Below are 54,902 nucleotides of genomic sequence, written 5' to 3' on the forward strand. Positions count from 1 at the left end.
GCACGGCGAGGTCCGCGGAGCGGACGGGAGGAGGTGGGCCGGTGAGCATCGGGCGGCGGGGAGAGCCCGGCGCCAGGTCGGGACGCGGGCGGCGGCGAGAGCCGGGCGCCAGGTCGGGACGCGGGCGGCGGGGAGACCCGGGCGGCAGGCCGGGAAGCGGGTGGCGGGTGCGCTGCCGAGGGCGGGGCCGCGTTGGCGTACCGGCTTGTCGTCGGGGGCCACGGGCTGGGCACCCTGCTGGTCGGGCGGCGCGGGACGCGCCGCATCCCCGACGCGGTCAGCGCGCTCATCGAAGACTTCGCGCGGCGCGTGGCCCTCGCCATCGGCGCCGCCCGCCGCTACGCGCGCCAGGTCACCATCAGCCGGGTGCTCCAGCGCGGGCTGCTGCCCAGCCAGGTCGCCCAGATCCCCGGCGTCGAAAGCCGCGTGGTGTACGAACCGAGCGACGACGGGCTCGCGGGCGGCGACTTCTACGACGTCTTCCAGGCCGGGCCCGGCGCCAAGCGCTGGTGCTTCATGCTCGGCGACGTCCAGGGCAGCGGCCCCGAGGCCGCCGTCGTCACCGGCCTCGCCCGCCCTTGGCTGCGGCTGCTCGCCCGCGAGGACCACCAGGTCGGCCAGGTTCTGGACCGGCTGAACCGGCTCCTCCTGGACGACGCCACCGAGGCCGCCGAAGCGGCCGCCTCCATGGTCGCGGCGGCCGGTGACCTGCCCGGCCCGCCCCAGCCCCGGTTCCTGTCCCTGCTGTACGGCGAGCTCGTGCCCCTCGCCCCCGAGGACGGCGGCGGCGCCCGCTGCACCCTCGCCTGCGCCGGTCACCCCCTGCCGCTCCTGCTGCGCCCCGACGGCACGGTGACCCCGGCCGCGGCGCCCCAGGTGCTGCTCGGCGTCGTCGACGACGTCGGGTACGAGAGCCACACCTTCCACCTCGCCCCCGGTGAAACGCTCCTGTGCGTCACGGACGGCGTCACCGAACGCCGCTCCCGCGCGGGCCGCATGTTCGACGACGGCGACGGGCTGGCCGAGGCCCTCTCCGGCTGCGCCGGGCTGCCCGCCCCGGAGGTCGCCGACCGGATCCGGCGGGCGGTCCACACCTTCGGCGAGGCGCCCGTACGCGACGATCTCGCCCTGCTGGTGCTCCAGGCCACGCAAGCGCACGAGTGACGGACAATGGGCGGTATGCCTTCCGTACTGCCCGATGGTGAGCCCATGCCCGAGGACGGCGCGCTGCCCGCGTCCGCCCTGCTCGGGGCCGGTGAGCGGCCGCTCGGGTTCTACCTGCACGTGCCGTACTGCGCGACCCGCTGCGGGTACTGCGACTTCAACACCTACACCGCCACCGAGCTGCGCGGCTCCGGCGGCGTCCTCGCCTCCCGCGACAACTACGCCACCACCCTGACCGACGAGGTGCGCCTCGCGCGCAAGGTACTGGGCGACGACCCCCGGCCGGTACGGACCGTGTTCGTCGGCGGCGGTACGCCGACGCTGCTGGCCGCCGCCGATCTCGTGGCGATGCTGGGCGCCGTCCGCGACGAGTTCGGGATCGCGGACGACGCCGAGATCACGACCGAGGCCAACCCCGAGTCGGTCGACCCCGCGTACCTGGCGGAGCTGCGCGAGGGGGGCTTCAACCGGATTTCCTTCGGCATGCAGAGTGCCCGGCAGCACGTCCTGAAGGTGCTGGACCGTACGCATACGCCGGGCCGCCCCGAGGCGTGCGTCGCGGAGGCGCGGGCGGCGGGCTTCGAGCACGTGAACCTCGACCTGATCTACGGCACGCCGGGGGAGAGCGACGACGACTGGCGCGCCTCGCTCGACGCGGCGATCGGCGCGGGGCCCGACCATGTCAGCGCCTACGCCCTCATCGTGGAGGAGGGTACGCAGCTGGCCCGGCGCATCCGGCGCGGCGAGGTGCCGATGACGGACGACGACGTGCACGCCGACCGGTATCTGATCGCGGAGGACGTGCTGTCGGGGGCCGGCTTCCACTGGTACGAGGTGTCCAACTGGGCCACCTCCGAGGCCGGGCGGTGCCTGCACAACGAGCTGTACTGGCGCGGCGCCGACTGGTGGGGCGCGGGGCCGGGCGCGCACAGCCACGTGGGCGGTGTGCGGTGGTGGAACGTCAAGCACCCCGGCGCGTACGCGGCCGCGCTGGCGCAGGGAAGGTCGCCGGGCGCGGGGCGCGAGGTGCTGTCGGAGGAGGACCGGCGGGTGGAGCGGGTGCTGCTGGAGCTGCGGCTGCGGGAGGGGTGCGCTTTGTCCTTGCTCAAGCCTGCGGGCTTGGCCGCCGCCGAGCGCGCGGTAAGGGACGGGCTCCTGGACCCCGGTCCTTACGCCGAGGGGCGGGCCGTGCTGACGCTGCGGGGGCGGCTGCTCGCCGACGCGGTGGTGCGGGATCTGGTGGACTAGGCGCGGGGTGAGCGTTTCCGGGAGTCGGTGCCCGGCCAGGGGGGTTGTGCCCACCCGTTCCGCCCTTGGCGGAACGTATGCCCGCAACAAGGTGGGCGGGTGAAGCCCCGCAGCGGTTTACGCCGTCACGAAGTCGATCAGTTCCTCGACCCTCCCCAAGAGCTCAGGCTCCAGGTCCTTGTAGGAGTGGACCTTCGACAGGATGTGCTGCCAGGCCGCGCCCGTGTTGGGCGGCCAGCCCAGGGCGTGGCACACGCCCGTCTTCCAGTCCTGGCCGCGCGGAACGGAGGGCCACGCCCGGATGCCCACCGACGACGGCTTCACCGCCTCCCAGATGTCGATGTACGGGTGCCCCACGACCAGGGTGTGGGCGTCGGAGACCTGTGCCGCGATGCGGGACTCCTTGGAACCCGGCACCAGGTGGTCCACCAGCACGCCCAGCCGCGCGTCCGGGCCGGGACCGAAGTCCCGCACGATCGCCGGCAGGTCGTCGACGCCCTCCAGGTACTCGACCACCACGCCCTCCACGCGCAGGTCGTCGCCCCAGACCCGCTCCACCAGCTCCGCGTCGTGGCGCCCCTCCACATAGATCCGTCCCGCCCGGGCCACGCGCGCGCGTGCGCCGGGAACGGCGATCGAACCGGAAGCGGTGCGCGTGGGCCGCGAAGGCGCGGCCGCGCTCGGGCGCACCAGCGTCACCGCGCGCCCCTCCAGCAGGAACCCGCGGGGCGTCAGCGGGAACACCCGGTGCTTGCCGAACCGGTCCTCCAGGGTCACCGTCCCCGCCTCGCAGCCGATCACCGCGCCGCAGAATCCGGTGGCCACCTCCTCGACCACCAGGTCCGGCTCGGCGGGCACCTCCGGCACCGGGGCGGACCGCTTCCACGAAGGCGTCAGGTCAGGGTCGTAACTGCGCATTCCGCAGACGCTACGACACCCCGAACCGCCGGGCCAGTTCATCGCGTTGGGCGCGTACGAAGGCGGCGTCGACGACGGCCCCGTGCCCCGGGACGTACCGGGCGTCCTCGCCGCCCAGCTCCAGCAGCCGGTCCAGCGCGGCCGGCCAGCGTGACGGGATGGCGTCCGGCCCCGCCTGCGGGTCGCCCGACTCCTCCACCAGGTCGCCGCAGAAGACGACCCCGGGCGAGCCCGGCACCAGCACCGCCAGGTCGTGCCCGCTGTGCCCGGGCCCCGCGTTGGCCAGCAGCACCTGCCGCCCGCCCAGGTCCAGCGTCCACTCGCCGCACACCAGGTGGTGCGGCCGCACCAGCACATCCGTCGCCTCGACGGCCTCGCTCTCCTCGACGCCGTGCCGCAGGGCGTCGGCCCGCAGCGCGTCCCGGCCCCGGGTCAGCACCGCGTCGAGGCCCACCGCGCCGAACACCTCCACCCCCGCGAACGCCGCGGCGCCCAGTACGTGATCGAAATGCGGGTGACTCAGTGCGAGATGCGTCACCCTGCGCCCGCCCATCAGCGCCTGGGCCTGGGACCTGATCTCGGCGCCCTCCCGGAGCGTGGCGCCCGTGTCGTACAGCAGGGCCCCGTCCTCGCCGACCACCAGCGCCGTGGTCGCGTCCCAGACCGGCAGCCGTCGCCGGCCCACGCCCTCGGCGAGCCGCTCCCAGCCGAAGTCTTCCCAACTGACGTCCATACCGCGACGCTATCCGCAACGACCAGCGGCAGCGCGCGGTAGCGTGATCGGCCGCCCCGGCTGCCGCCCTTGCTCGGTCCGTACCCGGGCGCCGTACACTGGCCGGGTATACCTGGCACTCGAACATGGCGAGTGCCAATACGGGACAACGGGAACCACCGGGACCACTGGATCCACCGGATCCACCGGCAACCACCGGAGCTAGCTGGAGGTGCGCGCGATGCTCAGTGAACGCAGACTCGAAGTGCTGCGCGCCATCGTCCAGGACTATGTCGGCACCGAGGAGCCCGTCGGCTCCAAGGCGCTCACCGAGCGCCACAACCTCGGCGTCTCACCGGCCACCGTGCGCAACGACATGGCCGTGCTGGAGGAGGAGGGGTTCATCGCCCAGCCCCACACCAGCGCGGGCCGCATCCCCACCGACAAGGGCTACCGGCTCTTCGTGGACAAGCTCGCCGGCGTCAAGCCGCTGTCGTCGCCGGAGCGGCGCGCCATCCAGAACTTCCTGGACGGGGCCGTCGACCTGGACGACGTCGTGGGCCGTACGGTGCGGCTGCTGGCGCAGCTGACCCGGCAGGTCGCGATCGTGCAGTACCCGTCACTGACGCGCTCCACCGTGCGCCATGTGGAACTGCTGTCGCTGGCCCCCGCCCGGCTGATGCTCGTCCTGATCACCGACACGGGGCGCGTGGAGCAGCGCATGGTCGACTGCCCCGCGCCGTTCGGCGAGACCTCGGTGGCCGATCTGCGGGCGCGGCTCAACAGCCGTGTCGTGGGCCGCCGGTTCGCCGACGTACCGAAGCTGGTGCAGGACCTTCCGGAGTCCTTCGAGACGGAGGACCGCGGAACGGTCTCCACGGTGCTGGCCACGCTGCTGGAGACCCTGGTGGAGGAGACCGAGGAGCGCCTGATGATCGGCGGCACCGCCAATCTCACGCGCTTCGGGCACGACTTCCCGCTGACGATCCGGCCGGTGCTGGAGGCGCTGGAGGAGCAGGTCGTGCTCCTGAAGCTGCTCGGCGAGGCCAAGGACTCGGCCATGACCGTACGGATCGGGCACGAGAACGCCCATGAGGGCCTCAACTCCACGTCCGTCGTCGCGGTCGGCTACGGTTCGGGCGACGAGGCAGTCGCCAAACTCGGCGTGGTCGGACCGACCCGCATGGACTACCCCGGAACGATGGGAGCGGTACGCGCAGTGGCACGTTACGTCGGACAGATCCTGGCGGAGTCGTAAGTGGCCACGGACTACTACGCCGTACTCGGCGTGCGCCGCGACGCGTCCCAGGACGAGATCAAGAAGGCGTTCCGGAGGCTCGCGCGCGAGCTGCATCCGGACGTGAACCCCGATCCGAAGACGCAGGAGCGGTTCAAGGAGATCAACGCCGCCTACGAGGTGTTGTCGGACCCGCAGAAGAAGCAGGTCTACGACCTCGGCGGCGACCCGCTCTCCACCTCCGGCGCCGGCGGTGGCGCGGGCGGCTTCGGCGCGGGCGGCTTCGGGAACTTCTCCGACATCATGGACGCCTTCTTCGGTACGGCGTCCCAGCGCGGGCCCCGGTCGCGTACGCGGCGCGGCCAGGACGCGATGATCCGCCTGGAGATCGACCTCAACGAGGCGGCCTTCGGTACGACCAAGGACATCCAGGTCGACACGGCGGTCGTCTGCACGACCTGCTCCGGCGAGGGCGCCGCGCCCGGTACGTCCGCGCAGACCTGTGACATGTGCCGCGGCCGTGGTGAGGTCTCGCAGGTCACCCGTTCCTTCCTCGGCCAGGTCATGACGTCCCGCCCCTGCCCCCAGTGCCAGGGTTTCGGGACCGTCGTCCCCACCCCGTGCCCGGAGTGCGCGGGCGACGGCCGGGTCCGGTCCCGCCGTACGCTCACGGTCAAGATCCCGGCCGGTGTCGACAACGGCACCCGCATCCAGCTCGCCGGCGAGGGCGAGGTCGGCCCGGGCGGCGGTCCGGCCGGTGACCTGTACGTCGAGATCCACGAACTGCCGCACCCGGTCTTCCAGCGGCGCGGCGACGACCTGCACTGCACGGTGACGATCCCCATGACGGCGGCCGCGCTGGGCACGAAGTGCCCGCTGGAGACGCTGGACGGGCTGGAGGAGGTCGACGTCCGCCCCGGCACGCAGTCGGGCCAGTCCATCCCGCTGCACGGGCGCGGTGTCACGCACCTGCGCGGCGGCGGGCGCGGTGACCTCATCGTCCACGTGGAGGTCCAGACGCCGTCGAAGCTGGACCCCGAGCAGGAACGGCTGCTGCGGGAGCTGGCGAAGCTGCGGGGCGAGGAGCGCCCCACGGGGCAGTTCCAGCCCGGGCAGCAGGGGCTGTTCTCGCGGCTCAAGGACGCGTTCAACGGCCGTTAGCCGCCGTACGGAGCGGTGCGGGCGGTGCGCGCGCCCGGTAGGGGCCGCTTGTACGGGCGCTGTCGGGCGGGGCGGGTATCGGGGCGGTGACCCCGGTGCCCGCCCCGTTTCGGGGCCCGCCCCGTTTCGGTGCCCGCCCCGTTTCGGGGCCTGACCGGTGGCGTGACACCATGCGTGCATGTCCTCCGCACTGACCGATCTCTGCCGGTACCCGATCGTGCAGGCCCCCATGGCGGGCGGCGCCTCCTCCGCGCAGCTCGTCGGCGCCGTGTCCGAGGCCGGGGGCCTCGGTTTCCTGGCCGCCGGGTACAAAACGGCCGACGGCATGTACCAGGAGATCACGCAGGTACGCGGGCTGACCTCGCGCCCCTTCGGCGTCAACCTCTTCATGCCGCAGCCTGGGCACGCCGACCCCGCCGCCATCGACGTCTACCGGCACCAGCTCGCCGGTGAGGCCTCCTGGTACGACACACCGCTCGGCGACCCCGACGCCGGGCGGGACGACGGGTACGAGGCCAAGCTGGCCATCCTGCTGGACGACCCGGTGCCGGTCGTGTCGTTCACGTTCGGGTGCCCCACCCGCGACACCGTGGCCGCGTTCGCGCGGGCCGGGACCTTCACCATCGTGACGGTGACCTCGGCCGAGGAGGCGCAGGCCGCCGAGCAGGCCGGGGCCGACGCCGTGTGCGTACAGGGCATCGAGGCCGGCGGACACCAGGGCACGCACCGCGACGACCCGGAGACGGGCGGGACCGGCACCGGGCTGCTGTCGCTGATCGCCCTGGTCCGCGAGGCCGTGCGGCTGCCGATCGTCGCGGCCGGCGGCCTGATGCGCGGCGGCCAGATCGCCGCCGTCCTGGCGGCGGGCGCGGAGGCCGCGCAGCTGGGCACGGCGTTCCTGGTGTGCCCCGAGTCGGGCGCGAACGCCCTGCACAAGCAGGCCATGACCAACCCCCTGTTCGTGCGTACCGAGCTGACGCGGGCGTTCTCGGGACGGCCCGCGCGGGGCCTGGTCAACCGGTTCATGCGCGAGCACGGGCCGTACGCCCCGGCCGCGTACCCCGAGGTGCACCACCTGACGAGCGGGCTGCGCAAGGCCGCCGCCAAGGCGGGCGACCCGCAGGGCATGGCGCTGTGGGCCGGGCAGGGCCACCGGCTGGCGCGCGTGCTGCCCGCCGGGCAACTGGTCGAGGTGCTGAACGCCGAACGGGAGGCCGCGGTGGCGGCCCTCGCGCTGCGGGGCGCCGCGTCATGACCGCGCCCGTCTTCGTCGTGGACCACGTCACCGCCGGGACGGTCACCCTGGACGGGCCGGAGGGGCGGCACGCCGTGTCCGTGCGCCGGCTGCGCGTCGGCGAGGAGATCGTGCTGACGGACGGCGCCGGAACGGGCGCGTACGGCACCGTCGCCGCCGTCGAGGGCAAGGACCGCCTGGAGGTGGCGGTGAGCGAGGTACGCACGGAGCCCGCGCCCTCGCCCCGTATCACCGTGGTCCAGGCCCTGCCCAAGGGCGACCGCGGCGAACTGGCCGTCGAGACCATGACGGAGACGGGTGTGGACGCGATCGTGCCGTGGGCCGCCTCCCGCTGCGTCACGCAGTGGAAGGGCGAGCGCGGCCTGAAGGCGCTCGCCAAGTGGCGTGCCACCGCGCGGGAGGCGGGCAAGCAGTCGCGCCGCCTCCGCTTCCCGGACGTCGCGGACGCGGCGTCGACCAAGCAGGTCGCCCGGCTCCTCGCCGAGGCGGACCTCGCGGCCGTCCTCCACGAGGAGGGCGCCGAGCCGCTGGCCACCGCCGAACTGCCCGCCACGGGCCACATCGTGCTCGTCGTGGGCCCCGAAGGCGGCGTGTCGCCCGAGGAGTTGGCGGCGTTCGCGGAGGCGGGCGCGAAGCCGTACCGGCTGGGCCGCAGCGTGCTGCGCACCTCCACCGCCGGAACGGCCGCCACCGCCCTGCTGCTCGGGCGCACCGGCCGCTGGGCGTAGCGCTCGTCAGGCCCCCGCACCCCGCGCCCCGCGCGCCGAAACCAGCGGCCGGCCACCCGCCGCCTCGTGTCCGCCGTGCGTGGTGGGCGGCAGCCCGCACCAGGCGGCGGCCCGCACCAGGCGGCGGCAGCCCGCACAGGCGGTCGCCGGGCCCGGCACACCGCTGTTCCGGCGCTTGGTCACCACGTCGATAGAGTGCCTCTACCCGTAGTGACACAAGTGCCGGAAGTGGAGAGAGGACCAGGACATGGCCGGAGAGCCGCAGAGCGACTGTCTGTTCTGCAAGATCGTGTCGGGGGAGGTCCCGGCCACCATCGTCCGTGAGTCGGAGACGACCGTCGCCTTCCAGGACATCAACCCGCAGGCGCCCACCCACGTGCTGGTCATCCCCAAGGCGCACCACACCGACGCCGCCGCGCTCGCCGCCGAGGCGCCGGAGCTCGCGGCCGACGTGCTGCGCGAGGCCGGGGAGGTCGCCGCGCAGGAGAAGGCCGACCGCAGCGGCTACCGCATCGTCTTCAACACCGGCGCCGGCGCCGGCCAGACCGTCTTCCACGCGCACGCCCACGTCCTCGGCGGCCGCGGCCTCAACTGGCCCCCCGGATAGCCGCATGTCCGTACGCGAACTCGTCGTGCTGGGCACCGCCAGCCAGGTGCCCACCCGACACCGCAACCACAACGGCTACCTGCTGCGCTGGGACGGCCAGGGCATCCTCTTCGACCCGGGCGAGGGCACCCAGCGCCAGATGCTGCGCGCCGGGGTCGCCGCGCACGACATCGACCGCGTCTGCGTCACCCACTTCCACGGCGACCACTCCCTCGGCCTCGCCGGGGTGATCCAGCGCATCAACCTCGACCAGGTCCCGCACCCGGTCACCGCGCACTACCCGGCGAGCGGGCAGCGGTTCTTCGACCGGCTGCGGTACGCCACGGCCTACCGCGAGACGGTCAAGCTCGTCGAGGCGCCGGTCGCCGCCGACGGCGTGCTCGCCGCGACCCGCGCGTACACGCTCGACGCCGTGCGGCTGTCGCACCCCGTCGAGTCGTTCGGCTACCGGCTGACCGAGCCCGATGGGCGCCGCATGCTGCCCGAACGGCTCGCCGCGCACGGCATCAAGGGGCCGGACGTGGGCCGCCTCCAGCGCGAGGGCGTCCTCGGCGGGGTGAGCCTGGAGGACGTCAGCGAGGTACGTCGCGGACAGCGTTTCGCCTTCGTCATGGACACCCGGCTCTGCGACGGCGTCCACGCGCTGGCCGAGGGCTGCGACATGCTCGTCATCGAGTCGACGTTCCTGGACGAGGACGCCCTCCTCGCCGAGGACCACGGGCACCTGACGGCGGGACAGGCGGCGGCGGTGGCGCGCGAGGCGGGCGTGCGCCACCTGGTCCTCACCCACTTCTCGCAGCGCTACGGCGACCCCGACCTCTTCGAGCAGCAGGCGCGGGCGGCCGGGTTCGACGGCGAGCTGACCATCGCCCACGACCTCATCCGCGTCCCCCTCCCCAAACGCCATCCATAACGCCCTCCATAAGCGCCCTCAGTAGGGCCACCAGTAAGCGCCACCAGTAAGCGCCACCAGTAAGCGCCATCAGTAAGCGCCACCAGTAAGGCCCCCCCATGCACCTTCCCGAAGCCATCCCCAAAGCGGAACTGCACCTTCATATCGAGGGCACCCTCGAACCCGAGCTGGCCTTCGCGCTCGCCGCGCGCAACGGCGTCGAGCTGCCGTACGCCGACACCGAGGAGCTGCGCAGGGCGTACCTCTTCAGCGACCTCCAGTCCTTCCTGGACCTGTACTACGAGCTGATGGCGGTGCTGCACACGGCGGACGACTTCGCCGACCTCGCCGACGCCTATCTGGCGCGCGCCGCCGCCCAGGGCGTGCGCCACGCGGAGATCTTCTTCGACCCGCAGGCGCACACCGCGCGCGGGGTGCCCATCGGCACGGTCATCGAGGGCCTCGGCCGGGCGCTGGACCGCAGTGAGGAGCGGCACGGCGTCTCCACGCAGCTGATCATGTGCTTCCTGCGGGACCGGTCGGCCGAGTCCGCGATGGAGACGCTGAACGCCGCCGAGCCGTATCTGCACCGGATCGCCGGCGTGGGCCTGGACTCGGCGGAGGTCGGCCACCCGCCGTCGAAGTTCGCCGAGGTGTACGCGGCGGCCGGGGCGCTCGGCCTGCGCAAGGTCGCGCACGCGGGCGAGGAGGGCCCGCCCGCGTACATCCGCGAGGCCCTCGACGTCCTGGGCGTCGAGCGGATCGACCACGGGCTGCGCGCGATGGAGGACCCGGAGCTGGTGGAGCGGCTGGTACGGGAGCGGGTGCCGCTGACGCTGTGCCCGCTGTCCAACGTCCGGCTGCGCGCCATCGACGTCCTGGAGGACCACCCGCTGAAGGCCATGATGGAGGCCGGGCTGCTGGTCACCGTCAACTCCGACGACCCGGCGTACTTCGGCGGCTACGTCGGCGACACCTTCCACGCGGTCCACGAGGCGCTGGGCCTGGACCCCGAGCAGCTGCGGGAGTTGGCCCGCAACTCCTTCCTGGCCTCGTTCCTGGACCACGACGAGGAGCGGCGGGCCCGGTACCTCGCGGAGGTCGAGGCGTACGAGTTCGACTAGAGCGCGCCACCCCGGCGCGCCACCCGGGCGCGCCACCCGGACGCCCAAACCGGACGCGCCACCCGCACCCGCCACCGCCACCCGCCACCCGTCCCAGGCCAGGCCGCCCGGTCAGTGGGCCGCCTGGGAGGGGCGGGCCAGGGCGAAGGCGCCCTGCGCCGGGGAGGGCACCGGGAACTCGGTGACCGGTTGCTCGCGGGTGCCGATCTCGGGCGCCAGGGCGGTGGGCGCCACTCCACTGGTGGCCGCGACGACCGCCGCCGGGGCGCCGCCGCGGCGGCGGATCGCGCCCGGCACCAGCGGGCGGCCCGAGGTGTGCAGGGCCACGGCCGTCAGCGGGACGGCGAGCAGCAGCAGGAGCACGGCGAGGACCAGGCCCATGCCCGGGTAGCCCGCCCGCTCCGACAGGACGCTGCCGGTGACCGGGCCGCAGGCCACGCCCAGCGAGGACGCCGAGCCGACCAGCACCGCCCAGCGGCCGCGCGGGTCCAGCGAGGCGGCCAGGCCGATCAGGTAGGACAGGACGACCGGGTAGCAGGCGTTCCACAGGATCTCGCCGGCCGCGAAGGACACCAGCCCGTCAGCGGCCGAACTGACCGCGATACAGCCCGCGATCAGCACCGTACCGACGCCGATCGGCACCGCCCGTCCCAGCCGGGCGCCCAGCGCGCCCGCCGCCGTCACGCCCAGCAGCCCCGCGCCGAGCGCCGCCGCGAACACCGCGCCGACCGTCACCTCGCTCAGGCCCGCCTGGGTGAGCCCGATCCGGCCGCTGACGCCCCACAGGGCGTTCTGCGCCATCGACCAGCACACCATCGCACCCGCCAGCACCAGGCCCGAGCGCAGCCGCGGCAGCGGCGCCCGGGCCCCGCTCACCTCGCCCGTGTCATGGCCGGTCTCCAGCCGCCCGGTCACCGGCCACACCGCCGCCGCGGCCAGCGCGAGCGACGCGAACGGCAGCGCGTGCCCGCCGCCCAGGTGCGGAAGCGTCAGGTACAGCGCGCCCGCCGTGGCCGACACCGTCAGCAGGCCGAGCGTCGAGGCGCGGTGCGGATCGCGCCGGCCGGCGATCCCGGCGGCGGCCACCGCCGTCGCCGTACCCGAGCCGAAGCCGCCGACCGCCGCGCCCGCCACCACCAGCGGCACGGAGGCGGTCAGGGCCGCGCAGCCGTAGCCCGACATGGCCAGCAGCAGGCCGGTGCGGGCCAGCCGGCGCGGGCCGTACCGCTCCACGCGCGAGGCCAGCGTGAAGCCCGCGGCGGCCGAGTTGAGCAGCAGGGCGGAGCCGACCAGACCGGCCTGTGCGGGGGTCAGGCCGAGACCGGCGGAGAGACGGCCGACGACGGTCGGCAGGAGGTACGCGGCGAGGTAACCGGCCGTGAACACGGCGACGAGCGGCCACAGGGCGCGCGGGCGCGAGGGCATGGGCGTTCCCGGAACAGGGAGGGGCGGGGAGGGGAGGGGGCGCCCGGTGTCGTACGGGAACGTGCACGGGAACGCGGGCCAATTTGTATCAAGCGAGCCGCTCGCACGAGAAGGCGAGAAGGTGTGATCTGAGGCACAAAGTGTTTGCCTGCGTCAAGGCCGGGTAACAGCGCTCGTTTCCCTTGTGCGGATGGTGGGCTGCCACCGCTCGCGAACCACGAGAATCGGGCACACTGGCCTGATCCGTACCGCGACCGGGGAGCTCGCCGTGATCACGTCCAGAGGAGAGCAGCAGCAGCGGCAACACACGGCCGGTGTCGACCCCTTGGAGGCCGTGCGCACCGCCGCCGACCCCGAGTACGACGTCTTCCTCACCGGCACGGTCTTCCTCGACATCATCTTCACCGGCCTGGACAGCGCGCCCGTGCGCGGCACCGAGACCTGGGCGCGCGGCATGGGCTCCAGCCCCGGCGGCGTCGCCAACATGGCCACCGCCCTCGCGCGCCTGGGGCTGCGCACCTCCCTGGCCGCCGCCTTCGGCGACGACCACTACGGCGAGTACTGCTGGGACGCCCTGGAGCAGGGCGAGGGCATCGACCTGTCCCGGTCGCGCACCGTGCCCGGCTGGCACTCGCCGGTCACCGTCTCCATGGCGTACGAGGGCGAGCGCACCATGGTGTCGCACGGCCACGAGGCCCCGCCCCTGGACGGCTCCCTGCCCGCGTGCCCGCCACGCGCGCGTGCCGCCGTCGCGTCCCTCACGCCCGGCCGCCCCGAGGAGTGGGTCACGGACGCCGCCCGCCAGGCCACCCGGATCTTCGCCGACACCGGCTGGGACGAGTCCGGCCGCTGGGACCTGGCCGCCCTGCCGGACCTGGAGCACTGCGAGGCGTTCCTGCCCAACGCCGATGAGGCGATGCGCTACACCCGCACCTCGTGCCCGCGCGCCGCCGCCCGCGCCCTCGCCGAGAAAGTGCCGCTCGCCGTCGTCACCCTGGGCGCCGAAGGCGCGTACGCCGTGGACGCCGCGACGGGCGAGACCGCCGAGGTCCCGGCCATCGAGGTCGCCGCCCTGGACCCCACCGGCGCCGGCGACGTCTTCGTGGCCGGGTTCGTCACCGGGACGCTCGCCGGATGGCCGCTGGCCGACCGGCTCGCCTTCGCCGGGCTGACCGCCGCCCTGTCGGTGCAGGAGTTCGGCGGATCACTGTCCGCGCCGGGCTGGGCCGAGGTCGCGGCCTGGTGGAACCACGTCCAGGGCTGCTCCGGCCAGGACCCGGCGGCGCTGCGCCGCTACTCGTTCCTGGAGTCGCTGCTGCCCACCCCGATCAGGCCCTGGCCGCTGCGGCGGGCCGTGCCCACGATCGGCTTCGGCCGGTCCGCGTAGGGCCGGGGTGGGGAAAAGCCTTCGGGGTTGTCAGTGGCACGACGTACGCTGGAGATCCAGAGGTTGTCGAGCGGCGAGAACCCCTGCAACGGGAGGTATGCGCAGGCCTGAGAGCCGGCCCATGACTCAGACACCAGCAGCCCAGACCCAGCAGGCGCGAGCCCAGTTCACCGTCCCTGCCAAGCACCCGATGGTCACCGTGCTCGGCTCCGGTGACGCCCTGCTGCGCGTGATCGAGAAGGCGTTCCCGGCCGCCGACATCCATGTCCGGGGCAATGAGGTCAGCGCGGTGGGACCGGCGACGGAAGTCGCACTGATCCAGCGCCTGTTCGACGAGATGATGCTCGTGCTCCGCACCGGGCAGCCGATGACGGAGGACGCGGTGGAACGCTCGATCGCCATGCTCAGGGCGAGCGAGAACGGCACGGCCGAGGCGGGTCAGGAGACCCCGGCCGAAGTGCTCACACAGAACATCCTCTCCAGCCGTGGCCGCACCATCCGTCCCAAGACGCTCAACCAGAAGCGGTACGTCGACGCGATCGACAAGCACACCATCGTCTTCGGCATCGGCCCCGCCGGTACGGGCAAGACGTACCTGGCCATGGCCAAGGCGGTGCAGGCCCTGCAGTCCAAGCAGGTCACCCGGATCATCCTGACCCGGCCGGCCGTCGAGGCGGGCGAGCGCCTGGGCTTCCTGCCCGGCACGCTGTACGAGAAGATCGACCCGTACCTGCGGCCGCTGTACGACGCCCTGCACGACATGCTCGACCCCGACTCGATCCCGCGCCTGATGGCGGCGGGCACGATCGAGGTCGCGCCGCTGGCGTACATGCGGGGCCGGACGCTCAACGACGCCTTCATCATCCTGGACGAGGCGCAGAACACGAACCCCGAGCAGATGAAGATGTTCCTGACGCGCCTCGGATTCGACTCCAAGATCGTCATCACCGGTGACGTCACCCAGGTGGACCTGCCCGGCGGCACCAAGAGCGGCCTGCGGCAGGTCCGGGACATCCTGGAGGGCGTCGATGACGTCCACTTCTCGATACTGACTTCGAACGACGTCGTACGGCACAAGCTCGTCGGCCGTATCGTCGACGCGTACGAGAAGTACGACAACCAAAACGGGAAGTAGCGACACAGCACCATGTCGATCGACGTCAACAACGAGTCCGGCACCGAGGTCGACGAGCAGGCGATCCTCGACGTCGCCCGGTACGCGCTCGCGCGGATGCGCATCCACCCCCTCTCCGAACTGTCGGTGATCGTGGTGGACACCGAGGCGATGGAGCAGCTGCACATCCAGTGGATGGACCTGCCGGGCCCGACGGACGTCATGTCCTTCCCGATGGACGAGCTGCGCCCGCCGTCCAAGGACGACGAGGAGCCCCCGCAGGGGCTCCTCGGTGACATCGTGCTCTGCCCGGAGGTCGCCGCCAAGCAGGGCCAGGAGGCCCCGACGCAGCACTCCATGGACGAGGAGCTCCAGCTCCTCACCGTCCACGGGGTGCTGCACCTGCTCGGATACGACCATGAGGAGCCGGACGAGAAGGCCGAGATGTTCGGGCTCCAGGCGGCGATCATCGACGGCTGGCGGGCGGAGAAGGGCCTCACCGGCCCCTCCCCGGCGCCGACCGTCTCATGACCGCCCAGATCGTCCTCGGCGCGGTCGCGCTGGTCGTGATCGCGTGGCTCGCGGCGTGCGCGGAGGCGGGCATCGCGCGCGTGTCCAGCTTCCGGGCCGCCGAGGCGGTACGGGCCGGGCGGCGCGGCGCCGACAAGCTGGCCCAGGTCGCCTCGGACCCGGTGCGGTATCTGAACGTGGCGCTGCTGGTGCGCGTCGCGTGCGAGATGGCGGCCGGGGTCATGGTCACGTACGTCTGCCTGAACGAGTTCGCGGAGACGTGGGCCGCGCTGCTCGTCGCGATAGGCGTGATGGTGCTCGTGTCGTACGTCGCCGTCGGCGTGTCGCCCCGCACCATCGGCCGTCAGCACCCGCTCAACACGGCAACCGCCGCCGCGTACGTCCTGCTCCCGCTGGCCCGCGTCATGGGCCCGGTGCCGCAACTGCTGATCCTCATCGGCAACGCGCTCACGCCCGGCAAGGGCTTCCGCAAGGGCCCCTTCGCCTCCGAGGCCGAGCTGCGCGCCATGGTCGACCTCGCCGAGCGCGAGTCGCTGATCGAGGACGACGAGCGGCGCATGGTCCACTCCGTCTTCGAACTCGGCGACACCCTCGTACGGGAAGTGATGGTGCCGCGTACCGACCTCGTCTCCATCGAGCGGTACAAGACCATCCGCCAGGCCCTCACCCTGGCGCTGCGCTCCGGCTTCTCCCGCATACCGGTGACCGGCGAGAACGAGGACGACATCGTCGGCATCGTGTACCTGAAGGACCTGGTCCGCCGCACCCACATCAACCGCGACGCGGAGAACGACCTGGTCTCCACGGTGATGCGGCCCGCGGCCTTCGTCCCGGACACCAAGAACGCGGGCGACCTGCTGCGCGAGATGCAGAAGGAGCGCAACCACTGCGCGGTGGTGATCGACGAGTACGGCGGCACGGCCGGGATCGTCACCATCGAGGACATCCTGGAGGAGATCGTCGGCGAGATCACCGACGAGTACGACCGGGAACTGCCACCGGTGGAAGAGCTCGGGGAGGGCCGCTACCGGGTCACGGCCCGCCTCGACATCGGCGACCTCGGGGAGCTGTTCGGGCTCGACGAGTACGACGACGAGGACGTCGAGACGGTGGGAGGGCTGCTCGCCAAGGCGCTGGGCCGCGTGCCCATCGCGGGCGCGTCGGCCGTGGTCCATCTGCCGGACGGCCGCGCCCTGCGCCTGACGGCCGAGTCCCCGGCGGGCCGCCGCAACAAGATCGTCACGGTGGTCGCGGAGCCCGTGGCGTGACCCCGGACCAGCTCCGGGCGTTCTGCCTCTCCTTCAGCGACGCGGTGGAGGACTTCCCGTTCGGCCCGGAGACGTCGGTCTTCAAGGTGGCGGGCAAGATGTTCGCGCTGTCGGCCCTGGACGCCCGGCCGCTCACCGTCAACCTCAAGTGCGACCCCGAGCTCGCGCTCCGGCTGCGCGCCGAGCACCCGGCGATCGCGCCCGGCTACCACATGAACAAACGCCACTGGAACACGGTCACGGTCGCCGGCCTCCCCGACCGCCTGGTCCGCGAACTGATCGAGGACTCCTACGACCTCGTGGTCGCCGGCCTCCCCCGCGCGACCCGCCTCCGCCTGAACCGCCCGTAGCCCCGCGCGCCCGGCCGTCTTCGGGCTGTGCGTGCGCTGTGTATTCTCAGCGCGGCCGATCACGGCGGGGAGGGGGGAACCACAGCTCCCCGGGAATATCGACATCCCTAGGGAGAAACACCTTCATGCGTAGCCGTATGCGCCGCGGCGTGGCCGCCGCGTTCACCGTTTCCGCGCTCTGCCTCACCGCCGCGTGCGGCGGCTCCTCCGACAAGGGCGCCGACAGCGGCAAGGCCGAGGACACCGGCAAGGAGGCGCCCGCCGCTGCCGCCCCGCTGACCGCCGCCCAGATGAAGGCGGGCCTGCTGGAGGTCAAGGACCTGCCGGCCGGGTGGAAGACCGAGCCGGCCGGGAGCTCGGACCAGGTGGCCAAGACGGACAAGCCCGAGTGCCGGCCGCTCGCCGTCCTGATGACCGACAAGATCGCCGGGGCGACGCTGGGCGGCAACCAGGAGTTCGGCGACAAGAACAGCAGCATCCTCGCCCACCAGGTCTTCACCTTCCAGGACAGCAAGGGCGCCGAGGACTTCGTGACGGGCATCGGCACCGCCGTCGCCGCCTGCGCCAAGGGCGAGATGACGATGGAGGGCAACAAGGTCCCGATCACGGCCCAGAAGGTGGCCGCCCCGCAGGTCGGTGAGGGAACGGAGGCGCTCCGTCTGACCATGGAGATGGCGCCGGGCATCAAGATCGAGGCCGACATCCTGGTCGTCCGCCAGGGTGCGGGCGTGGCCCGCGTCGCCTACGTCCCGTCCCCGCCCTCCACCCACAAGGACTTCGACGCCCTGGCCAAGCTGGCCGGCGACAAGTTCGTCAAGGGTGCCCAGAGCTGATCGCGGGCAGCGATGGGGGCCGACTTATGCTCGGGGCATGACACAGAGCACCGACCTCGGCCCCGAGGACCGCAAGATCATCACGCTGGCGCGCAGCGCCCGTGCCCGTAACGGTGTGCCGGAGGGCGCGGCGGTGCGGGACGAGACCGGGCGTACGTACGTCGCCGGGACCGTCGCCCTGGAGTCGCTGAAGCTCAGCGCGCTCCAGACGGCGGTGGCGATGGCCGTGGCCAGCGGCGCGCGGTCGCTGGAGGCCGCGGCCGTGGTCACCGAGGCCGAAGCCGCCTCCGACGCGGACCGCGCCGCGGTGCGGGATCTGGGCGGCGCGGAGACGCCCGTGCTGCTGGCCGGCCCCGATGGCGAGCTGCGCGCCACGGTGAGCGCCGGCTGACGCGCGCCTGCCCGGGGAGGCGGGCCGGTTCCCGTCCAGGGCGGGCCCGCCTCTCATCGGCGCCTCGCGGGCGGCGTGGCCGGGCGTCCCACGGCACCGCCCGCCAAGATCACCGAGGCCTCCACGGGGCCATGCGGTACGTGGGGCCGCCCGCATCGGGGAGAATGGCCCCCATGAGCGCTCGTAACCCTGAAACCGAAACCGCCCACCGGGCCGGCTTCGCCTGCTTCGTCGGCCGCCCCAACGCGGGCAAGTCCACCCTCACGAACGCTCTGGTCGGACAGAAGGTGGCCATCACCTCCAACCGGCCGCAGACCACCCGCCACACCGTGCGCGGCATCGTGCACCGCCCCGACGCGCAGCTCGTCCTGGTCGACACCCCCGGCCTGCACAAGCCGCGCACGCTGCTCGGGGAGCGGCTCAACGACATCGTCCGCACCACCTGGGCCGAGGTCGACGTGATCGGCTTCTGCCTGCCCGCCAACGAGAAGCTGGGCCCCGGCGACCGGTTCATCGCCAAGGAACTGGCCGGGATCAAGAAGAGCCCCAAGGTCGCGATCATCACCAAGACCGACCTGGTCGACTCCAAGACCCTCGCCGAGCAGCTCATCGCCATCGACCAGCTCGGCAAGGAGCTGGGCTTCGAGTGGCAGGAGATCGTCCCGGTCTCCGCCGTCGCCGGCAAGCAGGTCCAGCTCCTCGCCGACCTGCTCACCCCGCTGCTCCCCGAGAGCCCGCCGCTCTACCCGGAGGGCGACCTCACGGACGAGCCGGAGCAGGTCATGGTCGCCGAATTGATCCGCGAGGCGGCGCTCGAAGGCGTACGGGACGAGCTGCCGCACTCGATCGCGGTGGTCGTCGAGGAGATGCTGCCCCGCGAGGACCGCCCCGCGGACAAGCCGCTGCTGGACATCCACGCCAACGTCTACATCGAGCGCCCCAGCCAGAAGGGCATCATCATCGGCCCGAAGGGCAAGCGGCTGAAGGAAGTCGGCACCAAGTCGCGCAAGCACATCGAGGCGCTGCTCGGTACGCCCGTCTTCTTGGACCTGCACGTCAAGGTCGCCAAGGACTGGCAGCGCGACCCCAAGCAGCTGCGCAAGCTCGGTTTCTGACCGGCGCCGGGCGCTTCGAGGCCGACCGCGCCCGCAAGAGTCCTTCTACGCGCCTTCCTTGAGCACCCGGGAGATCAGCTCCCGCTGAGCCTCGGTCAGCCCCGGGTCCGCGCAGTGGAGGGTGCGGTCGCCGACCGTGATCGTGTAGTGGAACCCGTCCGGCACGCCTACTCCCGGCCCGCCGCGGCCGTCCGCGAGCGCCGCCTCGGCCAGGGCGTGCCACTCGGGGGCGTCGGGGCGGTCCGAGGTGTCGACCTCGGCCCGCCGCTCGATGCCCGCGAAACCACCTGTGCGCGTCACCCGAATCCGCATGGGCCCTGTCTACTCCGCCGGCACCCCCACCGTCGACCACGCCTTCACGACCGCGTCGTGCTCCGCGCCGCCCGCGCCGAACCGTTCGCGGGCCGCCGCCACCGACAGCCGGGCGAAATCGGCGAACTCCGCGTCCACCGCCAGCTCGCCACGGGTCAGCACGTCGTACCAGATCCGCCCCGCCCGCTCCCAGGCGTTGCCGCCCAGTGCCGTGGCGACGAGGTAGAAGGCGTGGTTGGGGATGCCCGAGTTGATGTGCACGCCCCCGTTGTCGGCGCCCGTGCGCACATAGTCGGCCATCCTCGCGGGCTGCGGGTCCTTGCCGAGGACGTCGTCGTCGTACGCCGTGCCGGGGGCCTTCATCGAGCGCAGCGCCACGCCCTGCACCCCCTCCGCCAGCAGCCCGGCGCCGATCAGCCAGTCCGCCTCCCCGGCCGTCTGCCCGAGCGCGTACTGCTTGACCAGCGAGCCGAAGACGTCCGACATCGACTCGTTCAGCGCTCCCGGCTGGCCGAAGTACGCCAGGTTCGCCGTGTACTGCGTGACGCCGTGGGCCAGTTCGTGGCCGATGACGTCCACCGCGATGGTGAAGTCCAGGAAGATCCGGCCGTCACCGTCGCCGAACACCATCTGCTCGCCGTTCCAGAAGGCGTTGCCGTAGTCCCGGTCGTAGTGGACCGTCGCGTCCAGCGGCAGCCCGGACCCGTCGATCGAGTTGCGCCCGTACGCGGCACGGAAGAGGTCGAAGGTCGCGCCCAGACCGGCGTACGCGCGGTTGACCGTCGCGTCCCTCGCCGGCTCCTCGCCCTCGCCGCGCGCCTTGGTGCCCGGCAGCGTGGTCGTGTGCCCGGCGTCGTAGACCGTGCGGTGCGGCTTGTCGACGGGCGCGTCCGCCGCCAGGGGCACGGGTGTCGCGCCGGTGACCGTCGTCAGCCGGCGGGCCGTGCGGTTGGCGGCGTCGGCGACGAGGGTGCGGCGGGCGGCCGCCGCGATCGCGGGGTCGGAGGACCGGGCCAGCCGGTCGAGCAGGTGGGGCGGCACGATCCCGCAGAACACGGAAGGACAGGAGGAACCAGAAGAACCGGGAGGAGGCGTCATGTTTCGCAATGTGGCAGTGAGTCACCAAGCTGTCACCCCATGCGACAAGGATTGATGAGAACGAGTGATACGTCACCGTTCGACCGTTACCTCACGGGAATCCCGCATACTGGAACGGCGCCCCGCTCTCCGCGTCACTCGGCTACGCTTCTGCGCATCATGCGTTTCGGGCTGCTTCTCCTTAGCTGCCGCGGCGAGGGCCTGTAGTCGTAGGCCGACCCCCTCCCCGCGGAGTCCGGTGCTGCCCCAGTCGGCCGTCCCCCTGTTGGACACCCGAGGAGCCCTACGCAATGTCCCAGCCCGTTGGCCGCCCCACGCCCATCACCAACGCGACGCACACGCAGAAGCCGTCCGGGATGCCGATCCACAAGTACGGCCCGTACGAGGCCGTCGCCATCCCCGACCGCACCTGGCCGGAGAAGCGGATCACCAAGGCGCCGCGCTGGCTGTCCACCGACCTGCGGGACGGCAACCAGGCCCTGATCGACCCCATGAGCCCCGCCCGCAAGCGCGCGATGTTCGACCTGCTGGTGCGCATGGGCTACAAGGAGATCGAGGTCGGCTTCCCCTCCTCCGGCGAGACCGACTTCGCGTTCGTACGCTCCATCATCGAAGAGGGCGCCATCCCCGAGGACGTGACGATCTCCGTCCTGACGCAGGCGCGCGAGGAGCTGATCGAGCGGACCGTGGAGTCGCTGCGCGGCGCCCACCGGGCCACCGTCCACCTGTACAACGCGACCGCCCCCACCTTCCGCCGGGTCGTCTTCCGCGGCTCGAAGGAGCAGGTCAAGCAGATCGCGGTGGACGGCACGCGGCTGGTGATGGAGTACGCGGACAAGCTGCTGGGCGACGAGACGGTCTTCGGCTACCAGTACAGCCCGGAGATCTTCACCGACACCGAACTGGACTTCGCGCTGGAGGTCTGCGAGGGCGTCATGGACGTCTGGCAGCCCGAGGAGGGCCGCGAGATCATCCTGAACCTGCCCGCCACCGTGGAGCGCTCGACGCCCTCCACGCACGCGGACCGGTTCGAGTGGATGTCGCGCAACCTGTCGCGCCGTGAGTACATCTGCCTGTCCGTCCACCCCCACAACGACCGGGGTACGGCGGTGGCGGCGGCCGAGCTGGCGATCATGGCCGGCGCGGACCGCATCGAGGGCTGCCTGTTCGGGCAGGGCGAGCGCACGGGCAACGTCGACCTGGTGACGCTGGGCATGAACCTGTTCTCCCAGGGCGTGGACCCGCAGATCGACTTCTCGCAGATCGACGAGATCCGCCGGACCTCCGAATACTGCAACCAGATGGAGGTCCACCCGCGCCACCCCTACGCGGGAGACCTGGTCTACACCGCCTTCTCCGGCTCCCACCAGGACGCCATCAAGAAGGGCTTCGACGCGATGGAGGCCACCGCGGCCGCCGCGGGCAAGACCGTGGACGACATCGAGTGGGCCGTTCCGTACCTGCCGATCGACCCCAAGGACGTCGGCCGGTCCTACGAGGCGGTCATCCGGGTCAACTCGCAGTCCGGCAAGGGCGGTATCGCCTACGTCCTGAAGAACGACCACAAGCTGGACCTGCCGCGCCGGATGCAGATCGAGTTCTCCAAGATCATCCAGGCCAAGACCGACGCCGAGGGCGGCGAGGTCACGCCGAAGGACATCTGGTCGGTCTTCCAGGACGAGTACCTGCCCACCGAGGCGAACCCGTGGGGCCGCATCCAGCTGCGCTCCGGCCAGACCACGACCGACAAGGACGGCACGGACACGCTGACCGTCGAGGCGGTGGTCGACGGCGCCGACACCGTCCTGACCGGCACCGGCAACGGCCCGATCTCCGCGTTCTTCGACGCCCTGCAGTCGATCGGCATCGACGTCCGGCTGCTGGACTACCAGGAGCACACGATGAGCGAGGGCGCCTCCGCCCAGGCCGCCTCGTACATCGAATGCGCCATCGACGGCAAGGTGCTGTGGGGCATCGGCATCGACGCCAACACCACCCGCGCCTCCCTGAAGGCGGTCATCTCGGCCGTCAACCGCGCCGCACGCTGACACCACCCCCGAACCCCGCCCCCCTTTCCCGGAGGGCGGGGTTCGGCCATGTCCGTGGCGATCTCACGCCGAGGTGCTGACGCCACCTCAACGATGTGGCTAACATCACGCCAACGCGGCAAAGTGGCCGAGGGGTTACGGAGGTGCAACCGTGCTGCCAGCACGAGGATCACACGAGCGAAGAGTGCGCATCTGCTCCATTTCGACCTCTTGGAACACCGTCGGCGACGGCCAGTTCTTCTGCCCCGGATGCGGCGGAGACCGCAACTACCGGCGCCGTACCGGCCGCCGCCGCGTCACTCTTTTCGGTGTTCCGCTGGTGCCGCGCGGCCTCGCCGGACCGGTCGTGGAATGCGCCGCCTGCCGCACCCACTTCGGCACCGACGCCCTGGACCACCCCACCACCGCCCGCTTCTCCGCGATGCTCCGCGACGCCGTGCACACCGTCGCCCTCGCCGTCCTCGCCGCGGGCGGCGTCTCCTCGCGCCCCGTCCTTGAGACCGCCGTCTCCGCCGTCCGCGCCGCCGGGTACGAGGACTGCACCGCAGACAGCCTCACCGCGCTGATCGCCGCCCTGGAGGCGGACACCGGCCGGTTCGTCACCCACACCGAAGCCCCGTGCGGCGCCGCGCTCGCCATCGAACTGCACGAGGCGCTGGAACCGCTCACCCCGCACCTCGCGCCCGCCGGACGCGAATCGATCCTGCTCCAGGGCGCCCGCATCGCCCTCGCCGACGGGGCGTACACCACCGCCGAACGGGACGTGCTCACCACCGTCGGCAACGCCCTGCACCTGCGCGCCGACGACACGACCCGCCTGATGGAGGCGGCGAGAGCACCGTTCTAGGTCGTGGGGGCGTGTCGCGGCCGGGAGGGACGGTCGCGGTGACCGAGGCTGGGCGAATGCTGGTACTGGGACGCTCACAGGTCGAGGCCCTGCTCGACATGGACGCGCTGATCGACGCCCTGGCCCCGGCGATGGCCGACCTCAGCGAGGGCCGGGCCTCCGTACCGGACCGGATCGCCGCGGTGGTGCCCGAGCAGGACGGGTTCCTGGCCGCCATGCCGGGGTACGTGCCCTCGGCCGGGGTGCTCATGGCCAAGCTGGTCTCCCTGTTCCCGCACAACGCCGGTACGCCGCTGCCGACGCACCAGGCGCTGATCGCGGTGTTCGAACCCGAGACGGGCACCCCCGCCGCGCTGCTGGACGGGACGGTCATCACCGCGGCCCGCACCGCCGCCGCCTCGGCGCTCTCCGCGCGGCTGCTGGCCCGCGAGGACGCCGCCGTGCTCGCCGTCCTCGGCACCGGAGTGCAGGCCCGCACGCACGCCCGGGCGATGTGCCGGGTCCGGCCCGTCCGGGAGATCCGGGTGGCCGGCCGCGACCCGGTGCGGGCGAGCGTCCTGGCCGACGAGCTGGCGGCCGAGCTGGACGTCGAGGTCATCGCGGCGCCCTCGTACCCGGCGGCGCTCGACGGCGCGGACATCGTCGCGGCGGCCACCCACGCCCTGGACCCGGTGGTACGGCGCGGATGGCTGACGCCCGGCGTGCACATCGCCTCCGTGGGGTTCAACCAGGGCGGCCGCGAGGTCGACGACGCCACGGTCGCCGAGGCCCTGGTGTGCGTGGAGTCGCGGCGGGCCGTGCTGGCGCCGTTCCCCGCCGGCAGCAACGACCTGCTGTTCCCCATCCGCGACGGCGTCATCACCGCCGACCACATCCACGCCGAACTCGGCGAACTGGTCACCGGAAAGAAGCCGGGCCGCAGCTCACCGGAGCAGATCACCCTCTACAAGTCGGTCGGCGTGGCCGTGCAGGACGCCGCGGCCGCCGCGCTGGTCGTCAACGCCGCGCGCGAGCGGTCGGTCGGTGCCGAGATCCGGATGGACTGATGGCCGGTTTTCTCCGTTGCACCCGCTCAACCGTCATCGGTACGTTGACGCGGTGACTGCCGGGTCGGCCATGGGCCACACACGAGTAGGGCACCCGGCCTCGGCGTGACGCCGGGGCGGGCCAGAGCCCCGCCTTCTTCTGTTCTCTCTCCACGCGCCTTCGTGCGCACAGCGGTCCTTCCACCTGGAGCAGAAAGCAGAGAATTGCCCAACGATGTCAATCAGCCGATCATCGAAGAGTTCCGCGCCAACCACGGCCGCGTGGGCGGATGGTTCGAGGGAGCCCGGCTCGTCCTGCTGACCACCACCGGCGCCCGGTCCGGCCAACCCCACACCACCCCCGTCGGCTACTACCCCGACGGCGACGGCCGGATCCTCGTCATCGCCTCCGCCGCCGGCGCCCCCAAGCACCCGGCCTGGTACCACAACCTGCTGGCCAACCCCCGTGTGACGGTCGAGAGCGGTGTCTTCACCTACGAGGCCGACGCCACCGTCCTGAAGGGCGAGGAACGCGACCGCGCGTTCGCCCGCGCGGTCGAGGCCGACTCCCGGTGGGCCGACTACCAGGCCAGGACCAGCCGTGTCATCCCCGTGGTCGCCCTCACCGAGGTCCCCGGCCCGCCCCACGTCACCACCACATCCCTGGGCGAGTATCTCAAGGCCGTCCACGACGCCTTCCGGCGCGAACTGGCCCTCATCCGCAAGGAGATCGCCGAAACCGGGACCGCCGGCGGCCTCGGAACGCAGCTGCGCGTCAACTGCCTGACCGTCTGCCAAGGACTGCACAACCACCACACCGGGGAGGACACGATGCTCTTCCCGATGCTCGCCGACCGCCACCCGGGACTCGCCCCGGTGATGGACCGGCTGAAACAGGAGCACGAGCAGATCGCGGCCCTCCTCGCCGACCTGAAGAAGGTGGTGTCCGATGAGAAGGCGGACCCCCGGCATGTTCTCGCGGAGGTCGAACGGCTCACGGACGAACTGGAGGCCCATCTCGTGTACGAGGAGGAACAGCTCATCCCGCTTCTCGACGCGTAAAACGGTGGGGCGCCCCCGGAAACCCGGGGGCGCCCCACCGCCGTGCACGCCGTACGACTACTGCTCCGCGCTCGCCCGCAGCATGCCCTCGCGCTCGACGATCTTGACGCGCTCGCGGCCCTCGGCCTCACCGAGCGCCCGCTCGGCGGCGTCCAGCCGGTACCAGCCCTCCCACGTCGTGTACGCGACGCCCTTGTCGCGCAGGAAACCGACCACGGCGTCCTCGCCCGGCGCGTCCGGCGTGAGCAGCCGGCCCTCGCGGTGGTCCTCCAGCAGGTTCGCCACCGTCTCGTTGGCGTCCCCCTTGGTGTGACCGATCAGGCCGACCGGGCCGCGCCTGATCCAGCCCGTCACATACGTGGACGCCATGTGCCGGCCGCCCTCGATGACCCGGCCGCCCTCGTCGGGCACCGTGCCGCCGGCGACGTCGAACGGCAGCTTGGGCAGCTCGTCGGAGAGGTAGCCGACCGCGCGGTACACCGACTGGACGTCCCAGGTCGTGAACTCGCCCGTGCCCTTCACATTGCCCGTGCCGTCCAGGACCGTGCGCTCGGTGCGCAGGCCGACGACCTTGCCGTCCTCGCCGACGATCTCGGTGGGCGACTCGAAGAAGTGCAGGAACAGCTTGTGCGGCCGGCTCCCGGCATCGCGGATCGCCCAGTTCTCCAGGGTCTTGGCGACCATGTCGACCTGCTTGTTGGAGCGCCGCGACTCGATGGACCCGGCGTCGTAGTCGATGTCCTCGGGGTTGACGATGACCTCGATGTTCGGCGAGTGGTCCAGCTCGCGCAGCTCCATCGGGCTGAACTTCGCCTGCGCGGGCCCGCGCCGCCCGAAGACGTGGATCTCCTTCGCCCGGTTCGCCTTGAGGCCCTCGTACACGTTCGGCGGGATCTCGGTCGGCAGCAGCTCGTCGGCCGTCTTGGCGAGGATGCGCGCCACGTCCAGCGCCACATTGCCCACGCCCAGCACCGCTACCTTCTCCGCCTCCAGCGGCCAGGTGCGCGGCACGTCCGGGTGGCCGTCGTACCAGGAGACGAAGTCGGCGGCGCCGTACGAACCCTCCAGGTCGATGCCCGGTATGTTCAGCGCCCGGTCCGCCATCGCGCCCGTCGAGAAGATCACCGCGTCGTAGAACGCCCGCAGGTCGTCCAGGGCGATGTCCGACCCGTACTCGACGTTGCCGAACAGCCGGATCTGCGGCTTGTCCAGCACCTGGTGGAGCGCGGTGATGATGCCCTTGATGCGCGGGTGGTCGGGGGCAACGCCGTACCGGATCAGGCCGAACGGCGCGGGCATCCGCTCGAAGAGGTCGATCGACACGCCGGGGTCGGCGGCGGCCTCGGACTTCAGCAGCGCGTCGGCGGCGTAGATTCCGGCGGGGCCGGCACCCACGATCGCGACCCGCAAGGGGCGGGGCATGAGGATTCCCTTCGAGCGAGGAGTGAGCGGTGACGAGAGTGCTCGTACGCACCCTAAGTAAGGCTCACCTCACCTCGGTACCCGCCCCCCACCTATGACCCCATAAGCCGGCCTTATGAGGCCTCTCGCCTCCACGCATGATCCGCGCCACGCTGGGGGTATGAACGGCGCAGCGGGCCGGGGCGCCAGGCTGATGAACAGCTCGATCACCGGGATGTCCCCGTGGATCCTCTTCTCACTGCTGGCCGGCCCCGGCCGCTACGGACTGGCCGCCGCGCTCGCCCTCGCGGTGGCGGTCCTCCTCGTCCTGGTGCGGCACCGGCAGATCTTCCTGGAGGTGGCCGGGCTCGTCTTCTTCGCCGTGCTCACGGTCATCGGCATGATCGTCACGGCGGACACGCTGCGGTGGCTGGACACGTACGCCGGTGAGCTCTCCAACCTGTCGATCGCCGCGCTCGCCCTGGTCTCCGTCGCGGTACGGGCACCTCTGACGGTCCCGTACGCACGGAAGAAGGTCGCGCGCGCGTTCTGGCACACACGCGACTTCCAGCGTACGAACGTGATCATCACCTACGCCTGGGGGCTCGCCTTCCTGGCGGCGGCCGTCGCGGGCGGCGTCGGCGACCTGGTGCTGCACAACCCGGACAACCTGTGGACCGGCTGGATCATCCAGGTCTCGGCGCTCGTCACGGCGGCGCGCTTCACCGAGTGGTACCCGGCGGTGGTCCGCGCCCGCCTCGACCCCACCGAACCGGTGCCGCCGGTACGGAGCCTGCTGATGCCGTTCGTCGGGCTGCTGATCCCGATGGGCGTGCTCGTGCTCCTCCTCGACGCGGCACCGAGGTGGTTCGCGGTCGCCCTGATGGTGGTGGGCGTGGTGCTCGCGCGGGCGCTCACGACGGAGGCGGTCGTGGCGAGGGGCGAAGGCCGGGAGCCGTAGGTTTCGGGTGCCCACTCCCGGAGCCGAGGGTGCCTTACCGGGCCAGGCCCTCCACGAACGCCCGCCAGGCCGGGGCGGTGACCATCAGGACCGGCCCGGTCGGGTTCTTGCTGTCCCGGACGGGGACGATGCCGGGGGTGCCGTCGCGGACCTCGACGCAGCTTCCGCCGTTGTCGTCGCTGTAGGTGCTCTTGCGCCAGTAGGCGGTGCTCAGGTCGTACTCGCGCATCGTCTGTAGTCCTCCGCCGCTGATTCGATCAGGGCCAGGGACGCCTCCGACGAGAGTGCGCTGGCCCTGAGCAGATCGTAAGCTGCCTGAACGCGCTTCACTAGGGCCGGATCGTCCAGCAGATTCCCGGAATACACCGCTTCTGTATAGGCGGTTGGCGGCGCGTCCTCGAACTCCATGAGGGTGAGCATCCTGCCCATGAGCGGATACGCCCCAACTGCGTACGGAAGCACCTGGACCAGCACCCTCCGCCTGCGGGCGAGCGCCAGTAGGTGGTCGAGTTGCTCGGCCATGACGACCCGACCGCCAGTAGGAAGCCGCAGCACGTGCTCGTGCAGGATCACCCAGTACTCCGGTTTCGCGGGGTTCTTGAGCAGGTGCGCACGGTCCATGCGTGCGGTGACCTTCTCCTCGATGTGGTCATCGGAGATGAATGGGTTACTTGCGAGGATCACGGCTCGGGCGTACGAGGCCGTCTGTAGCAGCCCGGGCATGATCGTTGGCGCGAACTCGCAGAGCCGGGTCGCCAGCGCCTCCAGCTCCGCCGCTGCCGCGAAGTACTCCGCGTATCGCGAATTATGGATCAGCTTCCGGCACATCCGCTCGAAAAAGCCGTCGGTTTGTAGTACCTCATCGATCCTCGCCGCCACATCCAACTGCGGCTTCCTAATCGCCTGTTCGAATTGGCCGATGTATCCGCCCGATACGAACACCCTCCGCCCCAGCTCCTGTTGCGTCATTCCCGCGGCTTCCCGCCGGTTCTTCAGTTCCGTGCCGTAGAACTCCCAGGCGGCCTGCCTGGACGACGACCCTGCGTTGGCCATGGATTAACACCCCTGTCCTGCCGAGCAGTTGTAGCGCTGCGCAACCGCCAATGCTACGGCGCAGGCCCCATGCTGGGGGCAGTAAGCGGAAAAGGGATTCGGAAAGGACAGGGTTGGTGAAGGAAGAAGCCGAGCGGACGTCGAAGGTACGCATCAGCGATGCGGAGGACGCGGTGGCGGAATTGCGCGTGGCACTGGAAAGGGCCGGTATCGTCCTGCCGTCGCTGGGGCTGGACCCCGTCACCTCCGCCGCCGAGCCGGCGAGGCCGCTCGTGGAGTTGGGACGTTGCACGGTGGAGACGGCGCGCCGGCTGGCGGCCGTGCTGCCGGAGGAAGGTGGCCGGGGATGAGCCTGCCCGTGGGGTCGTACGTCGTGGAGATCCATACCGGACGCGTGGCGCGCGTCATGGGGCACATGGGGCCGTATCTCCAGCTGAGACCGGTCGGCGGAGGGCGGGAGTGGGACTGCCCGCCGGAAGGGGTGCGGCGGGCGACGGACGCGGAGCGGATCAGCGCGGTGACGGCGTACGCGAACGCGCGCAGCAGGGGTGAGGTGCCGTGACGCTCCGCGTCGGTGTCAGCTCCGGAGGTCGATCATCCGGACGGGTTGGCCCGTGGTGCGGGCGATCGTCTCGTAGTCCCGGTCGTAGTGCAGGAGCGTGAGCCCGCACTCCTCCGCCACGGCGGCCACCAGGAGATCGACTGCCCCCGCGCTGCGGTGCTCCCCCTTGGCGGTGAGCTGTTCCTGCACGACACGAGCCCGCCGGTAGATGCCGTCCGGGATGGGGCACCAGGCGTAGTAGGTGTTGAGGTCCTTCTTCAGTTCCTCTCGGTGGGCGCTGGACCGAGCGAAAAACAGTATCTCCAGCTCAGTGAAGTCGCAGATGGCGACGAGACCGGCGCCGATCTTGGCGTCCCACTCCTCTGCGGCCTGGCCAGTCAGGACCCGGGCCAGGGCAGAGGTGTCGATGAGGAAGTCGGCGACGTGCACCTACGCGCTCCTGGGCGTCTCGTTCGGCTCGCTGGGCTCTTGGTCCCGCACGCCACCCCGGTACTTGCGCTTGTCCAGCAGGATGTCGATGTCCACGCCGCCCTCGCGGACGAGTCGGCGGGAGTTCTCCAGCGCGCGCAGGCGCCGGTAGCGGGCCGTCACCTCGCGCAGCGCGGTGTTGATGGTGTCGCGCTTGGTGGTGGTGCCGAGCTCCTTCGCGGCCTCGGCAAGTGCTTCGTCGTCAAGGTCGATGACGGTTCTGCTCATGGGTCCTCCTTGGGATATATACGCACGAGTATATCACTGCACACGATCGAATGTGCATTCGGAACGCGGGTGCCATCGGTCCCGCCCCCGTACGGGACAATGGCCGCATGACCCTGTTCCGCGACGACGGCATCGTGCTGCGCACCCAGAAGCTGGGTGAGGCGGATCGCATCATCACGATCCTGACCCGCGGCCACGGGCGCGTGCGGGCCGTCGCCCGGGGTGTACGGCGCACGAAGTCGAAGTTCGGGGCCCGGCTGGAGCCGTTCAGCCACGTCGACGTGCAGTTCTTCGCGCGGGGCAGCGAGCTGGTCGGGCGCGGGCTGCCGCTGTGCACGCAGAGCGAGACGATCGCGGCGTACGGGAGCGGGATCGTCACCGACTACGCGCGGTACACCGCCGGTACCGCCATGCTGGAGACCGCCGAGCGGTTCACGGATCACGAGGGCGAGCCGGCCGTGCAGCAGTACCTGCTGCTCATCGGGGCCCTGCGGACCCTCGCGCGCGGGGAGCACGCGCCGCATCTCATCCTGGACGCGTTCCTGCTGCGGTCGCTGGCCGTGAACGGCTACGCGCCCTCCTTCGAGGACTGCGCGCGGTGCGGCATCCACGGGCCGAACCGGTTCTTCTCGGTCGCGGCCGGCGGGGTCGTATGCGGCGACTGCCGGGTGCCCGGCAGCGTCGTACCCTCTGCGGAGGCCGTGGGCCTGCTCAGCGCGCTGCTGACCGGCGACTGGGAGACGGCGGACGCGTGCGAGCCGCGCCACGTCAGGGAGGGGAGCGGGCTGGTGTCCGCGTATCTGCACTGGCATCTGGAGCGGGGGCTGCGCTCCCTCCGGTACGTGGAGAAGTGACGAAGAGGAAGTAGGAGATGGAGCGCATGGCACGACGCGGATTCCTGGGCCGGTCCCGCCGCGAGTACAAGGACCCCGAGCCGCACCCCTCGGGCGCGCGCCCGCCGAAGTTCCCCGGCGAGCTGGTGCCGAACCACGTGGCGATCGTCATGGACGGCAACGGCCGCTGGGCGAAGGACCGCGGCCTGCCGCGCACCGAGGGGCACAAGGTCGGTGCCGAGCGCGTGCTGGACGTGCTCCAGGGCGCCATCGAGATGGGCGTCGGGTCCATCTCGCTGTACGCCTTCTCCACCGAGAACTGGAAGCGCTCGCCGGACGAGGTGCGCTTCCTGATGAACTTCAACCGCGACTTCATCCGCAAGACCCGCGACCAGCTCGACGAACTCGGTATCCGGGTGCGCTGGGTGGGCCGTATGCCCAAGCTGTGGAAGTCGGTGGCCAAGGAGCTGGAGATCGCCCAGGAACAGACCAAGGGCAATGACCGGCTCACCCTGTACTTCTGCATGAACTACGGCGGCCGCGCCGAGATCGCGGACGCGGCGCAGAGGATCGCCGAGGACGTGAGGGCGGGCAGGCTCGACCCGTCGAAGGTCAGCGAGAAGACGGTCCAGAAGTACCTGTACTACCCCGACATGCCGGACGTGGACCTGTTCCTGCGGCCCAGCGGCGAGCAGCGCACGTCCAACTACCTGATCTGGCAGAGCGCTTACGCCGAGATGGTCTTCCAGGACGTGCTGTGGCCCGACTTCGACCGCCGCGACCTGTGGCAGGCCTGCCTGGAGTACGCGCAGCGCGACCGCCGCTTCGGCGGGGCGATCCCGAACGAGGAACTGCTCGCGATGCGGGGCCGGCCGGAGGGCGGGGAGGCGGCCGAGGGGCAGCGGGCGGCCATGGACGGCAGCATCACCCGCAGGTGACGGCGGCAGACGAAGGGCCCCGCACCGGGGGTGAACCGGTGCGGGGCCCTTCGTCATGTCATGTCACGTCACTTGGCCGCGCACTCCGCGCACGTGCCGAAGATCTCCACCGTGTGCGCCACGTTCACAAAGCCGTGCTCGCCCGCGATCGCCTCGGCCCACTGCTCGACCGCCGGGCCCTCGACCTCCACCGCCTTGCCGCAGACGCGGCACACCAGGTGGTGGTGGTGCTCGCCCGTCGAGCAGCGGCGGTAGACCGCCTCGCCGTCGCTGGTGCGCAGCACGTCGACCTCGCCGGCCTCGGCGAGGGACTGCAGGGTGCGGTAGACCGTCGTGAGGCCCACCGAGTCGCCGCGGTGCTTGAGCATGTCGTGCAGCTCCTGCGCGCTGCGGAACTCGTCCACCTCGTTCAGCGCCGCCGACACGGCAGCACGCTGCCTGGTCGACCGGCCGCGTACGCCGGGGGGTCCAGCCGTCGCCACAGGTGCCTCCTCAACACTCGGCCCGCTCACAAGTACGTCGGGCCATTCTGCCAGGCCGCCGTAGCGGGCCCGTCAGACCTTGACGTCGTCCGCCGGGCCACGGGTGACCGGGACGTCCACGTCGCAGCCGTCCACGGCCGGCCGGGCGGCCCTCGCGCGGCGCCTGGCCAGCGGGGCGGCCAGGGCGGTCAGCGCGGCGAACACGGCGATGGCCATCAGTACGATCGTCGCCCCGGGCGGCACATCCTGGTAGTAGGAGGTCGCCGTGCCGGTCAGCGTCACACCCGTACCGATCAGCACCGCGAGGGCGAACGTCATACGGAAGCTGCGCGCCAGCTGCTGCGCCGCCGCCACCGGCACCACCATCAGCGCGCTGACCAGCAGCAGGCCGACGACCCGCATGGCGACCGTGACGGTCACGGCGGCGGTGACCGCGACCAGCAGGTTGAGCGCCCGCACCGGCAGCCCGGTGACCCGCGCGAACTCCTCGTCCTGGCTCACCGCGAACAGCTGCCGCCGCAGGCCCACCGTGACGAGGATCACGAACCCCGCCAGCAGGCAGATCGCGGTGACGTCCTCCTCGGAGACCGTCGACAGGGAGCCGAAGAGGTACGAGGTGAGGTTGGCGTTCGAGCCGGTCGGCGACAGGTTGATCAGCATGACGCCGCCCGCCATACCGCCGTAGAAGAGCAGCGCCAGCGCGATGTCGCCGCGCGTGCGCCCGTACGCCCGGATCAGCTCCATCGCGATCGCGCCCGCGATCGACACGATGGCGGCCATCCACACCGGGTTGGTGGACATCAGGAAGCCCAGGCCGACGCCCGTCATGGCCACATGGCCGATGCCGTCGCCCATCAGGGCCTGCCGGCGCTGCACCAGGTAGATGCCGACGGCCGGAGCGGTGATGCCGACCAGTACGGCCGCGAGGAGCGCCCGCTGCATGAAGGCGAGCTCGAGGATTTCCATGATCAGGTCAGCAGTCCCGTGCGGAGCGGCTCGCCGGCCGCGTGCGGATGTACGTGGTCGTGGCCGGGCAGCGCGTGCTGGCCGACCGCCTCGGGCGGCGGCCCGTCGTGCACCACGCAGCCGTCGCGCAGCACGACCGCGCGGTCGATCAGCGGCTCCAGCGCGCCCAGCTCGTGCAGCACCAGCAGCACGGTCGTACCGCCCGCGACCTGCTCGCGCAGCGTCGAGGCCAGGATCTCCTGGCTGGCCAGGTCGACGCCCGCCATCGGCTCGTCCATGATCAGCAGATCGGGGTCGGCGGCGAGTGCCCGGGCGATCAGCACCCGCTGGTGCTGGCCGCCGGAGAGGGCGTTCACGGAGTCCTTGGCGCGGTCGGCGAGCCCGACGAGCTCGATGGCGCGCTGGACGGCCGCCTTGTCGGCCTTGGCGGGCCACTTCAGCCGCGTACGGGACAGGCGGCCCGAGGAGACGACCTCGCGGACCGTGGCGGGCACGCCGCTGGCGGCGGTGGTGCGCTGCGGTACGTAGCCCACGCGGGCCCAGTCGCGGAACCGCCTCAGCTCCGTACCGAAGAGGGAGATCGACCCGCCGGTGAGGGGCACCTGGCCGATCACCGAGCGGACGGCGGTCGACTTGCCCGAGCCGTTGGCGCCGAGCAGGGCGACGACCTCACCGTGGTCCACGGTGAGGTCGATGCCGCGCAGCACGGGGCGCGAGCCGAGGGTGGCGGTGGCCGATCGGACGGATATGACGGGCTCGCTGCTCATCGGTGCCTCCAGGGGGTGGTGCGTCACTTGGCTCCGAGGGCCTTCTGGAGCGCCGCGAGGTTGGACTTCATGACCTCGAAGTAGTCAGCGCCCTTGGACTGGGGCGTGATTCCCTCCAGCGGGTCCAGGACGTCCGTCTTGAGGCCGGCGTCCCTGGCGAGGGTCTTGGCGGTCTTGTCGCTGGCGAGGGTCTCGAAGAAGACGGTCGTGACCTTGTCCCTCTTGGCGATGTCCTGGAGTTCCTTGATCCGGGCGGGGCTGGGCTCGGACTCGGGGTCGACGCCGGAGATGCCCTCCTGCTCCAGGCCGTACCGCTCGGCGAGGTAGCCGAACGCGGAGTGGGTGGTGATGAAGGTCTTGGTGGAGGTGTTCTTCAGGCCCTGCTCGAAGGTGGCGTGGAGGGCGTCGAGCTTCTTCACCAGCTCGTCGGTGTTCTTCCGGTAGTCGGCCGCGTGGTCGGGGTCGGCCTTCTCCAGGGAGGCCCCGACGCCCTTGGCGACCTCGGCGTACTTCACCGGGTCCAGCCAGATGTGCGGGTCGGCGCCGGCTTCCTCGCCCTCGTGGGCCTCCTCGCCCTCGTGGTCGTGGCCGGTCTCGGTGCCGTGCTCCTCGAGCGTGGTGAGGGTGGCGGCGTCGACGGTGTTCTTGACGCCCGCCTGCTTGATCGCCTCGTCCACGGCGGGCTGGATACCCTTGAGGTAGAGGATGTAGTCGGCTTCGCCGAGCTCGCCGATCTGCTTGGGCTTGAGTTCGAGGTCGTGCGGCTCGACGCCCGGCTTGGTGAGGGTGGTGACGGAGACCCGGTCGCCGCCTATCTGCTCGGCCAGGAACTGCATCGGGTAGAACGACGCCACGACGGCCAGCTTGCCGTCCTCGCTCTTCGTCCCGGCGGTGCCGGAGGACTCGGAGCAGGCGGAGAGCGTGACCAGACCGAGGGCCACGGCTCCGGCGACGGCGGTGGTGGGTATGAGGCGTCGTACGTTCATGACTCTCATTTTCAACAAAAGTGGAAACGATTGTCAACAAAGGGCGTAAGTGGCCCTGCGCACACACCGATTTGATCCGGGGGGTGCGCGCGCCGGTAATCTGAAGCATTCGCAGCCCGCCCGTCTTCCGAACACCACTCCTCGCCGGGCGCTTCGCGCCGTACCTGTCCGATTTCGTCACCGTTATGAAGAGAGCACCGTGGCCGCCGACAAGATCGACACCATCGTCAGCCTGAGCAAGCGCCGTGGCTTCGTCTACCCCTGCAGCGAGATCTACGGCGGACAGCGTGCCGCCTGGGACTACGGGCCGCTGGGTGTCGAGCTGAAGGAGAACATCAAGCGCCAGTGGTGGCGTTACATGGTCACCTCGCGTGAGGACGTCGTGGGTCTCGACTCGTCGGTGATCCTGGCCCCCGAGGTCTGGGAGGCCTCCGGCCACGTCGCCACCTTCACCGACCCGCTCACCGAGTGCACCTCCTGCCACAAGCGTTACCGCGCGGACCACTTGGAGGAGGCGTACGAGGAGAAGCACGGCAGGCTCCCCGAGAACGGCCTCGCCGACCTCAACTGCCCCAACTGCGGCAACAAGGGCACCTTCACCGAGCCCAAGCAGTTCTCCGGCCTCCTCTCCACCCACCTCGGCCCCACCCAGGACTCCGGCTCCGTCGCCTACCTGCGCCCCGAGACCGCCCAGGGCATCTTCACCAACTTCGCCCAGGTGCAGCAGACCTCGCGCAAGAAGCCGCCGTTCGGCATCGCGCAGATGGGCAAGTCCTTCCGGAACGAGATCACTCCGGGCAACTTCATCTTCCGCACCCGCGAATTCGAGCAGATGGAGATGGAGTTCTTCGTCAAGCCGGGCGAGGACGAGCAGTGGCAGGAATACTGGATGGAGCAGCGCTGGAACTGGTACCGCGACCTGGGTCTCCGTGAGGAGAACATGCGCTGGTACGAGCACCCCAAGGAGAAGCTCTCCCACTACTCCAAGCGCACCGCCGACATCGAGTACCGCTTCCAGTTCGGCGGCAGCGAGTGGGGCGAGCTGGAGGGTGTCGCCAACCGCACCGACTACGACCTGACCGCGCACTCCAAGGCGTCCGGCACCGACCTGTCGTTCTTCGACCAGGAGGCCGGCGAGCGCTGGACCCCGTATGTCATCGAGCCCGCCGCCGGTGTCGGCCGCGCCATGCTGGCCTTCCTGCTCGACGCGTACAACGAGGACGAGGCCCCGAACGCCAAGGGCGTCATGGAGAAGCGCACGGTGATGCGCCTCGACCCGCGCCTGGCGCCGGTCAAGGTCGCGGTGCTGCCGCTGTCGCGCAACCCGCAGCTGTCGCCGAAGGCGAAGGGGCTGGCCGCCGACCTGCGCAAGAACTGGAACATCGACTTCGATGACGCGGGTGCCATCGGCCGCCGCTACCGCCGTCAGGACGAGATCGGCACGCCGTTCTGCGTCACGGTCGACTTCGACACCCTCGACGACAACGCGGTGACCGTGCGCGAGCGCGACACCATGAAGCAGGAGCGCGTCTCCCTGGACCAGATCCAGGGCTACCTGGGCAGCCGTCTGCTCGGCTGCTGACGCCTGTGTGACGGGCGAAGCCCCCGGCTCTCGTACGGCGGTACCGCGGTACCGGCTGTACGAGGCCGGGGGCTTCGGCTGTGACGCACGGGGTCCCGGCGGGCGGCGCCGAAATCGGGTGCCCGGGGTCCCGGGGGCGGGGTACCGTCACCGCATGCCATTCCTTCCGATCTACGAGTGAGAAGGCGGCGGGCTCCCGGCCCGCCTCCCACGCCACCGATGCCGGATCACTTCTCACCACGATGGAGAACCCGTGGCCAAGAGCCGTAACAACCTTCTCGGCGTAGGCGGACAGCGCAAGAAGCTGTCCCGCGCCGACCAGCAGGGCTCCGCCCCTGCCCGCGCCGCCGACCGCCGGGCGGCCGCCGACCAGAAGCAGGAACTGCTGCGCAAGATGCGCGAGCGCGCCGAGGGTACGGAGGGCACGGAGGGTACGGAGGGCACCGAGGCCGCCGAAACCGCCGCCCAGGGCGCCGGTCAGGGGCAGGCCGAGCAGCAGGGCTGACGCCCTTCCCTGACGCCCCCACCACCGCACGCACCGGGGCCCGGGTCACCTCATCAGGTGGCCCGGGCCCCGCTGCGTACCCACCGCCCCTACCCCAGGCGGGCGGCCGTGCGCTCGGCCGTGCCCTCTGCCCAGGCGCCGCTGGTCCAGGCGCCCACCGCCAGGACGCACGCCCCGCAGCCGGTGATGATCCACCAGGCCGGGCGGCTCGCCTCGGCGAAGCCCGCCGTGTGCGAGGCGGGCGAGACGCCCGCGGCCAGCACCGCGCCGATGACGGCGACGCCCAGCGTCTGGCCGATCTGGCGGCTGGTGGAGGCGACGGCGGCGGCGACGCCCGCCTGGGCGCGGGGCATGCCCGAGACGGCCGTGTTGGTGATCGGGGCGTTCACCATGCCGAAGCCGAGGCCGAAGAGCACGTACCCGGTGAAGAGCAGGGGCGTCGACGTCTCCGCCTCGAACGCCGCGAACAGCACCCCGCTCGCCGCCATGGTCACGCCCGCGATCAGCAGCGGCAGGCGCGGCCCACGGCTGCCGACCAGCCGGCCCGACAGGGGCGCGCACACCAGAGTGAGGGCCGCCATCGGCAGCATGTAGAGCCCGGCGTGCAGGGCGGAAAGGCCCCGCACGTCCTGGAGGTAGAGCGTGTTGACGAACAGGAACCCGGCGAGCGCGGCGAACGCGCACACCGCGATCACCGTGGCCCCGCTGAACGGCGCGCTGCGGAAGAAGCGCAGGTCGATCAGGGGCTCGGCGCGCCTCGGCTCGTACAGCAGGAAGGCGGTCAGGGCGAGCGCGGCGACGACGGCCAGGGCGGGGCTCGCCTCGATGATCGCGTAGGTGAGTGAGCCGAGCAGGACGATGATCAGGAGCTGCCCGACCGGGTCCATGCGGCGCGGCCTGGGGGCCCGTGACTCCGGGACGTACCGGAAGGTCAGCAGGAGCGCGGCCAGGCCGACCGGCAGGTTGAGCCAGAAGATCGAGCGCCAGCCCACCGAGTCGGTGAGCACCCCGCCGACCAGCGGGCCCGCCGCCATGGAGATGCCCACGACGCCGCCCCAGACGCCGATGGCCCGGGCGCGCTCGCGCGGGTCGGTGAAGGTGTTGGTGATGATCGACATGGCGACGGGGTTGAGCATGGAGCCGCCCATGGCCTGGATCATGCGGAAGGCGACGAGCGATTCGAGGTTCGGGGCGAGGGAGCAGAGCAGGGAGCCGACCGTGAAGAGGGCGAGCCCGGCCATGAACACCTTGCGGCGGCCGATCCGGTCGGCGGTGGAGCCGGCGAGCATCAGGAGCGAGGCGAGGACCAGGGTGTAGGCGTCGATGGTCCACTGCATCCCGGCGACGTCCGCGTGCAGTTCCCTGCGCATGGAGGGCAGGGCGACATTGAGGACGGTGTTGTCGAGGCTGACGATCAGCAGGCTCATGCAGCAGATCGCCAGCACCAGCAGCCGCCGGCGGGGGGTGAGCTCGGGCATACATCCAAAGTACGCCTAACTAACGACCTGCTTCTCCCGTACGCGACAATGGGGGGCATGACCGCGTTCAGTCCTCTTTCCATCGGGCCGCACCACGTGCGGCCGCCGGTGGTGCTCGCGCCGATGGCCGGCATCACGAATGCCCCCTTCCGTACCCTGTGCCGCGAATTCAGTGGCGGCAAGGGCCTGTTCGTGAGCGAGATGATCACGACGAGGGCGCTGGTCGAGCGCAACGAGAAGACCATGCAGCTGATCCACTTCGACGCGACCGAGACGCCCCGGTCCATCCAGCTGTACGGCGTCGATCCCGTGACCGTCGGCAAGGCGGTCCGGATGATCGTGGACGAGGACCTCGCCGACCACATCGACCTGAACTTCGGCTGCCCGGTGCCGAAGGTGACGAGGAAGGGCGGCGGCTCCGCCCTGCCGTACAAGCGGCCGCTGCTGCGGGCGATCCTCAACGAGGCCGTGTCCAACGCCGGGGACCTGCCGGTCACGATGAAGATGCGCAAGGGCATCGACGACGACCACATCACCTTCCTGGACGCCGGGCGGATCGCGGTCGAGGAGGGCGTGACGGCGATCGCGCTGCACGGGCGTACGGCGGCGCAGCACTACGGCGGTACGGCCGACTGGGACGCGATCGCCAGGCTGAAGGAGCACGTCCCGGAGATCCCCGTGCTGGGCAACGGCGACATCTGGTCGGCGGACGACGCGCTGCGGATGATGCGCGAGACCGGGTGCGACGGGGTCGTGGTCGGGCGGGGCTGCCTCGGGCGGCCGTGGCTCTTCGGCGACCTGGTGGCGGCCTTCGAGGGTACGGGGGCGGCGGCGACGCCCACGCTGCGCGAGGTCGCGGAGGTGATGGTGCGGCACGCCCGGCTGCTGGGGGAGTGGATCGGCGACGAGACGCGGGGCGTCATCGACTTCCGTAAGCACGTGGCCTGGTACCTGAAGGGGTTCGCGGTCGGTTCCGAGATGCGCAAGCGGCTGGCGGTCACCTCGTCGCTGGACGAGCTGCGCGCTCAGCTGAGCGAACTGGACCTGGACCAGGCGTGGCCGGCGGGTGCGGACGGGCCGCGCGGGCGGACGTCGGGCAACAACCGGGTGGTGCTGCCGGACGGGTGGCTGAAGGACCCGTACGACTGCGCCTCGGTCAGCGCGGACGCGGAACTGGACACCTCGGGCGGCTGAGGGGGGCGCACCCCGGGGCCGGTGGGTCGCCGGTGCGTCAGGAGGGCGTCAAGGGGGTCCGGATAGTGGAATCCGGGCCTCCTGTACGGCGTGATTCTCGCCACCCCTGATAAGGGTTGCGCTCAGATGAGCGTTATCGAGGCGGGTGTATTTCTCAAAGGATGGCACTGGGTGCCACTCTTTTTGTGTTCAAGTAGTGAAATCACATGGCGAGCCGTCCGCTCATCTGAGCGCGAACGGCAAGATTTGAGTCAAACGTCATTCGGAGGGTGAACGGGTGCGGTGTCCGCGCCCCCTCCGCCGGTCACTTTCGATCTGCTGGCGGACGGGTGGTTAAGGCCGTATGACGGGTAGGCGTACATACCCAGACACCTTCGATCTGGGTATGTTCCTCGCCGTCAGGGCAGCCACCGAGTCCTCGAGGAGTCGAGACCCGTGTCGGAAAACAAAGATCAGAAGTTCGTGTACGACTTCACCGAGGGCAACAAGGACCTCAAGGACCTGCTCGGCGGTAAAGGTGCGAACCTCGCCGAGATGACCAACCTCGGACTCCCCGTTCCTCCCGGTTTCACCATCACCACCGAGGCCTGCAAGGTCTACCTCGACAGCGGCGAGGAGCCCACGGCACTCCGTGACGAGGTGAGCGCGCACCTTGAGGCGCTTGAGAGGAAGATGGGCAAGAAGCTCGGCCAGCCCGACAACCCGCTCCTCGTCTCGGTCCGCTCCGGTGCCAAGTTCTCGATGCCCGGCATGATGGACACCGTCCTCAACATCGGGCTCTCCGACAAGTCCGTCGAGGGCCTGGCCAAGCAGGCCGGGGACGAGCGGTTCGCGTGGGACTCCTACCGCCGCCTCATCCAGATGTTCGGCAAGACCGTCCTCGGTGTGGACGGCGAGCTGTTCGAGGAGGCCCTCGAAGAGGCCAAGGCGGCCAAGAAGGTCGAGATCGACACGGACCTCGACGCGGGCGACCTCAAGAAGCTCGTCAAGCAGTTCAAGAAGATCGTCAAGTCCGAGGCCGGCCGCGACTTCCCGCAGGACCCGCGCGAGCAGATGGACCTGGCCATCAAGGCCGTGTTCGACTCCTGGAACGGCGAGCGCGCCAAGCTCTACCGGCGCCAGGAGCGCATCCCGCACGACCTGGGCACGGCCGTCAACGTCTGCTCCATGGTCTTCGGCAACCTCGGACCGGACTCCGGTACGGGTGTCGCCTTCACCCGCGACCCGGCCAGCGGCCACCAGGGCGTGTACGGCGACTACCTGCAGAACGCGCAGGGCGAGGACGTCGTCGCCGGTATCCGCAACACCGTGCCGCTCGCCGACCTGGAGTCGATCGACAAGAAGTCGTACGACCAGCTGATGCAGATCATGGAGACGCTGGAGAACCACTACAAGGATCTCTGCGACATCGAGTTCACCATCGAGCGCGGCCAGCTGTGGATGCTCCAGACCCGCGTCGGCAAGCGCACGGCGGGCGCGGCCTTCCGTATCGCCACCCAGCTGGTGGACCAGGGCCTCATCGACGAGGCCGAGGCGCTCCAGCGCGTCAACGGCGCCCAGCTCGCCCAGCTGATGTTCCCGCGCTTCGACGAGAAGGCGAAGGTCCAGCAGGTCGGGCGCGGTATCGCCGCCTCGCCGGGTGCCGCCGTCGGCAAGGCCGTCTTCGACTCGTACACCGCCGTCAAGTGGTCCCGCTCCGGCGAGAAGGTCATCCTGATCCGCCGCGAGACCAACCCCGACGACCTGGACGGCATGATCGCCGCCGAGGGCATCCTGACCTCGCGCGGCGGCAAGACCTCCCACGCGGCGGTCGTCGCGCGCGGCATGGGCAAGACGTGTGTCTGCGGCGCGGAGGAGCTGGAGGTCGACACCAAGCGGCGCCGGATGACCGTGCCGGGCGGGCACGTGGTGGAGGAGGGCGACGTCGTCTCCATCGACGGCTCCACCGGCAAGGTGTACCTCGGTGAGGTACCGGTCGTACCGTCCCCGGTCGTCGAGTACTTCGAGGGCCGTATGCACGCGGGCGCCGACGACGCCGACGAGCTGGTCCAGGCCGTGCACCGGATCATGGCGTACGCGGACCGGGTGCGCCGGCTGCGCGTACGGGCCAACGCCGACAACGCCGAGGACGCGTTGCGGGCGCGGCGCTTCGGGGCGCAGGGCATCGGCCTGTGCCGCACCGAGCACATGTTCCTGGGCGACCGCCGCCAGTACGTCGAGCGGCTCATCCTCGCCGACACGGAGGCGGAGCGCGAGGAGGCCCTCAAGGCGCTGCTTCCGCTCCAGAAGCAGGACTTCGTGGAGCTGTTCGAGGCGATGGACGGCCTGCCGGTCACGGTCCGCCTCCTCGATCCGCCGCTGCACGAGTTCCTGCCGGACATCACCGAGCTGTCGGTGCGCGTCGCCCTCGCCGAGGCCCGCAAGGAGCCGCACGAGAACGAGCTGCGCCTCCTCCAGGCGGTGCACCGGCTGCACGAGCAGAACCCGATGCTGGGCCTGCGCGGCGTGCGCCTCGGCCTGGTCATCCCCGGCCTGTTCACCATGCAGGTGCGGGCGATCGCCGAGGCCGCCGCCCAGCGGATCGAGGCCAAGGGCGACCCGCGCGCGGAGATCATGATCCCGCTCGTCGGCACCGTCCAGGAGCTGGAGCTCGTCCGCGACGAGGCCGAGCAGGTCATCGCCGAGGTGCGGGCGCAGACCGGCGTCGAGCTGAACCTCGCGCTCGGCACGATGATCGAACTGCCGCGCGCCGCCGTGACCGCCGGTCAGATCGCCGAGTGTGCCGAGTTCTTCTCCTTCGGCACCAACGACCTCACCCAGACCGTCTGGGGCTTCTCCCGCGACGACGTGGAGGCGAGCTTCTTCACCGCGTACCTGGAGAAGGGCATCTTCGGCGTCAGCCCGTTCGAGACGATCGACAAGGAGGGCGTCGGCGCGCTCGTGCGCAGCGCGGTCGAGGCCGGCCGGGCCACCCGCCCGGACATCAAGCTCGGTGTGTGCGGTGAGCACGGCGGCGACCCGGAGTCGGTGCACTTCTTCCACGAGGTGGGCCTGGACTACGTCTCCTGCTCCCCGTTCCGTATCCCGGTGGCGCGCCTGGAGGCGGGCCGGGCGGCGGCCCGGTCGAGCGGCAGCGACAGCCGCTGACGGACCACCGGAGCCGCCGTCGCCTCGTTCGACCCTCACCGGCGCGGCGGCGGCTCCGGGGCGCAAGAGAGACGGGGCGGACACCTTTGTGCGGAGGTGTCCGCCCCGTCGCCATGCGTCCCCAGGGGTCCCCGGGAGAGCTTGGGCGGGCGTTCCCGGGGGAGAGTCAGGGGGCGTGGGGGAGAAATGTGGGTTCCTGTTGTAGGGCGGCCGGTTGAATTCCGGGCTGTTGAATGACGGACCTCTTATGAACGGTCGAATGACGTCAATTCACCCGCAAAGAACGGGCGGAGCGCGGCCACCGGATCCCCACCCGCCGACCGCGCCCCATTACCCCTGCCGGACAGGAGAGCCGCAACCTTTCAGGTCCGCCGCCGGACGTGCGAAGCCCCCCACGGTCTTCGTCACGTCACCTCGGTCCTGAAGGTTTCCCGTCCGACGGCGTACAGCTTTTCGGTTACCCCCCGGTCTCCGCGATGCGTTTCAACTGTGGCTGAAATGCCGTGGTGACGTGCTGTGATGGCATGCATACTCATTGGCGGGGGGTGATTGCGCATGCAACAGGTGGGGGTTCAGTGCTACGTATTCATTTCACCGGGGACGATCTCGCCGGGGTGCGGATGGCCGCCCGGCCGGATGCGTTGTGGGAAACGATTCTCAGCTTTCACAGGTTGCGCGACCGGCGCGGCGCGCTGGTCTACGGCGCATGGCGCTCCGAGACCCGGACACGGCTGAACGGGGAAACGCGACTGCTCGGCGCGCTCGTCCCGGTCCGGGGCTACTTCCCCGATTTCCTGACGCCGCCCCAGGGGCTCGACGGCCTCGACGCGGGCCTCCAGGCCGTGCGGGCCACCCCGCCCGCCCGCGTCCACACCGAGCTGGCCCTGCTGGCCGCCTCACGGCCCGGCGCGGGCCCCCTGCCCGGATGGGCGGGCGACCTCGCCCAGGGCAGCCCCGAGCCGTTCAGCCGGCTCATCGGGGCGCTGCGCGGCTACCACCGGGCCGCCATCGAGCCGTACTGGTCGCACATCGAGGCGAGCGTGGAGGCCGACCGGGCGGTACGCGGCCGCGCCCTGCTCGACGGCGGCGCCGACGAACTGCTCGCCTCCCTGCCGCCGATGCTCCGCTGGCGCTCGCCCGTGCTGGAGGCCGACTACCCGGTCGACCGCGAACTGCGCCTGGACGGGCGGGGCCTGCTGCTCCAGCCGTCGTACTTCTGCCGGGGCACCCCGGTCGTCCTGCGCGACCCGGACCTGCCGCCCGTGCTGGTCTACCCCGTCACGCACACCGACGCCCCCGCGTCGGGCGCCTGCGAGACCGGGGCGTCCCCGCTGGGCAGGCTCGTCGGGCACACCCGGTGCGCCGTGCTCAAGGCGATAGGCCACGGCGGTACGACCAGCGAGCTGGCCCGCCGCGCCGGGGTCTCCCTCGCCTCGGCCAGCCAGCACGCGGGCGTACTGCGCGAGGCGGGCCTCGTGGTCACCCTCCGCCAGGGCAGCTCGGTGCTGCACACCCTGACGCCACTGGGCGCCGCCCTCCTGCACGGTGGCGGCGCCCAGCCCAGGCAGCAGCAGCAGCGGCGGCGTTACGCGCGGAACGGCCCCGTCACCTCGTAGGTGATACCGCCCGACGAACTGCCGGTCGTGCCCCGCTGGCTGGAGAAGTACAGCCGCTTGCCGTCCGGCGAGAACGCCGGGCCACAGATCTCCGAGCCGGACTGGCCGTTGATCCGCAGGAAGGGCGCCACCACGTCGTCCGGCGTGATGACGCAGATCTCCATGTTGCCGCCGTCCTCCGCGACGAACAGGTCGCCGGAGGACGAGCCGGTGACGTTGTCGACGCCGGTCAGCGGGGCGGTGCCGCTGGTGACCAGGGAGTCGTCGTAGGCGAGCTCGTAGGTGTTGTCCGCCAGGTTCAGCTGCCACAGGCGGTTGTCGCCCTTGGTGGTGAACCAGACGGTGTCGTTGGCGTAGTGGCAGCCCTCGCCGCCGTTGAACGTCTTCGCACCGGACACCTGGCGGCGCGTGTAGGTCGGGGAGCCGTCGGGGTCGGGAACGTCGGCCCAGGTGAAGGAGCCGGACGTGGCGGTGCCGGCCTTCATCACCTGGAGGGTGCCGGAGGACAGGTCGCCCCAGGTGGCGGGGACGAACCGGTAGAAGCAGCCGTCCGACTTGTCCTCGGTCAGGTAGATCACCTCGCGGACCGGGTCGGCGGCGGCGGCCTCGTGGTTGAACCGGCCCATCGCGGGGCGGCGGACGGCGGCGTTCACACCCCACGGGTCGGTCTCGTAGACGTACCCCGTGTCGACCTCCTCGCAGGACAGCCAGGTGTTCCACGGCGTCTTGCCGCCCGCGCAGTTGCGGTTGGTGTTGCCCAGGATGCGGTACGCGCCCGTGATCGCCCCCGTCGAGGAGAACTTCACCGCGCTCGCGCCGCCCGTGGTGGAGATCTCCGAGTTCGAGACGTAGATCCAGCCGGTGCCGTCGGCGAAGCACGCCCCGCCGTCCGGGGCGTTGTGCCAGGTGTACGAGGTGGAGCCGACCTTCTGGCCGGACCGGGCGATCACCCGGCTGGTGAAGCCGCTGGGCAACTGGATGCCGTTGGCGTCCGCCGCGCCGAGGGCACCGTACGGGCCCGCGCCGGGCTGCGCCGGGGCCGCGTAGGCCGCGCCCTGCATCAGGGTGCCGCCGAAGGCCGCCGCCGTGGCGCCCATCACCGCTCCACGCAGGAAACTGCGACGTTCCACTTGTCACTCCAGGGGGTGTGTGACCGGCCCGCCGCACCGGTCGGGCGACGGGATCGCGCGCTTCCGGAACCTAGGAGTCCCGCATTGACGGTGCATCAACAACCGGTGAAGGGGAAGCGGCGGGCACGGCGCGGCCGTGGCGGGGCGTGGTTTCCGGCCGGTGGTGGGGGGCGGGGTCGTGTCGGCTCTCCCGCGTCGTGTCAGTTCTCCAGCAGGGTCTTCAGCGCTGCCAGCCGCTCCTTCCAGAAGTCCTTGTACGCCGCCACCGCGTCCGCGTCCGGGAGCTTGGTGTGGCCCAGGCCCACCTGTGTCCTGGCGCCGTCCTTGGGCGTCACGTACACCGAGAGGCGGCTGGTGCCGCCTTCCCAGTCCGCGGTGAGCGACGTACCGGGGCGGTGGGTCCGGAGCGCGAAGCCGCCCTCCGGCAGCCAGTGGCGGCGTACCTCCGGGTCGGCGAACGCCTCGGTGACCTGCTCCGGCGGGGCGTTCACCGTGCGGCTGACGGAGACCTGCCAGTCGCCCCCGCTGGACTGGCCGACCTCGCGCATGCCGCGCTCCTGCTCGTACCCGACCGTGATCGACTGGGCGTGCCAGCCGGGTACGCCGTGCGCCTCGACGAGGTGGCGGGCGATCTCGGTGTGGGTACGGGACGTGGCGCCCCACGCGTCGAGCAGGGCGAACCAGGCGGCCCAGTCCTTGCCGGTCGCGGCGGACAGCGCGTCATCCGACAGTTTCTCGGTGATCCTGCGGCCTGCGGGGTTCATGGCGCCGAGGCTAGATCCGGGCCGGGGGCCCCGCAACGCGGGGCCGCGTCGCACCGGGCGGCGCCGGTGCGGTGGCGGTGCGGCGCCGGTGCTGTGGCGGTGCGGTGGCGGCAGTGGCGCAGGGGAGCGAAATTTCTTTCGAGGGAGCGATGAGTTTCCGAAAGGCCCCCGGTCTACCCCTCGAAAGCCGCACACCGCGACCGCGACGCACACGACGCACACGACGCACACGACGAGAGAAGAGTGACGACATGCCCCAGATGATCTTCGTGAACCTGCCGGTGAAGGACCTCGACGCGTCGAAGACCTTCTGGAGCAAGCTGGGCTTCTCCTTCAACGAGCAGTTCAGCGACGACAAGACCGCGTGCCTGGTCCTCAGCGACACGATCTTCGTCATGCTCCTGACCGAACCACGCTTCAAGGACTTCACGAAGAAGGAGATCGCCGACGCGGCCCGCACCACCGAGGCGATCTTCGCGCTGAGCGCCGACAGCCGGGAGAAGGTCGACCAGCTCGCCGACACCGCGCTGGCCTCCGGCGGCTTCGCCGCCAACGACCCGCAGGACTACGGCCCGATGTACGGCCGCTCCTTCCAGGACCCCGACCACCACCTGTGGGAGGTCATCTGGATGGACCCGGCGGCCGTCCAGGGCTGACCACGCCCCACACGCCGTCGTACGTCACGCCGGTGAGCCGCCCGAGCCGGTGCCCGGGCCACTCACCGGCGACGTCGTGGCGACCCTTACGAGGAGCGGACGGGGAAGACCGCCACCGACACGTCCTCGTCGTCCAGGCACCGCCCCGTCTCCAGGTCGAAGCGCTGCTTCAGCAGCGGCGACGCCACGAACAGGCGCCCGGCCGCCGAGCCGAGCAGCCCGCGCGAGAGCACCTGGGCGCCCGTGAACGGGTCGCGGTTGTCGATGGCGTAGAGCCGGCCCGTCCGGTCCTGGAACAGCGCCGCCTGGGCGCCGTCCGGGAGGAGGGCCGCCATGCCGCGGCCCGGCGTCAGGACCGACGCGTCGCAGATCGGCAGCCACGTGCCGGCGTGGGAGAGTTCGAGCATCATCGGGCGGACACCCCTTCCAGGGTCAGGACCGTCAGGTCGGGCTTGATCTGGCCACGCTCCGGTACGAACTTCACCGAGGGGTCCGGTGCCTCCGGGGCGTTCACGAAGGAGACGAACCGGCGCAGCCGCTCCGGGTCGTTCAGCGTCTCGGCCCACTCGTCGCGGTAGGTGGCCACGTGCGCGGCCATCAGCGCCTCCAGCTCGTCGCACAGCCCGAGCTTGTCGTGCACGATCACATCGCGCAGATGCTCCAGGCCGCCCTCCAGCCGCTCCAGCCAGGCCGCCGTACGCTCCAGCCGGTCGGCGGTGCGGATGTAGAACATCAGGAACCGGTCGATCAGCCGGATCAGCTCCGCGTCCGACAGGTCCTGGGCGAGCAGGTCCGCGTGGCGCGGCGTGGCGCCGCCGTTCCCGCCGACGTACAGGTTCCAGCCGTTCGCCGTGGCGATCACGCCGAAGTCCTTGGACTGGGCCTCCGCGCACTCCCGCGCGCAGCCCGACACCGCCGACTTGAGCTTGTGCGGGGCGCGCAGACCCCGGTAGCGCAGCTCCAGGTCGATGGCCATCTTGACCGAGTCCTGCACGCCGTAGCGGCACCAGGTCTGGCCCACGCACGACTTCACCGTGCGCAGCGACTTGCCGTACGCGTGCCCCGACTCGAAGCCCGCGTCCACCAGCCGCGCCCAGATCGCCGGCAGCTGGTCGACCCGGGCGCCGAACAGGTCGATCCGCTGACCGCCCGTGATCTTGGTGTAGAGCCCGAAGTCGCGGGCGACCTCGCCGATCACGATCAGCTTGTCCGGGGTGATCTCCCCGCCCGGGATGCGCGGCACGATCGAGTACGAGCCGTTGCGCTGCATGTTCGCCAGGAAGTGGTCGTTGGTGTCCTGGAGGGCGGCCCGCTCGCCGTCGAGGATGTACTCGTTGGTGAGGCTCGCCAGGATCGACGCCACGGCCGGCTTGCAGATCTCGCAGCCCTCGCCGCCGCGCGCCTCCGCACGGCCGTGCGAGTCGAGCAGCTGCGCGTAGGAGGTGAAGCGCATCGTGCGGACGATCTCGTACAGCTCACTGCGGGTGTACGAGAAGCAGCCGCACATCCCGCTGTCGGCCGGCTTCGGCAGCAGCTGCTGGATCACCTTCACGCAACTGCCGCAGCCCGTGCCCGCCTTGGTGCACTTCTTGACCTCGGGCAGCGAGGAACAGGCGCAGATGGCGCCCTTGGTGACGTTGTGGCAGGAGCAGATGATCGCGTCGTCGGGGAGCGAGGACGGGCCGAGGGCGACCGGAGCGCCGGCGCCGGCCGGCAGCACCAGCTGCTCGGGGGAGACCGGCGGCTTGGTGCCGGTCATCGGCCGCAGCATGCCGTACGACTCGGCGTCACCGACCAGCACGCCGCCCAGCAGGACGCCCTCCTGGTCCACGACGAGCTTCTTGTAGATGCCGGAGCGGGAGTCGGAGTAGACGACGTCCAGGCAGTTCTCGGTGGTGCCGTGCGCGTCGCCGAAGGACGCCACGTCCACGCCGAGCAACTTGAGCTTGGTGGAGGTGTCGGCGCCGGTGAAGGTGGCACCAGCTGCTGCCGCCGCGGGGCCCGCCTCGTCCTCGGCGATCGCCGCGGCCGCCGTCAGCGCCATCTCGTAGCCCGGCGCGACCAGCCCGTACACCCGGCCGTCCGCCGCGAGCGCGCACTCGCCGATCGCGTACACGGCGGGGTCCGACGTACGGCACCGCTCGTCGACCGCGATACCGCCGCGCTCGCCGACGCCCAGGCCGCAGTCGCGCGCCAGCTGGTCCCGGGGCCGTACGCCCGCCGAGAAGACCACCATGTCGGTCGCGACCGTCGAACCGTCCGACAGGGCCATGCCCGTCACCGCGCCGTCCTCGGTGAGGACCTCCTGCGTGCCGGTGCCGGTGTGGACGATGAGGCCCATGTTCTCGATGGTGCGCAGCAGCGCCGCGCCACCGCCCTCGTCCACCTGCACCGGCATCAGGCGCGGCGCGAACTCCACGATGTGCGTCTCCAGGCCCAGGCCCTTGAGCGCGCCCGCCGCCTCCAGACCGAGCAGCCCGCCGCCGACCACCGCGCCGGTCGCCGCCGTCTTGGCGTACTCCTCGATCGCGAGGAGGTCCTCGATCGTGCGGTAGACGAAGCACCCGGTCGCGTCCTTGCCCGGCACGGGAGGTACGAAGGGGTAGGAACCGGTCGCCAGGACGAGGGTGTCGTACGCGATCACCCGGCCGGCGCGCGAGGTCACCGTGCGCGCCTCGCGGTCGATGGTCTCGGCCGGGTCGTCCAGGTGGAGCTCGATGCCGTGCCGCGCCATGAAGCCGTCCTCGACCATGGACAGGTCGTCGGGCTTCTTGCCGTCGAAGTACGAGGTCAGCCGGACCCGGTCGTACGCGGGGCGGGGCTCTTCGCACAGCACGACGATCCGCGCCCGCTCCGTGACGCCCCGGTCCGCGAGGGCTTCCAGGAAGCGCTGGCCGACCATGCCGTGGCCGACGAGGACGATTGTGGGCATGTGGGCCATTTCAGGAGCCTCCGTCATGGGTGAGCAGGTGGAGCAGGGGCGCTTCCGGAAGGGCCTCGTCGCCCTCCCAGGCCCGGGCGAGCGCCCCGACCGCGCCGAGATCGCCGAGCAGGACGCCGCCGACGAGCCGGTCGCCGCGGACGACGACCTTGCGGTACGCGCCGCTGGTGGCGTCCGCCAGCTGCACGGTGTCGTCACCGGGCCGCGGCGTCGCCTCGCCGAACGCCGCCAGTTCGAGGGCGTCCATGCTGAGCCGGGTCAGCGCGCGGGTGCCCCGGTAGGCGCCGGTGCCGTGGCCGAGCACCCCGGCGAGGACGTCGGCCTGCTCCAGGGCGGCGCCGGCCAGCCCGTAGAGCCGGCCGTCGTGCTCGGCGCAGTCGCCGATGGCGTGGATGTACGGGTCGGAGGTACGCAGCTGGTCGTCCACGACGATCCCGCGCCGCACGTCCAGGCCCGCCTCCAGGGCGAGGCCCACGCGCGGGCGCACCCCGCAGGCGATGACGACGATGTCCGCGTCGAGGACGAAGCCGTCCGCGAGTTCCACCGCCTCGACGGCGTCGCCGGCGCAGCGCAGGCCGCGCACCCGGCACTCGGTGTGGACCTCCACACCCAGGTCCGCCTCCAGATGGCGGCGCAGGATCGCGGACGCGTTCGCGTCGAGCTGACGCTCCATCAGGTGCTCGCCCTGCTGGGCCAGCATCACCTCGGCACCCCGGGCCGCCAGCGCGCGGGCCGCCGACACGCCCAGCAGGCCGCCGCCGATCACCACCGCCCGCACCCCGGGGGCCACCAGCGCGTCCAGCGCCAGGCAGTCGTCGAGCGTCCGGAACGCGTGCACCCCGGCCGGCAGCCGGTCACCGCCGCCGGGCCCGCCCAGGCCGCGCAGCGGCGGCAGCACCGGGTTCGAGCCGGTGGCCAGGACCAGCCGGTCGTATGCGAACGCCTCGCCGCCCGCGCAGTGCACCACCCGGGCCTCCCGGTCGATGCCGCTCACCCGCACTCCGCGCCGCACCGCGCCGTCGCGGGGCGACGGCAGGGCGATGACCTCGGGCCCGTACCGCCCGGCCAGGACGTCCGCGAGCAGCACCCGGTTGTAGGGGGCGTGCGGCTCCTCGCCGAGCAGGGTGACGGGCAGCCGCTCGGCGAGGCGCGCCCCCGCCGTACCGCCGCCGACCACCACGATGCGTGAACTCATGCTCAGCAGCGTGCGTCGGCGGTGTTACCCGGCCGCATCCCTATTGTTTCGGGCACGGAAAGCTGCCCTCAGCACGTGGCCGTACGAGCGGTGAGCACGTCGCGGGAGGCGGCGTGGGAAGCTCAGGGCAGGCTCAAGTCTTCCGCGTTCCGTGGACGGCACACCAATCGCGTCCCTAGGGTCGCGAGCATGCCCGACATATCGCTGACCACCCTCCTCTTTCTCTGCGCGGCCGCGCTCGTCGCCGGCTGGATCGACGCCGTGGTCGGCGGCGGCGGGCTGCTGCTCCTGCCCGCGCTGCTGCTCGGCCTGCCGCACGTGTCGACCGCCCACATCCTCGGCACCAACAAGGCGGTCGCCATCGTCGGCACGACGGGCGCCGCCGTGACATACGTACGCAGGGCGCCGGTGCGCGTGCCGGTGCGGACGGCGGTACGGATCGGGCTGGCGGCCCTGGCCGGGTCGATGGGCGGCGCCTTCTTCGCCGCCGGGATCAGCAGCGAGGTGCTGCGGCCGGTGATCATGGTGGTGCTGCTGGGCGTGGCGGCGTTCGTGATGCTGCGGCCGTCCTTCGGTACGGGTGAGGCGAAGGGGCCCGCGACCCGGGCCCGCGTCGTCGCGGCGATCGTGCTCGTGGGCGGCGGGATCGGCTTCTACGACGGGCTGTTCGGGCCCGGGACGGGAACGTTCCTGGTCCTGGCGCTCACCGCCGTGCTCCATCTGGACCTGGTGACCGCGTCGGCCACGGCCAAGATCGTGAACGTGTGCACCAACGCGGGGGCGCTGGCGATGTTCGCCTACCAGGGAACGGTGCTGTGGCAACTGGCGGCGGTGATGGCGGTGTTCAACCTGGCGGGCGGGATGCTGGGCGCGCGGATGGCGCTGCGCAAGGGCGCGGAGTTCGTGCGCGGGGTGCTGCTGGTGGTGGTGTTCTCGCTGGTCGCGAAGCTCGCGTTCGACCAGTGGTACTAGTCGTGTCCGCAAAGTCCCGTCTGCCCGTCGACGCCTGGCACGCACCAGACGCCGCCAGGCCCGCCCTGCGGGCGGACGACGCTACTTTGCGGAAACTCCCCAGGAGTTGCTAGGCATCCGTACGGGACCCGATGAGGTGGGCGTAGGCGACGACATTGCCCTGGTAGCCGGTCTTCTTGTCGAACGTGCCGCCGCAGGTGATCAGCCGTAGCTCGGCGCGGTCGGCCGGTCCGTACACCTTCCGGTCGGGGAAGTCCTCGTTCTCGTACACCTCGATCGCGTCGATCGTGAAGACCGCGGTCCGGCCGTCGCGGCGGGTGACCTCGACGCGGTGGCCCTTCTTGAGGGCGCCGAGCGCGTAGAAGACGGCGGGGCCCTCGGCGTTGTCGACATGGCCGGCCAGGATCGCCGTGCCCTTGGCGCCGGGCGGGGTGCCGTCCTGGTACCAGCCGGCGATGTCGGGGTTCCCCACGGGCGGGACCTCCAGGCTGCCGTCGCCGGCCAGGCCGAGGCGCATGACCGGGGCGTCGACGCCGATGTCGGGGATGCGGACGCGGACCGGGGCGGAGGGCGGCAGGGGAGCGGCGGCCGCGTCGGTGTGCTGGTGGGGGCCGGCGGCGAAGGCCTCGGCGGCGGAGGGGACGGGCGGGGTCACTTCGGCGGAGCCGTTCTGCACCAGCCAGAGGCCGGCGCACGCGGCGATCGCTATGCCCCAGCCCTTGCCCCTGGCCTTCCCCGTCGCCTCCCCCTGTCCCTGGCTCATGGTGTCGGTCATGGCTGCCCTCGCGGGAGAGTGGGGCTCCCCGCCCGCGCCGCGGTCTCGGGGACACACGCGGCGGGGGCGGGGAGCGGGACGGGGTGACGGGGACGGACCCCGTCAGCTGCCCTGCGCGCCGCTCGCCCGGCGGCGCAGGAGCCAGACCCCGCCGGCGGCGGACGCGGCCAGTACGGCCACTCCCGCCGCGATCTGAGTGGTGTCCGGGCCGACACTGCCGCCCACGCCGGTCTTCACATGGCCGCTGGGGAGGTGGCCGCCCGTGCCGCCCTGCTCGTGGCCGCCCGTGCCGCCGGAGTCGTGCCCGCCCGTGTCACGGCCGCCCGTGTCGTGTCCGCCGCCACCGCTGTGCTTGACGACCAGGTCACCGCTGGCCGCCTTGCCGTTGTCGCAGGCCACGGCGATGGCGTAGGTGCCCGGCTTGATGTGGGCGGGCACCTTGAACTGGCCGACCGCGACCTCCTTGTGGGTGCCCGGCGACAGCTTGAACTCGCCGGCGCCGAGGGACGCCGCGTCGCCCACACCGCGGCCCTTCTTGCCGCAGGCGGTCGTGTTGACCGTGACGGTGTCGCCCGGGGCGGCGGGGGACGGGTACACCTCCAGCGTCCCGAAGTCACCGGCGTACGCGGCGGGCGAGGCGAGGGCGCCGAGCGAGGCGACCGCCAGCGCGGTACCGGTCAGCAGGCGGGCAGTGGTGCGCATGGGGGTCCTCCGGGGGCGCGCTACGGGTGGGTGTCCTGGGGGTCCTTGTACCTACGTCCCATGGGTAAGGCCGCGGTGGCCGCGCCCGCCTGCTGAAGCCCCATCAGATCGGCCCGTCCTGGCCGGCGCGCGGCCCGGGACCTGCGGCGTCACCGCAGGTCAGCCGCACCACCCCGGCGGCGCGGTGGCCCTTGGCAGCGCCCCGCCCCGAATGGGTGACCTCGGTCCTCGGTCAGGCGGTCTTCCGTGGCGCAGCGGGCGGGACGGGTCATGGTTACTCACCACCGCTTGACCTGAACCTTTGTTGAGGTACCAAGGTCTTCCGCATGGACACCACGACCACGCGTCTCAAGCTCGCCGTCATCGTCGCAAGCAACCGTCAGGGCCGCTTCGGGCCCGCCATCGCCGACTGGTTCCTCTCCCACACCGCCCAGCACACCGACTTCGCCGTCGACGTCATCGACCTCGGCGACCCCGGCACCGACCTGCCCACCGCCCTCTCGCACGACCCCGCTCCCGCCGTCCGCGACCGGCTCGCCACGATCAGCCCCACGCTGGCCGGCGCTGACGCCTTCGTCGTCCTCACCCCCGAGTACAACCACTCCTTCCCCGCCGCCATCAAGAACCTCATCGACTGGCACGTCACCGAATGGCAGGCCAAGCCCGTCGGCTTCGTCTCCTACGGCGGCATGTCCGGCGGTCTGCGCGCCGTCGAGCAACTGCGCCAGGTCTTCGCCGAGATGCACGC

56 protein-coding genes and 1 pseudogene (1 of these 57 running past the window's edge) are annotated in these 54,902 nt (G+C 71.4%); 34 read left to right on the forward strand and 23 right to left on the reverse strand.

Annotation, left to right across the window (positions count from 1 at the left end):
* Positions 1 to 180 precede the first annotated feature (180 nt).
* A pseudogene (locus QWM81_RS16530) lies at positions 181 to 1,164 on the forward strand (PP2C family protein-serine/threonine phosphatase); the annotation flags it as partial.
* Positions 1,165 to 1,179: 15 nt separating this feature from the next.
* The gene (hemW, locus tag QWM81_RS16535) at positions 1,180 to 2,412 is read left to right on the forward strand and encodes a radical SAM family heme chaperone HemW (protein ID WP_290112767.1); all 1,233 of its coding nucleotides are present in this window, start codon (positions 1,180 to 1,182) and stop codon (positions 2,410 to 2,412) included.
* 117 nt (positions 2,413 to 2,529) lie between these two features.
* Here the strand turns inward: hemW and QWM81_RS16540 are convergent, their stop codons facing one another.
* Both QWM81_RS16540 and QWM81_RS16545 read right to left on the reverse strand, forming a co-directional pair.
* Positions 2,530 to 3,330, reverse strand: coding sequence for a DUF3097 domain-containing protein (locus QWM81_RS16540; protein ID WP_290112768.1), 801 nt, complete (start codon positions 3,328 to 3,330; stop codon positions 2,530 to 2,532).
* 10 nt (positions 3,331 to 3,340) lie between these two features.
* Complete coding sequence (locus QWM81_RS16545; protein ID WP_290112769.1) at positions 3,341 to 4,063, reverse strand: MBL fold metallo-hydrolase; 723 nt, start codon at positions 4,061 to 4,063, stop codon at positions 3,341 to 3,343.
* Between the two features lie 220 nt (positions 4,064 to 4,283).
* Between QWM81_RS16545 and hrcA the strand changes: the two genes are divergently transcribed.
* From hrcA to QWM81_RS16565, 4 genes are all read left to right on the forward strand, one after another.
* Positions 4,284 to 5,300, forward strand: coding sequence for a heat-inducible transcriptional repressor HrcA (gene hrcA / locus QWM81_RS16550; protein ID WP_290112770.1), 1,017 nt, complete (start codon positions 4,284 to 4,286; stop codon positions 5,298 to 5,300).
* Positions 5,301 to 6,440 carry a molecular chaperone DnaJ gene (dnaJ, locus tag QWM81_RS16555; RefSeq protein ID WP_290112771.1) on the forward strand — a complete coding sequence of 380 codons (1,140 nt, stop codon included), beginning with the start codon at positions 5,301 to 5,303 and terminating at the stop codon, positions 6,438 to 6,440. It begins immediately after the preceding gene.
* Between the two features lie 178 nt (positions 6,441 to 6,618).
* Positions 6,619 to 7,695, forward strand: a complete 1,077-nt coding sequence (locus QWM81_RS16560) for a nitronate monooxygenase (protein WP_290112772.1) — start codon at positions 6,619 to 6,621, stop codon at positions 7,693 to 7,695.
* Positions 7,692 to 8,423 (forward strand): 16S rRNA (uracil(1498)-N(3))-methyltransferase, encoded by a 732-nt coding sequence (locus QWM81_RS16565; protein WP_290112773.1) that lies wholly within the window; start codon positions 7,692 to 7,694, stop codon positions 8,421 to 8,423. Before QWM81_RS16560 ends, QWM81_RS16565 begins: the two co-directional genes overlap by 4 nt.
* A gap of 6 nt (positions 8,424 to 8,429) precedes the next feature.
* On the opposite strand, the gene QWM81_RS16570 is transcribed toward QWM81_RS16565, so the two are convergent.
* Positions 8,430 to 8,609 (reverse strand): hypothetical protein, encoded by a 180-nt coding sequence (locus QWM81_RS16570; RefSeq protein ID WP_290112774.1) that lies wholly within the window; start codon positions 8,607 to 8,609, stop codon positions 8,430 to 8,432.
* Between the two features lie 61 nt (positions 8,610 to 8,670).
* On the opposite strand from QWM81_RS16570, the gene QWM81_RS16575 reads away from it, so the two are divergent.
* From QWM81_RS16575 to QWM81_RS16585, 3 genes are all read left to right on the forward strand, one after another.
* Positions 8,671 to 9,030: a histidine triad nucleotide-binding protein gene (locus tag QWM81_RS16575; RefSeq protein ID WP_290112775.1), complete on the forward strand. Its 360-nt coding sequence runs from the start codon at positions 8,671 to 8,673 to the stop codon at positions 9,028 to 9,030.
* 4 nt (positions 9,031 to 9,034) lie between these two features.
* Positions 9,035 to 9,943 carry a ribonuclease Z gene (locus QWM81_RS16580; protein WP_290112776.1) on the forward strand — a complete coding sequence of 303 codons (909 nt, stop codon included), beginning with the start codon at positions 9,035 to 9,037 and terminating at the stop codon, positions 9,941 to 9,943.
* A 98-nt stretch (positions 9,944 to 10,041) separates the two neighbouring features.
* Entirely contained in the window at positions 10,042 to 11,046 is a 1,005-nt protein-coding gene (locus tag QWM81_RS16585; protein ID WP_290112777.1) for an adenosine deaminase, read from the forward strand.
* Between the two features lie 111 nt (positions 11,047 to 11,157).
* On the opposite strand, the gene QWM81_RS16590 is transcribed toward QWM81_RS16585, so the two are convergent.
* Positions 11,158 to 12,471, reverse strand: a complete 1,314-nt coding sequence (locus QWM81_RS16590; protein ID WP_290112778.1) for an MFS transporter — start codon at positions 12,469 to 12,471, stop codon at positions 11,158 to 11,160.
* A gap of 268 nt (positions 12,472 to 12,739) precedes the next feature.
* On the opposite strand from QWM81_RS16590, the gene QWM81_RS16595 reads away from it, so the two are divergent.
* From QWM81_RS16595 to era, 8 genes are all read left to right on the forward strand, one after another.
* Positions 12,740 to 13,858 carry a carbohydrate kinase family protein gene (locus QWM81_RS16595; protein ID WP_290112779.1) on the forward strand — a complete coding sequence of 373 codons (1,119 nt, stop codon included), beginning with the start codon at positions 12,740 to 12,742 and terminating at the stop codon, positions 13,856 to 13,858.
* Between the two features lie 121 nt (positions 13,859 to 13,979).
* Positions 13,980 to 14,993, forward strand: a complete 1,014-nt coding sequence (locus tag QWM81_RS16600; RefSeq protein WP_290112781.1) for a PhoH family protein — start codon at positions 13,980 to 13,982, stop codon at positions 14,991 to 14,993.
* A 12-nt stretch (positions 14,994 to 15,005) separates the two neighbouring features.
* Positions 15,006 to 15,503: an rRNA maturation RNase YbeY gene (ybeY, locus tag QWM81_RS16605; protein ID WP_290112783.1), complete on the forward strand. Its 498-nt coding sequence runs from the start codon at positions 15,006 to 15,008 to the stop codon at positions 15,501 to 15,503.
* Positions 15,500 to 16,771: a hemolysin family protein gene (locus QWM81_RS16610; protein WP_290112785.1), complete on the forward strand. Its 1,272-nt coding sequence runs from the start codon at positions 15,500 to 15,502 to the stop codon at positions 16,769 to 16,771. Before ybeY ends, QWM81_RS16610 begins: the two co-directional genes overlap by 4 nt.
* Positions 16,768 to 17,121 (forward strand): MmcQ/YjbR family DNA-binding protein, encoded by a 354-nt coding sequence (locus QWM81_RS16615; RefSeq protein ID WP_290112786.1) that lies wholly within the window; start codon positions 16,768 to 16,770, stop codon positions 17,119 to 17,121. The genes QWM81_RS16610 and QWM81_RS16615 overlap by 4 nt, the downstream gene beginning before the upstream one ends.
* Before the next feature lie 125 nt (positions 17,122 to 17,246).
* Positions 17,247 to 17,954, forward strand: coding sequence for a hypothetical protein (locus QWM81_RS16620; RefSeq protein ID WP_290112787.1), 708 nt, complete (start codon positions 17,247 to 17,249; stop codon positions 17,952 to 17,954).
* A 37-nt stretch (positions 17,955 to 17,991) separates the two neighbouring features.
* A complete protein-coding gene (locus tag QWM81_RS16625) occupies positions 17,992 to 18,345 on the forward strand; it encodes a cytidine deaminase-like protein (protein WP_290112788.1) in 354 nt (117 codons plus the stop codon).
* A gap of 164 nt (positions 18,346 to 18,509) precedes the next feature.
* Positions 18,510 to 19,460: a GTPase Era gene (gene era, locus QWM81_RS16630; protein ID WP_290112789.1), complete on the forward strand. Its 951-nt coding sequence runs from the start codon at positions 18,510 to 18,512 to the stop codon at positions 19,458 to 19,460.
* A gap of 45 nt (positions 19,461 to 19,505) precedes the next feature.
* Here the strand turns inward: era and QWM81_RS16635 are convergent, their stop codons facing one another.
* A complete protein-coding gene (locus QWM81_RS16635) occupies positions 19,506 to 19,772 on the reverse strand; it encodes a protealysin inhibitor emfourin (protein ID WP_290112790.1) in 267 nt (88 codons plus the stop codon).
* 9 nt (positions 19,773 to 19,781) lie between these two features.
* On the reverse strand, positions 19,782 to 20,870 hold the full coding sequence (locus QWM81_RS16640; protein WP_290112791.1) for a M4 family metallopeptidase: 1,089 nt from the start codon (positions 20,868 to 20,870) through the stop codon (positions 19,782 to 19,784).
* Between the two features lie 290 nt (positions 20,871 to 21,160).
* Between QWM81_RS16640 and leuA the strand changes: the two genes are divergently transcribed.
* The 4 genes from leuA to QWM81_RS16660 all read left to right on the forward strand — a co-directional run bounded on the left by leuA (position 21,161) and on the right by QWM81_RS16660 (position 25,852).
* Complete coding sequence (leuA, locus tag QWM81_RS16645; RefSeq protein ID WP_290112792.1) at positions 21,161 to 22,918, forward strand: 2-isopropylmalate synthase; 1,758 nt, start codon at positions 21,161 to 21,163, stop codon at positions 22,916 to 22,918.
* A 151-nt stretch (positions 22,919 to 23,069) separates the two neighbouring features.
* A complete protein-coding gene (locus QWM81_RS16650; RefSeq protein WP_435372381.1) occupies positions 23,070 to 23,765 on the forward strand; it encodes a TerB family tellurite resistance protein in 696 nt (231 codons plus the stop codon).
* Between the two features lie 56 nt (positions 23,766 to 23,821).
* Complete coding sequence (locus QWM81_RS16655; protein WP_290112794.1) at positions 23,822 to 24,811, forward strand: ornithine cyclodeaminase family protein; 990 nt, start codon at positions 23,822 to 23,824, stop codon at positions 24,809 to 24,811.
* A 204-nt stretch (positions 24,812 to 25,015) separates the two neighbouring features.
* Positions 25,016 to 25,852, forward strand: a complete 837-nt coding sequence (locus QWM81_RS16660) for a nitroreductase/quinone reductase family protein (protein ID WP_290112795.1) — start codon at positions 25,016 to 25,018, stop codon at positions 25,850 to 25,852.
* A gap of 57 nt (positions 25,853 to 25,909) precedes the next feature.
* Here the strand turns inward: QWM81_RS16660 and QWM81_RS16665 are convergent, their stop codons facing one another.
* Entirely contained in the window at positions 25,910 to 27,274 is a 1,365-nt protein-coding gene (locus QWM81_RS16665) for an FAD-dependent oxidoreductase (protein WP_290112796.1), read from the reverse strand.
* Between the two features lie 160 nt (positions 27,275 to 27,434).
* Between QWM81_RS16665 and QWM81_RS16670 the strand changes: the two genes are divergently transcribed.
* Complete coding sequence (locus QWM81_RS16670; protein ID WP_290112797.1) at positions 27,435 to 28,214, forward strand: hypothetical protein; 780 nt, start codon at positions 27,435 to 27,437, stop codon at positions 28,212 to 28,214.
* Positions 28,215 to 28,248: 34 nt separating this feature from the next.
* On the opposite strand, the gene QWM81_RS16675 is transcribed toward QWM81_RS16670, so the two are convergent.
* Together QWM81_RS16675 and QWM81_RS16680 are read right to left on the reverse strand one after the other, a co-directional pair.
* A complete protein-coding gene (locus QWM81_RS16675) occupies positions 28,249 to 28,443 on the reverse strand; it encodes a DUF397 domain-containing protein (RefSeq protein WP_290112798.1) in 195 nt (64 codons plus the stop codon).
* Complete coding sequence (locus QWM81_RS16680; RefSeq protein ID WP_290112799.1) at positions 28,425 to 29,267, reverse strand: helix-turn-helix domain-containing protein; 843 nt, start codon at positions 29,265 to 29,267, stop codon at positions 28,425 to 28,427. Before QWM81_RS16680 ends, QWM81_RS16675 begins: the two co-directional genes overlap by 19 nt.
* A gap of 116 nt (positions 29,268 to 29,383) precedes the next feature.
* On the opposite strand from QWM81_RS16680, the gene QWM81_RS16685 reads away from it, so the two are divergent.
* Both QWM81_RS16685 and QWM81_RS16690 read left to right on the forward strand, forming a co-directional pair.
* The gene (locus QWM81_RS16685; RefSeq protein WP_290112800.1) at positions 29,384 to 29,617 is read left to right on the forward strand and encodes a hypothetical protein; all 234 of its coding nucleotides are present in this window, start codon (positions 29,384 to 29,386) and stop codon (positions 29,615 to 29,617) included.
* Entirely contained in the window at positions 29,614 to 29,829 is a 216-nt protein-coding gene (locus tag QWM81_RS16690; protein ID WP_290112801.1) for a hypothetical protein, read from the forward strand. Before QWM81_RS16685 ends, QWM81_RS16690 begins: the two co-directional genes overlap by 4 nt.
* 15 nt (positions 29,830 to 29,844) lie before the next feature.
* Here QWM81_RS16690 and QWM81_RS16695 read toward each other — a convergent pair whose 3' ends face one another.
* Together QWM81_RS16695 and QWM81_RS16700 are read right to left on the reverse strand one after the other, a co-directional pair.
* Entirely contained in the window at positions 29,845 to 30,258 is a 414-nt protein-coding gene (locus tag QWM81_RS16695) for a PIN domain nuclease (RefSeq protein WP_290112802.1), read from the reverse strand.
* Positions 30,259 to 30,525: a type II toxin-antitoxin system VapB family antitoxin gene (locus tag QWM81_RS16700; RefSeq protein WP_290112803.1), complete on the reverse strand. Its 267-nt coding sequence runs from the start codon at positions 30,523 to 30,525 to the stop codon at positions 30,259 to 30,261.
* A gap of 107 nt (positions 30,526 to 30,632) precedes the next feature.
* Between QWM81_RS16700 and recO the strand changes: the two genes are divergently transcribed.
* On the forward strand, positions 30,633 to 31,379 hold the full coding sequence (gene recO / locus QWM81_RS16705) for a DNA repair protein RecO (RefSeq protein ID WP_290112804.1): 747 nt from the start codon (positions 30,633 to 30,635) through the stop codon (positions 31,377 to 31,379).
* A gap of 26 nt (positions 31,380 to 31,405) precedes the next feature.
* Positions 31,406 to 32,296, forward strand: a complete 891-nt coding sequence (locus tag QWM81_RS16710) for an isoprenyl transferase (protein ID WP_290112805.1) — start codon at positions 31,406 to 31,408, stop codon at positions 32,294 to 32,296.
* Positions 32,297 to 32,364: 68 nt separating this feature from the next.
* Here QWM81_RS16710 and QWM81_RS16715 read toward each other — a convergent pair whose 3' ends face one another.
* The 4 genes from QWM81_RS16715 to QWM81_RS16730 form a co-directional block, all read right to left on the reverse strand.
* The gene (locus QWM81_RS16715; RefSeq protein WP_290112806.1) at positions 32,365 to 32,778 is read right to left on the reverse strand and encodes a Fur family transcriptional regulator; all 414 of its coding nucleotides are present in this window, start codon (positions 32,776 to 32,778) and stop codon (positions 32,365 to 32,367) included.
* Positions 32,779 to 32,850: 72 nt separating this feature from the next.
* Positions 32,851 to 33,744: a metal ABC transporter permease gene (locus tag QWM81_RS16720; protein WP_290112807.1), complete on the reverse strand. Its 894-nt coding sequence runs from the start codon at positions 33,742 to 33,744 to the stop codon at positions 32,851 to 32,853.
* 2 nt (positions 33,745 to 33,746) lie between these two features.
* The gene (locus QWM81_RS16725; protein WP_290112808.1) at positions 33,747 to 34,511 is read right to left on the reverse strand and encodes a metal ABC transporter ATP-binding protein; all 765 of its coding nucleotides are present in this window, start codon (positions 34,509 to 34,511) and stop codon (positions 33,747 to 33,749) included.
* A gap of 23 nt (positions 34,512 to 34,534) precedes the next feature.
* Complete coding sequence (locus tag QWM81_RS16730; protein ID WP_290112809.1) at positions 34,535 to 35,497, reverse strand: metal ABC transporter substrate-binding protein; 963 nt, start codon at positions 35,495 to 35,497, stop codon at positions 34,535 to 34,537.
* A 199-nt stretch (positions 35,498 to 35,696) separates the two neighbouring features.
* Between QWM81_RS16730 and QWM81_RS16735 the strand changes: the two genes are divergently transcribed.
* A complete protein-coding gene (locus tag QWM81_RS16735; protein WP_290112810.1) occupies positions 35,697 to 37,079 on the forward strand; it encodes a glycine--tRNA ligase in 1,383 nt (460 codons plus the stop codon).
* Positions 37,080 to 37,332: 253 nt separating this feature from the next.
* Positions 37,333 to 37,584, forward strand: a complete 252-nt coding sequence (locus QWM81_RS16740; protein ID WP_290112811.1) for a DUF6243 family protein — start codon at positions 37,333 to 37,335, stop codon at positions 37,582 to 37,584.
* An 89-nt stretch (positions 37,585 to 37,673) separates the two neighbouring features.
* On the opposite strand, the gene QWM81_RS16745 is transcribed toward QWM81_RS16740, so the two are convergent.
* On the reverse strand, positions 37,674 to 39,062 hold the full coding sequence (locus QWM81_RS16745) for an MFS transporter (RefSeq protein WP_290112812.1): 1,389 nt from the start codon (positions 39,060 to 39,062) through the stop codon (positions 37,674 to 37,676).
* Between the two features lie 57 nt (positions 39,063 to 39,119).
* On the opposite strand from QWM81_RS16745, the gene dusB reads away from it, so the two are divergent.
* The 3 genes from dusB to QWM81_RS16760 all read left to right on the forward strand — a co-directional run bounded on the left by dusB (position 39,120) and on the right by QWM81_RS16760 (position 45,019).
* The gene (gene dusB, locus QWM81_RS16750) at positions 39,120 to 40,256 is read left to right on the forward strand and encodes a tRNA dihydrouridine synthase DusB (RefSeq protein ID WP_290112813.1); all 1,137 of its coding nucleotides are present in this window, start codon (positions 39,120 to 39,122) and stop codon (positions 40,254 to 40,256) included.
* 435 nt (positions 40,257 to 40,691) lie between these two features.
* Positions 40,692 to 43,403, forward strand: coding sequence for a pyruvate, phosphate dikinase (gene ppdK / locus QWM81_RS16755; RefSeq protein ID WP_290112814.1), 2,712 nt, complete (start codon positions 40,692 to 40,694; stop codon positions 43,401 to 43,403).
* Between the two features lie 575 nt (positions 43,404 to 43,978).
* On the forward strand, positions 43,979 to 45,019 hold the full coding sequence (locus tag QWM81_RS16760; protein WP_290112815.1) for an ArsR/SmtB family transcription factor: 1,041 nt from the start codon (positions 43,979 to 43,981) through the stop codon (positions 45,017 to 45,019).
* On the opposite strand, the gene QWM81_RS16765 is transcribed toward QWM81_RS16760, so the two are convergent.
* Both QWM81_RS16765 and QWM81_RS16770 read right to left on the reverse strand, forming a co-directional pair.
* Positions 44,989 to 46,149 carry a PhoX family protein gene (locus tag QWM81_RS16765; RefSeq protein WP_290112816.1) on the reverse strand — a complete coding sequence of 387 codons (1,161 nt, stop codon included), beginning with the start codon at positions 46,147 to 46,149 and terminating at the stop codon, positions 44,989 to 44,991. The two genes, QWM81_RS16760 and QWM81_RS16765, sit on opposite strands and share 31 nt — an antisense overlap.
* A 200-nt stretch (positions 46,150 to 46,349) precedes the next feature.
* Positions 46,350 to 46,913, reverse strand: a complete 564-nt coding sequence (locus QWM81_RS16770; RefSeq protein WP_290112817.1) for a DUF4287 domain-containing protein — start codon at positions 46,911 to 46,913, stop codon at positions 46,350 to 46,352.
* Positions 46,914 to 47,164: 251 nt separating this feature from the next.
* On the opposite strand from QWM81_RS16770, the gene QWM81_RS16775 reads away from it, so the two are divergent.
* Positions 47,165 to 47,569 carry a VOC family protein gene (locus QWM81_RS16775; RefSeq protein WP_290112818.1) on the forward strand — a complete coding sequence of 135 codons (405 nt, stop codon included), beginning with the start codon at positions 47,165 to 47,167 and terminating at the stop codon, positions 47,567 to 47,569.
* Between the two features lie 86 nt (positions 47,570 to 47,655).
* Here QWM81_RS16775 and nirD read toward each other — a convergent pair whose 3' ends face one another.
* Genes nirD through QWM81_RS16790 form a run of 3 tightly spaced genes read right to left on the reverse strand, consistent with a single transcriptional unit; the run spans position 47,656 to position 51,705 of the window.
* Positions 47,656 to 47,979: a nitrite reductase small subunit NirD gene (nirD, locus tag QWM81_RS16780; RefSeq protein ID WP_290112819.1), complete on the reverse strand. Its 324-nt coding sequence runs from the start codon at positions 47,977 to 47,979 to the stop codon at positions 47,656 to 47,658.
* On the reverse strand, positions 47,976 to 50,510 hold the full coding sequence (nirB, locus tag QWM81_RS16785; protein WP_290112820.1) for a nitrite reductase large subunit NirB: 2,535 nt from the start codon (positions 50,508 to 50,510) through the stop codon (positions 47,976 to 47,978). Before nirB ends, nirD begins: the two co-directional genes overlap by 4 nt.
* A 1-nt stretch (position 50,511) precedes the next feature.
* The gene (locus QWM81_RS16790; protein ID WP_290112821.1) at positions 50,512 to 51,705 is read right to left on the reverse strand and encodes an NAD(P)/FAD-dependent oxidoreductase; all 1,194 of its coding nucleotides are present in this window, start codon (positions 51,703 to 51,705) and stop codon (positions 50,512 to 50,514) included.
* Between the two features lie 189 nt (positions 51,706 to 51,894).
* On the opposite strand from QWM81_RS16790, the gene QWM81_RS16795 reads away from it, so the two are divergent.
* Positions 51,895 to 52,677, forward strand: coding sequence for a sulfite exporter TauE/SafE family protein (locus QWM81_RS16795; RefSeq protein ID WP_290112822.1), 783 nt, complete (start codon positions 51,895 to 51,897; stop codon positions 52,675 to 52,677).
* Positions 52,678 to 52,786: 109 nt separating this feature from the next.
* Here QWM81_RS16795 and QWM81_RS16800 read toward each other — a convergent pair whose 3' ends face one another.
* Entirely contained in the window at positions 52,787 to 53,440 is a 654-nt protein-coding gene (locus QWM81_RS16800) for a class F sortase (protein WP_290112824.1), read from the reverse strand.
* Between the two features lie 114 nt (positions 53,441 to 53,554).
* Positions 53,555 to 54,154 (reverse strand): GVDTG sorting domain-containing protein, encoded by a 600-nt coding sequence (locus QWM81_RS16805; protein ID WP_290112825.1) that lies wholly within the window; start codon positions 54,152 to 54,154, stop codon positions 53,555 to 53,557.
* A 326-nt stretch (positions 54,155 to 54,480) separates the two neighbouring features.
* On the opposite strand from QWM81_RS16805, the gene QWM81_RS16810 reads away from it, so the two are divergent.
* Positions 54,481 to 54,902, forward strand: partial view of an NADPH-dependent FMN reductase gene (locus QWM81_RS16810; protein WP_290112826.1) — the 5' portion only. It continues 175 nt past the right edge of the window; the window shows 422 of its 597 coding nt (coding positions 1–422); the start codon lies at positions 54,481 to 54,483; its stop codon lies beyond the right edge, outside the window.

The sequence above is a fragment of the Streptomyces ficellus genome (assembly GCF_030406405.1).
GTDB classification, from domain to species: Bacteria; Actinomycetota; Actinomycetes; order Streptomycetales; family Streptomycetaceae; genus Streptomyces; species Streptomyces ficellus_B.

What these genes read in the sequence shown, in the direction of transcription:
- QWM81_RS16725 (WP_290112808.1), bottom strand. Translation starts at nt 34,511, where the DNA reads ATGAGCAGCGAGCCCGTCATATCCGTCCGATCGGCCACCGCCACCCTC.
- leuA (WP_290112792.1), top strand. Translation starts at nt 21,161, where the DNA reads ATGTCCCAGCCCGTTGGCCGCCCCACGCCCATCACCAACGCGACGCAC.
- QWM81_RS16730 (WP_290112809.1), bottom strand. Translation starts at nt 35,497, where the DNA reads ATGAACGTACGACGCCTCATACCCACCACCGCCGTCGCCGGAGCCGTG.
- QWM81_RS16720 (WP_290112807.1), bottom strand. Translation starts at nt 33,744, where the DNA reads ATGGAAATCCTCGAGCTCGCCTTCATGCAGCGGGCGCTCCTCGCGGCC.
- QWM81_RS16625 (WP_290112788.1), top strand. Translation starts at nt 17,992, where the DNA reads ATGACACAGAGCACCGACCTCGGCCCCGAGGACCGCAAGATCATCACG.
- QWM81_RS16690 (WP_290112801.1), top strand. Translation starts at nt 29,614, where the DNA reads ATGAGCCTGCCCGTGGGGTCGTACGTCGTGGAGATCCATACCGGACGC.
- QWM81_RS16665 (WP_290112796.1), bottom strand. Translation starts at nt 27,274, where the DNA reads ATGCCCCGCCCCTTGCGGGTCGCGATCGTGGGTGCCGGCCCCGCCGGA.
- QWM81_RS16610 (WP_290112785.1), top strand. Translation starts at nt 15,500, where the DNA reads ATGACCGCCCAGATCGTCCTCGGCGCGGTCGCGCTGGTCGTGATCGCG.
- QWM81_RS16540 (WP_290112768.1), bottom strand. Translation starts at nt 3,330, where the DNA reads ATGCGCAGTTACGACCCTGACCTGACGCCTTCGTGGAAGCGGTCCGCC.
- QWM81_RS16565 (WP_290112773.1), top strand. Translation starts at nt 7,692, where the DNA reads ATGACCGCGCCCGTCTTCGTCGTGGACCACGTCACCGCCGGGACGGTC.
- QWM81_RS16680 (WP_290112799.1), bottom strand. Translation starts at nt 29,267, where the DNA reads ATGGCCAACGCAGGGTCGTCGTCCAGGCAGGCCGCCTGGGAGTTCTAC.
- nirB (WP_290112820.1), bottom strand. Translation starts at nt 50,510, where the DNA reads ATGGCCCACATGCCCACAATCGTCCTCGTCGGCCACGGCATGGTCGGC.
- QWM81_RS16590 (WP_290112778.1), bottom strand. Translation starts at nt 12,471, where the DNA reads ATGCCCTCGCGCCCGCGCGCCCTGTGGCCGCTCGTCGCCGTGTTCACG.
- nirD (WP_290112819.1), bottom strand. Translation starts at nt 47,979, where the DNA reads ATGATGCTCGAACTCTCCCACGCCGGCACGTGGCTGCCGATCTGCGAC.
- QWM81_RS16640 (WP_290112791.1), bottom strand. Translation starts at nt 20,870, where the DNA reads ATGACGCCTCCTCCCGGTTCTTCTGGTTCCTCCTGTCCTTCCGTGTTC.
- QWM81_RS16600 (WP_290112781.1), top strand. Translation starts at nt 13,980, where the DNA reads ATGACTCAGACACCAGCAGCCCAGACCCAGCAGGCGCGAGCCCAGTTC.
- QWM81_RS16795 (WP_290112822.1), top strand. Translation starts at nt 51,895, where the DNA reads ATGCCCGACATATCGCTGACCACCCTCCTCTTTCTCTGCGCGGCCGCG.
- QWM81_RS16635 (WP_290112790.1), bottom strand. Translation starts at nt 19,772, where the DNA reads ATGCGGATTCGGGTGACGCGCACAGGTGGTTTCGCGGGCATCGAGCGG.
- QWM81_RS16560 (WP_290112772.1), top strand. Translation starts at nt 6,619, where the DNA reads ATGTCCTCCGCACTGACCGATCTCTGCCGGTACCCGATCGTGCAGGCC.
- QWM81_RS16775 (WP_290112818.1), top strand. Translation starts at nt 47,165, where the DNA reads ATGCCCCAGATGATCTTCGTGAACCTGCCGGTGAAGGACCTCGACGCG.
- QWM81_RS16710 (WP_290112805.1), top strand. Translation starts at nt 31,406, where the DNA reads ATGGCACGACGCGGATTCCTGGGCCGGTCCCGCCGCGAGTACAAGGAC.
- QWM81_RS16545 (WP_290112769.1), bottom strand. Translation starts at nt 4,063, where the DNA reads ATGGACGTCAGTTGGGAAGACTTCGGCTGGGAGCGGCTCGCCGAGGGC.
- QWM81_RS16670 (WP_290112797.1), top strand. Translation starts at nt 27,435, where the DNA reads ATGAACGGCGCAGCGGGCCGGGGCGCCAGGCTGATGAACAGCTCGATC.
- QWM81_RS16580 (WP_290112776.1), top strand. Translation starts at nt 9,035, where the DNA reads ATGTCCGTACGCGAACTCGTCGTGCTGGGCACCGCCAGCCAGGTGCCC.
- QWM81_RS16620 (WP_290112787.1), top strand. Translation starts at nt 17,247, where the DNA reads ATGCGTAGCCGTATGCGCCGCGGCGTGGCCGCCGCGTTCACCGTTTCC.
- QWM81_RS16655 (WP_290112794.1), top strand. Translation starts at nt 23,822, where the DNA reads ATGCTGGTACTGGGACGCTCACAGGTCGAGGCCCTGCTCGACATGGAC.
- QWM81_RS16790 (WP_290112821.1), bottom strand. Translation starts at nt 51,705, where the DNA reads ATGAGTTCACGCATCGTGGTGGTCGGCGGCGGTACGGCGGGGGCGCGC.
- QWM81_RS16800 (WP_290112824.1), bottom strand. Translation starts at nt 53,440, where the DNA reads ATGAGCCAGGGACAGGGGGAGGCGACGGGGAAGGCCAGGGGCAAGGGC.
- QWM81_RS16575 (WP_290112775.1), top strand. Translation starts at nt 8,671, where the DNA reads ATGGCCGGAGAGCCGCAGAGCGACTGTCTGTTCTGCAAGATCGTGTCG.
- hrcA (WP_290112770.1), top strand. Translation starts at nt 4,284, where the DNA reads ATGCTCAGTGAACGCAGACTCGAAGTGCTGCGCGCCATCGTCCAGGAC.
- hemW (WP_290112767.1), top strand. Translation starts at nt 1,180, where the DNA reads ATGCCTTCCGTACTGCCCGATGGTGAGCCCATGCCCGAGGACGGCGCG.
- QWM81_RS16585 (WP_290112777.1), top strand. Translation starts at nt 10,042, where the DNA reads ATGCACCTTCCCGAAGCCATCCCCAAAGCGGAACTGCACCTTCATATC.
- era (WP_290112789.1), top strand. Translation starts at nt 18,510, where the DNA reads ATGGCCCCCATGAGCGCTCGTAACCCTGAAACCGAAACCGCCCACCGG.
- QWM81_RS16745 (WP_290112812.1), bottom strand. Translation starts at nt 39,062, where the DNA reads ATGCCCGAGCTCACCCCCCGCCGGCGGCTGCTGGTGCTGGCGATCTGC.
- QWM81_RS16805 (WP_290112825.1), bottom strand. Translation starts at nt 54,154, where the DNA reads ATGCGCACCACTGCCCGCCTGCTGACCGGTACCGCGCTGGCGGTCGCC.
- QWM81_RS16770 (WP_290112817.1), bottom strand. Translation starts at nt 46,913, where the DNA reads ATGAACCCCGCAGGCCGCAGGATCACCGAGAAACTGTCGGATGACGCG.
- recO (WP_290112804.1), top strand. Translation starts at nt 30,633, where the DNA reads ATGACCCTGTTCCGCGACGACGGCATCGTGCTGCGCACCCAGAAGCTG.
- dusB (WP_290112813.1), top strand. Translation starts at nt 39,120, where the DNA reads ATGACCGCGTTCAGTCCTCTTTCCATCGGGCCGCACCACGTGCGGCCG.
- QWM81_RS16675 (WP_290112798.1), bottom strand. Translation starts at nt 28,443, where the DNA reads ATGCGCGAGTACGACCTGAGCACCGCCTACTGGCGCAAGAGCACCTAC.
- ybeY (WP_290112783.1), top strand. Translation starts at nt 15,006, where the DNA reads ATGTCGATCGACGTCAACAACGAGTCCGGCACCGAGGTCGACGAGCAG.
- QWM81_RS16700 (WP_290112803.1), bottom strand. Translation starts at nt 30,525, where the DNA reads ATGAGCAGAACCGTCATCGACCTTGACGACGAAGCACTTGCCGAGGCC.